Source organism: Paraburkholderia sp. RL17-380-BIE-A (genome assembly GCF_046028085.1).
Lineage (GTDB): Bacteria > Pseudomonadota > Gammaproteobacteria > Burkholderiales > Burkholderiaceae > Paraburkholderia.
In genome coordinates this window covers 1-57169 of the sequence record NZ_JARESQ010000001.1, presented here as the reverse complement: position 1 = coordinate 57169, position 57169 = coordinate 1, and the positions used below count along the sequence as shown (strand labels likewise).

Genomic DNA, 57169 nt, shown 5'->3' with positions numbered 1-57169 from the left:
TCGTCGTGGCGAAGCCGATATCGCAATACGCCGACGAAGCCCAGCGCTGGATCGTGCCTTCGCTGCGCATTTCCAGCGATATCGCGATGCGCGGATACACCGCAAGAAAACGCTCGATCACCATCGGCACGAATGACAATGCCAGCACCGGCGCCGCGACGAGCCGCAACCGGCCGCTGCCGAACTGGCGTATCTCACGCGCGGAATGCGCGAGTTTTTCGAGGCCCACGAAACTCCGGTCCACTTCGCGATAGAACGCGCTGCCCGCGTCCGTGGCCTGAATACGGCCGCCGTTGCGCGTGAAGAGCGCCAGACCCGTCGACGTCTCCAGCTCCGCAATCAACCGGCTGATGCTCGGCTGCGACGTGCCGAGCTCCTCGGCGGCGGCGGTCATCGAGCCGCGCAACATGACTAGCCTGAACGCTTCGATTTGTCGTTGGTTCATCTGCCCGGCTCACCTGATTTCGTTGATTCGGTCCTCAGCTTGCCATATCAAAATTGAATGGCAGCCGTTTTTGATCGTATTTGACCGGATGGATGAGCGAAACCTAGACTGGCTGGAACCTTGTCACTGGCGATCCACGATGCGTTCCGAAGCCTTGCTGTTTCATGACGACTTTCGCCTGACCCCTTACTGGTGGGACGCCGCACCGCCGGAGACGGTCCGCGACGCGTTGCCGTCCGGGGTTGACGTGGTGATTATCGGCAGCGGGTATTGCGGCTTGGCGGCGGCAGCCGAAGCTGCGCGACTCGGCACGCGCGTCGCCGTGCTCGACGCCGCCGAAATCGGCGCGGGCGGCAGCACGCGCAGCGGCGGCATGGTGTCGAGCGGACAGAAGCTTGCGCTGACCAATGCGATTCGCGGGGTCTCGGCGGAACGGCTGGGACGGCTGATGAGCGAGTCCATGGCGAGCTTCGACTATCTGAAACGCCTTGTCGCCGACGAGCGGCTCGACGCCGATTTGCAGATCACCGGTCGCTTCTTCGGCGCATTCACGCCACGTCACTTCGATGTCTTGCGGCGCCAAGGCGATCTGTTGCGCGACAAAACCGGCGTCACGGTGCACGTCGTGCCGCGCGCGGATCAGCATGCGTTGATCGGCTCGGACTACTACTACGGTGGGATTCTCGTCGACGAATACGGCGGTCTGCATACCGCCAAATATCATCGCGCGCTACGCGATCTCGCACGGCGCTGCGGCGCGACTTTGCATTCGCATGCGGGCGTGGAGCGGATCGAACGCAATGGCGCGGGTTTCAGGGTTCATGCAACGCGGGGAAAGATCGACGCGAAACATGTGCTCGTCGCGACCAACGGCTATACGGGACCGCTGCTGCCGTTCTTCTCGCGGCGCGTGCTGCCGGTGGCGAGCTACCAGATTGCGACGGAACCGCTGCCGCCTGGACTGATGGCCGTGCTGAATCCGGGGCGACGCATGATCAGCGATTCGAAGCGCAATCTGTTCTACACGAGGCCGTCGCCCGACGGCACGCGGATGCTGTTCGGCTCGCGCCCGGCGATCCGCGAGGTGAGCGAGCGCGTGGCGGCGAGAATGCTGCACGCGAAGATGATCGAGTTGTGGCCCGCCTTGCGCGACGTGCGCATCACGCACGCGTGGAAGGGTTATGTCGCGATGACCGGCGACAGGCTCGCGCATATCGGTCAACACGACGGCATTCATTACGCGCTGGGTTGCAACGGCAATGGCGTGGCGCTAATGAGCTATCTAGGCGCGCGGATCGCGAAACACCTGCTCGGATTCGACGCAAAGTCGGGCGCATTCGGCGAAGGCGCGTTTCCGATCAGTCCGGCCGGCATGGCGAGCCGCCTGAGCGTGCCGGTCGGCACGGCGCTCTATACATTCGACGATCTCTGGAGCGGCCGGGTGCGTGCCACCCTTTCCTGATATCGACGTCGACACTGACACCGAAGCCGATGCGCTTCAGGCTTGAGGAGTTGCGGATGATTTCTCTGCGTAACGTTTCGAAGTGGTACGGCGAGCAGCGCGTGCTGACCGATTGTTCCGCCGACATCGGCCGGGGCGAGGTGGTCGTGATCTGCGGGCCGTCCGGTTCCGGAAAATCGACGCTGATCAAGTCCGTCAATGGACTCGAACCGGTGCAGCAAGGTGAGATCGTCGTTGACGGCACGCTGGTCTCGGCACGCGGAGCTAATCTGCAAACGCTGCGCGCGCGGGTCGGCATGGTGTTTCAGCATTTCGAACTATTTCCGCATCTCAACATTCGCCAGAACCTGATTCTCGCGCAGGTCAACGTATTGCGGCGCAGCCGCGACGAAGCCGCCGACAAGGCGCGCATGCTGCTGCAGCGCGTCGGCTTGCGCGCGCATGAGGACAGGTTTCCATCGCAGTTGTCGGGGGGACAGCAGCAACGGGTGGCGATCGCGCGGGCGTTGTCGATGGATCCCGTCGCAATGCTGTTCGACGAACCGACCTCCGCACTCGATCCCGAGATGGTCAATGAAGTTCTGGACGTGATGACCGAACTCGCGCAGGACGGCATGACGATGTTATGCGTCACGCACGAAATGGGCTTTGCGCGCCGTGTCGCGGACCGGGTCGTGTTCATGGACCAGGGCGCCATCGTCGAGGACGACACGAAGGACGCTTTTTTCGAGCGTCCGCGCTCGGCTCGTGGCCGCGACTTTCTCTCCAGGATATTGCAGTGATGTCCACTTGATTTTCTTTCCATCGCAGGTCTTTTCGACGGAGCAAACATCATGCGTTTTCGCCATCTTCTCAGCCTCATTGCGGTTGTCGTGCCGCTATCGTTCACCTTGACAGGTAACGCACGCGCCGACGATCTCGGCACGCTGACTCCCGGCAAGCTGGTCGCCGGTGTCGATGCGAACAACAAGCCGTATTCGTATATCGACAACGGCAAGATGACGGGCTTCGACGTCGAATTGCTGCGAGCGGTCGCGGCGAAACTCGGCTTGAGCGCCGAGTTTCGCGCGCAGGATTTCAGTGGACTCCTGCCGGGCGTTGCGAACCAGCAGCTCGATCTGGCCGCCGGCTCGATTTCGATCACGAAAGACCGTCTGAAGATGGTCGATTTCTCAGAGGGCTACCTGACCGGCCTGCTGAGCGTTGCGACCTTGCCCGACAGCACGATTACGAGCGATCCGGCATCGGTGAAGGGCAAACGGATCGGCGTCGTGCAGGGCACCATCGAGGACACCTATTCGGACAGCTATCTGCCGGGTGCACAGATCGTGCGCTTTCCAAATCTGAATGCGGGCTTCCTGTCGATGCGCTCGAAATACATCGACGGCTATTTCGTGGACAAAACGCTCGTCGAGGGTTTGCAGAGCAAGTACCCGCAACTGAACATCGCGGACAAGCTCGATATCTCGGCCGTCAATCTTCCTGCCGGCTTCCCGGTGCACAAGGGCAACGCGAAGCTCGAGGCGGCACTGAACAAGACGATCGACCAACTGGTTGCGGACGGTACGTGGGTCAAGCTGTACATGCAGTTCCACCCCGGTTATCCGAAGCCCGCGAATCTGCCGCCCTACGCGATGAAGACCGGTAGCTGATCAGGCCCGGCCGGCGGCTCAACCCGCCGCCGGCGCTCAACAAGGAGCGCACCATGAATGCTTTCTTGCAGAACTTTCTCGACTGGCCGCTGCTGGTCTCGTCGATGCCGTCTTTGCTTTGCACGGGTCTCGTCAATACGCTGGTGCTGTCGGTGTTTTCAACCGTGCTGGGTATCGTCGCGGGCATGGTGCTCGCGTTGATGGCCGTGTCGCACACGCGCTGGTTGATGCTGCCCGCGCAGGTGTTCGTCGACGTGTTTCGCGGCCTGCCGGCAGCGCTCGTGATCCTGCTGGTCGGGCAGGGCCTCGCGCCCGTGGGACTGGCGATCTTTGGGCCCAATCCGTACCCGCTCGCGATCGTCGCGCTTGGGCTGATTTCGTCCGCGTATATCGCGGAGATTTTTCGCTCCGGCATTCAAAGCGTGGGGCGCGGACAACTGTCCGCATGTCAGGCGCTCGGCATGACGTACTGGAGCAGCATGCGCTATGTGATCGTGCCGCAGGGCGTGCGGCGCATCTTGCCGGCGCTTGCGAATCAGTTCATTTCGATCGTCAAGGATTCGAGCCTGGTCTATTTTCTCGGGCTGCTGACTTCGCAGCGCGATCTGTTCACGATCGGCCAGAACACGTCGGTGAATACCGCGAACCTGTCGCCGCTGGTGGCCGCGGGCGTGGTGTATCTGCTCGTGACCGTGCCGCTCACGCACGCGATTAACCACATTGACCGTTGGACCAACCGTCATTCGAATCCGTCGCGCGGTCATTCCAGAGCGGGATCGTCACGCCGGCAACGCAAGGCGCAGGCTTCGGCCAATTCGACCGTCGCGGTCAGGGCTGGCGTCGCCGATCAACATAACTAGCCTTCACAGGCAGGATATCAGCCACGATGGGACCGAAAGTAGAAACAGTCGCCGACGACACCACCTTGCCAGCCAAAGTCGATGTCGTCGTGATCGGCGGCGGCATTATCGGCGTGAGCACGGCCCTTTATCTCAGCGAGAAAGGCTTGCAGGTCGCGCTATGTGAGAAAGGCCATATCGCGGGTGAGCAATCGAGCCGCAATTGGGGCTGGGTTCGCGTCACGCATCGCGACATGCGCGAGTTCGCGTTGAGCATCGAGAGCCTGAAGCTGTGGCGGAAACTGGATGCGACGCTGGGTATCGACACCGGCTTCAATCAATGCGGCATCCTCTATATGACGGACGAAGACGCCGTGATGGACAGTCACCACGTATGGCTCGACAAGGCGCGCAACGTAGCGGGTGACGCGTTCGATACACGTCTGGTCGACGGAAGTACCGTTGGCGCACTGCTGCCTGGCGCCACGAAAGCGTTCAAAGGCGGACTCTACACACCAGGCGACGGCCGCGCCGAACCGCAAAAAGCCGCACCGGCGATCGCGAATGCGTTACGCAAACGCGGTGTCAAGATTCTGACGCCGTGTGCCGCGCGTGGCATCGAAACGAGCGCGGGGCGCGTCAGTGCGGTGGTCACCGAGCACGGTACGATCCGCTGCAATAGCGTCGTCGTCGCGGGCGGCGCATGGTCGCGGTTGTTCTGCGGGAACCTGGGTGTCGATGTACCTCAACTGCTGGTAAAAGCCTCGGTGCTTCGCACTGAGCCGCTCGACGGCGGCCCGGCCTGTAGCGCGAGCAACAAGAAATTCGCGTTTCGCAAGCGCGCCGACGGCGGCTACACGATCGCTTTTGGCTTCCGCACTTATAGCGATCTCACGCCCGATTCATTTCGCCTGTTCTTCAAGTACGTCGAAGCACTGAAGAGCCAGTTGGGCTCGTTGCGCATTGGCATTGGCGCTCGCTTCTTCGATGAATTGCGCCGTCCACGACACTGGGTGCTCGACCGTCCCACAGCGTTCGAAGAGATCCGCACGCTCGATCCTGAGCCGATCACCCGATACACCGACGCCGGTTTGCGCGAGTTCATCAAGGTCTTCCCGCATCTGGCGCACGCGCGAATCGCGCAGCGCTGGGCGGGCTACATGGATGTGACGCCTGACGCGATTCCGGTGATTTCCGGTGTCGATACGGTGCCGGGCCTCTTCATCGGCACCGGCTTTTCGGGGCACGGGTTCGGCATCGGGCCGGCGGCCGGCAAGCTGATGGCGGATCTGGTGACGAACGACACGCCGCTCGTCGATCCGCACGCGTTTCGCCTCAACCGTTTCAGCGACGGTACGAAAATCGTCATCGACGCGGGCTTTTAGGGTAGTGCTTTCACGGAGAGAGTCATGCAAAAAGTAGCCATGATTTCCGGCGCGAGTCGCGGCATCGGGCTGGCAATCGCGACCGAGTTGTCGCGACGCGGCTATAGGCTGTCGCTGGGCGTGCGCGATCCGTCGGCGCTCGCCGGTCGTTTCGATGCGTTCGCGTTTCCATACGAAGCGCGCGACACAAACGCGGGTCGCCGCTGGGTCGAGGCGACGATCGAACGCTTCGACCGTATCGACGTGCTGATCAGCAATGCGGGTATCTGCAAGCACATCGGGCTGGAAGAGGGCACCGACGAGTTGCTCGAAGAAACGCTCGACATCAACGTGAAAGCGCCGTTCCGGCTGATCCAGGCTGCGTTGCCGCATTTGCGCCGCGCGGGCGGTGCTCGTGTCGTGCAGATCGCGTCGCTATCCGGCAAGCGCGTGAAGAACCTCAACGCGGGCTATCAGATGTCGAAGTATGCCGCGATAGCGTTGACTCATGCCGTACGTCGCGCAGGCTGGGACGATGGCTTGCGTGCGACGGCGATATGCCCCGGATTCGTCAACACGGAAATGGCCGCCGGCATCGCGGATCTCGAGCCGGAAGCCATGACACAACCCGAGGACATCGCACGATTGGTCGCCAACACAATCGAGATGCCGAACTCCGCGAGCGTCGCGGAAATTCTCGTCAATTGCCGGCATGAGGACCTGTTTTAGCAGGCTCAGTCGTCGAGCGTTTCGTGCACCGCTTCGGCGCCCTGTTTCCAGTAGCTGGCCGCGCGAATACGCGATTTGTCGACGCCGCGCTCCGTGCACAGGTGATAGCGCACCGCGCGCATGGTCGCGGCTTCGCCGGCCGCCCACACGTACCCTTCGCCGTTTTCAGGCAGGTAGATTTCGCAGACCGCCCGCAACAAAGCTTCGCCGCGTACGCTCACTTCGTTGCGATGGCACCAGACGAGATGCAACTCGGCCTGCGTCGTGAATTCGATCTGCGCCGACGCGTCGGCGACTTCGATTACCGCGGCGACGCGCGTGCCGGCCGGCAGTTCTTCGAGGCGGCGGGCGATGGCGGGCAACGCGGTATCGTCGCCGATCAGCAGATGCCAGTCGAAGCCCGTGGGGATCACGAGTGAACCGCGCGGGCCGCCGATACCGAGGTACTGGCCCACCTTGGCTTGCGCCGCCCACGTAGCGGCGGGACCCGCGTCGTGCATGGCGAATTCGATGTCGAGTTCGCGCGCCTCGCGATCGAAGCGGCGCGGCGTGAAGTCGCGCGCGACCGGTCGCGGCTGGCCGGCGGGAAACACCGGGCCGTTCGGGCCTGCTTCCGGCAGCGCCGGTTTGTCCGCGCCGGGTTCGGGGAAGAACACTTTGATGTGGTCGTCGAACGAAGCGGAGACGAAGTCGTGCAGGTCTTCGCCCGTAAAGGTGACGCGGATCAGATGAGGCGTTAGCGCGCGCACCTGCTTGACCTGCAGCAGACGGAATTTCAGCGGATGCCGCACGCGTTGAACGGCCAGATCGGTTGGTTGGTGTTTCATCAGCATGAGAGTGCTACTCCTGTTGGTTCGATAGGCGCGTTCACGCGCTGGGGGCGCTGCCGGCGCACTAGTACACGCGCGGTGCGGGCCGTTCGATGTCAAACGGCCGTTGCGCCGCCATTGCCGGATTCGCTGCTGTCCGGCTTGACCTGGCTTTCGATTTCTTTGGCCGCGCGCATGAGAATGTCGGCGATGCGGCGCTGCTCGGCCGCTGGCGCGTTGTCGCGCAGCAGCAGCGCACGCTTGAGCGCACGGCGCGCTTCGTTCAACTCCGGCAGCCAGCCGCCTTCGCTGATGTCGGCCGGCTCTTCACCGGCAAACGCGCGGCGCACCGAATCCATCTTGCGGGCGATATGGCTCAGCCTGGCGAGCATCAACTCGACGCGCTCGCGGTTGGCGGCCAGGTAGTCACGGCCCGTTTCCGACAGTTCGTAGCGCTTACGGTTGCCTTCGAGTTGCACGGTCACATAGCCGAGTTCTTCCAGATACGTGAGCGCCGGATAGACCATGCCCGGGCTCGGGCTGTAAAAGCCGTTCGAACGGGTTTCGAGCGCTTTGATCAGTTCATAGCCGTGGCTCGGCTGCGTGCCGATCAGCGAGAGCAGCAGCAGTTGCAGGTCGTCGGAACTGAATTTGCGGCCGCGCGGAAAACCGTCGCCGTCGCCGCCGAAGCCGCCTGGGCCGCCGCCGAAGCGCCCGCCGCGACCGCCGCCGCGCTGCTCATGATGGCGGCCGATGGCATGCCACAGGGCGTGCGGCGAAAAGCGGTCGAAGCCGTGGCCGTCGTGGCCGTCGTGGCCGCCTTGGCCGCGGGCGTCACGGCGGGCATCGTGTTCGCCTCGTTCGCCTGGTGCGCGACGAGATTCGTGGTGGCGCGCGAACGCATGCCAGAGTGCATGAAGCGACGCCGCTTCGCGGCCGGTGTACGGACTGTCGTCCGCTCTGTGCGGACGGGAAAATCGATGGTGATGACGCATCTTGGGTACTCCCGTTTGTGTCTTAAGATGTGTCGTAAGATATATATCTAAAGATAGTTTGTCAAATTTCTTTTTGCGAAGTATCGGGAGACAACAAAGTCTGCGGCATTTCGAAATTTCGTTGTGCGGCGCACAAATTTTGAGGGCTGACTGCTTCGGATGCGCGCTGCTGACACACAAGATGTGAGCCGTCCAATAACGAAGCTTAGAAAAATAGCAACATGCGAACTTGCCTCGACATCGCGGATTCGTTCGTCAAGTCGAGCATTGGGCAGAGGTGGCCGAGCGCGTATCGCGAACGATGTAGTCGAGCGCATACCAAAGCGCCGTTAATTAGGCGGCGATTTCAGGGCGATTCGAAAAGTCCCACATCCGAAGGATGTTTCGAGCCCTTTCATTAAGGCTCTTTGGAGCTATACGAATTAGCAGTCACTTGTCGAAGCGGCGTGTCCGAGAGACCGAGCCCTCGGCAGAGATATGCAGTGGAGGCACGAAGCAGGTGCCAGAGTCAATCAAACACGATAGGTAACACAATGAATGGCATCGAAGTATTCGACATGAATCCCAGTTTCATCGCGATTGGACGGTTGGAGCCTCTCCAATCTTTCGAGTCCAGGCCTAACCAGGCTATCGGTCTGCCTGGCAATATGCCAGTGCTGATGTGCCCGGTTGGAGCTTCAGATGCGGATTGCTTCGCAACGAAAGAGGGGCGTGGAAATTTCGGGTTCGGGATCCTCTACATTCCGCAGGTGGATGTCGGCAACCGCACTCTAGCACTGCGCTTCATCGTCCGTTCCGGACAGTGAGTGCGCGTCGAGAGTCGACAGGTGCGCTAGCGGAAATGGCGAACATCCATTAGCGCCTCTGTGGACACGGCTAGCGGAATTAACGAACTTCAACATCATTTGCGGTAATTAGGGAGGCGACGGGGCCGAAGATTTCCTGGTCGAACGACACATTCCGGGGGCTATGTTTGAGAGGATTGTCGGCTCGTAGTCATTGCCCGGCCCGTCGATTTTGTTGCCACCGAGCAAGACTGCCGCTCCGCCGTCGATTGTCGCCTGAACCTGTCCGTTCATTTCATCGCGCAGGTCATAGCGCGCCATCGGGCCAATAAAAGTTTCCTCAGCCTCCTGATTGCCAATCTTGAGATCCCTCACCGCCGCCACGAATCGCTCAGTGAACTCAGCCTGAATCGGCTTCTCGAGGATGATACGCCTGGCAGCGATACAGATCTGCCCAGTGTTCTGGAATCGACCGACAACCGCGGCTCGTACTGCACCTTCGAGATCCGCGTCAGCCAGAACGATGAAAGGATCTGAGCCTCCGAGTTCCAGGACTGACTTCTTGAGTGCTCCGCGGGCCTGTGCTGCAGTAGCTGTTGGTGTCCGTTAATTCTGTTGGTGCTCACAATTGCCACTAGCCATGTTCACAGGAATGCTAGCGGCCAAAACGCCGGGATGGCTTGCTGCGTAACGCGTTGCGTGCGATCACGCCTGTCGCGACGGTACAACAATCGTGATGATGCTTGTTCGGTAACTCTGCTAGCGTGGCATCGGTGCTGGATATCAAGTCTTACGGACGATGCGATCCGAGGGACACTTTTTTTGGGTGGAGTTCAGGATCGTTACCGGCCGCATGCAGTCAGAAAGCGCTTCTGTGTTTTGTTATCTGGTTTAAGGAAAGATAACTTTAGCTCTTGTGCAAAGAGCTATTTTGATTAGCACGCGTGGTAGTGTTCGGCTGCGGCCATAATCCGCGAGACGTCTCCTGTGCGAAAAGCGGTGCTGCGGCTTCGAGGTAAAGTGCGATGCACGAATTGATTAACAGCACATGCAAGGCACGCTAGCGCAATTACTGGACATGCTAGCGGTGCTGTGCACGCTGGCTAGCGCCAATTCTGAACACCAACACAATGCGACAGAATCGGCACGAGCGTCGATTGACTGAAGGGTAGCGAGAAACAGAGGGCGAACGCAGCGCGACGAAACAGTGAAAGCGGTTGCGAAATCTTCCTCACGGTTCGGAAGTCGTGCCGTGCCGTATAGTGGAGTGGAAGCTTGGTTTTAGCGGTTCTCCCCGAATAAGGTAATCGTCTGAAGGAATCCTGCTCCGTGAGCGGGGATCTATTTCGAGCGATCTCGATAACGAAGGTCAGTCACTATGCGCAAGACTCTTTCGTTCTTCTTGCTTCTCTCCGCCTTGACCGCAACCGTATCGACCGCGAGAGCGACCACAATCGGTGTCGTCCTACCCGGATCATCGCTTGTCTTCTACCAGGCAATGATCAAAGGCATTGAACAGGCGGCTGAGGATCGGCATGTGCATCTCCTGATACGCAATCCTTCGGATGGGGCGTCGCTGGACACGTCGAATCTCCAGTTGCGCATGATCGACTACCTGGTGCAGCAGGGGGTGGCCGGCGTTGTGTTAGCGCCGGAACCCCTGCAGAGCAAAACGCAGGTTTCGATCCGAGTCCCAGTGATCCTCGTTGATCGGGACAGCCCTGATTACAGGGGCATCTCGACCGTGTATACAGACAATTTTGGTGCAGGCAGAAAGGCAGCGCTCAGCCTGGCACCGGCCCTGCAAAAGGGTGCCAAGGTAGCCGTGTTACGGCTTGCAACGAACATCAGCTCTACGACCGCGCGCGAAAACGGGTTTCTGAGCGTCGCACGGGAGAAAGGTTGGGATGTGGTCGTTGATACTTACGTGGGGTACCGGCCCCGTGATGCCGAGCGTTTGATCACGGAGGCCTTGAGCGGCTATCCGGGCCACCTCGATGCCGTTTTCGCGCCGGCCGAACCGATCGCCTACGGCGCCCTGCGGATCATTGACGCAAAGGCGATCGCCGATCGCCCGCGCCTGGTCGTATTCGACTGGCGTCCGGAATTCATGGACGGACTCAGGCGTGGCGTCATATATGCCGATGTATTGCAGGACCCTTACCGCATGGGTTATCTTGCGTTGGAAGGGTTGGTCTCGGCGTTGCAGGGCCATCCGCCGCGCCCTCAGATATTTGTTGACGTGGTCACGGTGACGCCGAACAACATGAATGACGCCGCAATCCGTTCGTTGCTGGCGAACTACGCTCACTAAGCGCTCCAGTACAGCGTTTCCAACGACGGCCATCTTACCCGGGAGGGGATCTTGCCGCCTACGCATTCTGGCTTGCTTTCCAATACGTTCAAGACGCAACACGGTGGAATTGCTGTCGCCTTACTTAGCCGAGTCTTGCTGTTCAGTACGACAGTTACGCTGGTGCTGACAGTTGTTGAGCAAGGCTATGCGTCGGGGCTCGGCAATGCGCTTTGGGCTCTCGATAGCAGACAGTTGCAGGATCAGCTCGATGGAATGCTGCATCTGCCACTGATACGCTATGTCGAAGTCCGCGAGACGCAGGTTCCTCACCCGTTGAAGGGCACTGTCAACTTGTCGGCAGCGGCACGGACTCCGGAGAAGAGTCAATCGCTCAGGAGGCGGTCGACGGATTTTGGGCTACGGCTGTGAATTCGTGCCACACAGCGAATCGAGAAGCGAGTTGTTTGCGATAGAGCGAGGCGCGCAGCAAGTGCCGCTTGAGCGCGAAGTGCTGCCGGATCAGTCCGAAGCTCGAGAGAAAAGCCTGCGTGCGCTTCGGGTCACGAAATCCGCGCATGCGCCGCTCACGTTCACGCGTAGGCTGATGGCTATTCTCCGCGCGATTGTTCACCCGGGCCGCAGCCTTGACGAACACATGTTTGACGTTCGCCAGGTCGGGGATGTCGGCCTTGGCTGCCGGGTAGCTACGAAGCTGATCGGTGACAATCTTGCGCGGCACGCGGCAAGAACGAAGCACGTGCCTGAAGAACCGTTTGGCGGCCGCTTTGTCCCGCCGTTTCTGCAGCAGGATGTCGAGTTCGGCCCCATGTTCATCAACGGCACGCCATAGCAGGTAAGGCTCACCGCACAACGTCACAAACACCTCGTCCAGATGCCATGTGGTGCCGGGTGTGGGGCGAGCCGCTTTGACCCGTCGTGCAAAGCCCGCGCCAAATTTGTCGCACCAGCGTCGAATCGTTTCGTAGCTGACGACGACACGGCGTTCGAATAGCAGCTACTCGATGTCGCGCAGGCTCAGCTGAAACCGATAGTACCAGCGCACGGCGCAACTGATGACGATCGCGGGAAAGCGAAGGCCGCGGTAAAGTGATTTTGTGTTCTGCATCGCCAGATGTTACCCGACCCATTCGGCAACGTGACAATGCCGTCGCTCGCAAGGTTGCTGGTGGCGATGATCAGCGTATTGCTGAAATCGACCGTGCGCCCTTTGCTATCTGTCAGCCGTCCGTCATCCAATACTTGTAGCAGGATGTTGTAGACGTCGGGATGCGCTTTTTCGATCTCGTCGAGCAGGATCACGCTATAGGCTTGCCGGCGCACACGCTCGGTCAACTGGCCGGCTTCGTCGTGGCCGACATAACCGGGCGGCGCGCCGATCAGCCGTGAGACGGCATGGCGTTCCATGTACTCGCTCATGTCGATCCGCACAATCGCGTTTTCATCGCCGAATACCTGCTCGGCAAGCGCTTTGGCCAGTTCCGTTTTGCCCACGCCCGAAGGGCCGAGGAACAGGAAATTGGCAATCGGCCGGTGACCTTGCTGCAAACCCGAGCGCGACAGCCGCACGGCGTCGCTGACCGCCCGGATCGCTTCTTCCTGGCCGATCACCCGTTGATGCAGCCGCTCTTCGAGTTGCAGCAGCTTGGCCTTCTCGGCTTCAGTAAGTTGCGTGACCGGAACGCCGCTGATTTTCGACACGATTTCCGCGACGTGATGCGCGGTTACCTCCGCCGTGTTCGAGCCGATCTTCTGCTTCCAGCCCTCGGTTGCTTCGTGCAGCGTGGTCTGCCGTTCGTCGATGGTGGTTTCGAGTTCCTTCGCGCGATCGTACTGTTTGCGGCTGGTCGCGTAGCTCTGCTCGCGCTTGAGTTGGGCGATTTCCGCTTCGCCTTCGTGGATGTCGATCGGCCGCGAGGTTTGCGAAAGATGAACGCGCGCCGCGGCCTGGTCGATCAGATCGATCGCCTTATCCGGCAGGAAGCGGCCGGAAATATAGCGCTCGGAGAGTTCGGCGGCCGCCACCAGCGCCTGATCCTGAATCGTCACCTTGTGATGCGCTTCGAGCCGGTCGCGCAGACCGCGCAGGATATTGACCGTTTGCTCGACCGAAGGCTCAGCCACGATGACGGGCTGAAAGCGCCGTTCAAGTGCCGCGTCTTTCTCGATGTATTTCTGATATTCCGACAGCGTGGTCGCACCGATCAGGTTCAGTTCGCCGCGCGCCATGGCCGGCTTGAACGTGTTCGCGATATCGAGCCCGCCTTCGCCGCCACCCTGGCCTGCGCCGACGATCGTGTGTACTTCATCGATGAAAATGAGAACCTCGTGCCGGCCGGCGACGATCTCCTCCATGATCTGCTTCACGCGTTCCTCGAATTCGCCGCGATACTTCGCGCCGGCGACCAGCGAGTTGACGTTCAGCTCGATCAGGCGTTTGTCGCGCAACACCTCGGGCACGTCGCCGTTCACGATGCGCTGCGCGAGGCCTTCGAGAATCGCCGTCTTGCCGACACCGGGCTCGCCGATCAGTACTGGATTGTTTTTCTTGCGGCGCGCCAGCACTTCGATCGTGGTTTCGATTTCGCGCGAGCGTCCGATTACCGGATCAAGCTTGCCTTCCTGCGCGAGCCGCGTCAGATCGCGTCCATGCTCGTCGAGTTTGGGCGTTTTCGAAGGCGTATCCACACGGCCATGCTCCGCGCCCTTGCCGACCACCCGCAGCGAGTGCTGCAAAAGCGATTGCGACGTGAGACCAAGTTTAGCGAGCAGCACACCGGCGAAGCTATCGGGCACGTCCGCGAGTCCCAGCAGAATATGCTCGGGGCCGACGTAGCTATGACCCATTTCGCGTGAGATCATAAAGGCGCGATCGAGCGCACTCTTCACGCGTGGCGAGACGCCGAGCTGGACCCTGGTGGTTACGGGCGCGCCATGGCGGCGCGTCGCGTTGGCGTCGATATAAGCGCGGATGTCGTCGGCGGAAACCTTGTGCTGTTTGAGCAGGGTCTGGACGACGTCGCTTTCCGGCAATTCGTAGAGAAGATGTTCCGTATCGACTTCACGGCTGCCGAACAGCACTGCGCGCTTGGCTGAGCGCTGCAGAATCTCTCTTGCCTGGTCGCTGAAATGCTGTTCGATACGGTTGCGGTCGTGCGCGGACGACATTTGCCCGCGGCGGGGTGTGGGCGTCGTCGTCGTGCCGGGTTGGTCGAAGAGTCCGCTGCCGAATAGCGATTCCAGTGGCGAGATGTAACGTTGATGGCGCGTCAGCTGGACATAGTGAAAGTCGCAAACGTCGAGGTCGCGCCGCTCGCCGTCCTGCAGTACGGTGACGCGCACCGAAGCGGGCCGTGCGCCGCAGATGTCACACAGAGCCTGAGGCATGTCGATAGTCCTTTTGATCGGGTGAATCCGTTGAATCCTCCGGGTGAGGATCCGCAAATGGAAACGGCCGGCGCTGCCTGGTGGGCGACGCCTGCCGTGAGTGACCTTCGCAAGGCAATACCCTTACGAGCTGGTTTCGCTTCCCGCTGCGGTGAAGAGCCCAAGCTTGCTGAGGATGGCGCGCGCCTGCTCGACTTCCTCCGTCGTGCCATGAACGATCAACAGGAAGCCATTAGCTTTGACCGCCGTTTCGTATTTCACAGCGTCGTTCTTCGGCACGCCGAGTTCCGCCAGTGCCGCACCGATCGCCGTCACGCCGCCGCCGAGCACGGCACCCTCGAGCGCGGACACGACAGCCGTCACGATCGGACCGGCGAGGCCGACCACGCCGAGGCCCGGTACCAGGAACAGCGCCGGCGTCAACAAGAGGCCCCAGATGCCGCCCCAGAACGCACCGGTTGCACCCCACGATTTGATGCGGTCGCCTGCGGTATAAAAGCCGACGGCGTGTTCCTCGGAGTGATAGCCCTTGCCGACGATAGACAGCCTGGTCATGTCGAAGCCGTTCTGGCTCAATTCCTTGACGGCTTCGTCAGCGGCGTCGTGGCTCGAAAATACTGAAACGACGGCGTTGTCCTGATTCATTGTTCAGCTCCTGGTACACCATCACGATGAGGTCGTTGCGTGGGATACGGCGCGGCCACGAAAGACGTTGTCATCGCTGGCCGCGTCGCGGGATTCAAGTCGCGTTCGCGTAAGCCGAGTGTCGCAAAAGCGCTTCGGTTTCTCTTTCCGATTCGCACGGTGATTGCCATACGAGCATTACTCTGTGCCTTGCGATGACACCGCCAGCGCCGTGCGATCCCATCCGCCGCCAAGTGCTTTCAGCAACTGCACGCTCGCTTCCACGCGTCTTGCCTGAACCTGCGCTTCGGTGCGCTGGTTGGTCAGCGCAATGGTTTGCTCGGTGACGACGTCGAGATAACTGACGGCGCCGGCCTGATAGCGGTTCTGGGTGAGCTTGAGCGAGAGTTCCGCGGCGGCCGTGGCGCGCCGTTGGCTTTGCGCTTCGCTCGCGAGCGAGTCGAGCGCCGAAAGCTGGTCCTCGACCTGCTGGAAAGCGACCAACACGGTTTGCCGATAGTCGGCCACCGAGCCGTCGTACTGCGCCGTGGCGCCCTTTAGCGCCGCTGTGCGCTTGCCGCCGTCGAACAGCGTGCCCACCAGTTGCGGACCGATCGACCAGAACAGACTCGGCGCGGTTAGCCATGGAGAGAAGAAGGTGCTCTCGAGCCCGACGCTCGCGCTAAGCGTGAGGTCCGGATAGAACGCCGCCTTCGCCTGACCGATCTGCGCGTTGGCCGCAGCCACGCGCCGCTCCGCCGCCGCGATGTCCGGGCGGCGTTCCAGCAATTGTGACGGCACGCCCGCCGGAATCTGCGGCACGGGAATGGCTTCGATATTCGGCGGCAGCGAGAAGGACGACGCAGGCACGCCGATCAGCGTCGCGATGGCATGCGTCAGCTGGGCGCGTTGCACCTCGATATCGGTGGCTTGCGAGCGGGTGCTTTCCAGTTGCGCTTCGGCTTGCGCGGTAGCGGAGGCGTCGATGGCGCCGTCGGCCAGTTGCTGCCTGAGAATCTTCAGCGCCGCAGCGTAGGCGCTCACGCTGTCGTCGAGCAGCTTCTTCTGGATGTTGAGCGCACGCAGCGCGAAGTAGTTGCGCGCGAGATCGGTGCTCATCGAAAGTCGGACTGCCTCGAGATCGGCTTCGCTGGCCTGGGTGGAATCGCGCGCGTTTGTCACGGCGTCGCGTACGCGTCCGAACAGGTCCGGTTCCCACGAGGCGGCTACACCCATCGAATAATCGGGCACGGTCTTGCCGGCGAGGGAATGGCCCTCCACGTTTTGCGAGAGACGTGTACGCGATTGTGCGGCGCCGGCCGTCACGGTCGGCAGAAAGCCGGAGTGCTGGTAATCGATCAGCGCGCGTGCCTGCTGCAATTGCGCGACGGCTTTTTGCACGCTCTGATTCGACACCGGCAGCTGATCTTCGAGCTGATTCAGTTCAGGATCGTTGAAGACCGTCCACCAGTCGCCGCGTGGCTGCGTATCGACTGGTGTTGCAACGGCCCAGCCGGATGCCGCTTGCGCGGGGCGGGTGGGCGCCGCGTAGCGATCCGGCACGGCCGTCTCGGGCACCTTATAGGCGGGCAAGGTGGAGCATGCCGTCAGCGCGCATGCCACAACGGTCGCCAAGGTCTTGCGTAGGAATGTCAGGGGCAGGGCGCGCATGGTCGGCTTCCTTGGGGTGAACGGCATTAGCCGTGTGCAGCCGACGCGGCGGAGGCGGCCTTCGTGACATCGGCAGCGGCAGCGGGCGCCATCACCTGCACGGCCTCGCCTGCGGTGATCGCATCGCCAGGGTTGTCGATCACGCGATCGGTCGCGGTGAGACCGGTGGCGATCTCCACGTAGGTGCCGAAATCGCGGCCGATCGTCACGGTCTTCAGCGCGACCAGGTTGTTATCGCCGACCACGGCCACGGTCACGCCGGTCGGACGGAACAGCAAGGCACTTACCGGCAGTTCGAGTGCGGGATGCGCGGTGTCGAGGGCAAGATGGACCTGCACATAAGCGCCGGGACGCAACGCGCCGTCCTTGTTGTCCACGTCGACTTCCACGCGCATCGTGCGGCTCGATGGGTCGATCACGTCGGAACTGCGCGCGACCCGCGCCGGGAACTGGCGGCCGGGATACTGCTGGGTCGTCAGATAAACCTGCGTTCCCACGCTGACGAAGCTCGCGTCGTTTTGCGGAATGTCGGTGAAAGTACGCAACACATCCGTCTGCGCGATGTGGAACAACTCGTTGGCGGGCGCGGCGAGCCCGGGCGTGCCGCCCGCCGTGACCAGCGCTCCCACATCCACGTTGCGCACCGTGATCACGCCATCGAACGGCGCGGTGACTTTCTCGTACGACACCATCTCCGTGAGGCGCGCGACATTTGCCTGCGCCGACGCCAGCGTCGCGTGTTTGGCCTGCATGTCGGCCGTTTTGCTGTCCGCGTCCTGCTGCGAGACGGACTGCGTTTGCAGCATCTGCTGCCAGCGTTGCGCGGTGGTATTGGCGTAGTTGTAGTTGGCTTGCGCAGTGGCCGCATCGGCGCGCGCCTGCTGCAATTGCGCGTCGAGTTCCGGCGTTTCGATGGTGGCGAGCAACTGGCCGGCTTTCACCTTGGCGCCGATATCGCTGGTCCAGTGCTGGATGTAGCCGCTGGTTCGCGCATACACCGAGGCATCCGCATAGGGCATGACGGCGCCCGGCAGCAGCAATTCTTGCGAAGCCGGCGCGTGGCCGGGCGAGACGACCTTGACCGTCAGCGCGGTTTGCGCGGCAACCTGTTGGTCCAGCGCCGAACTGGCCCGCAAGCGCGGCACGATGCCGATGATCAGCAGCACAGCGGCGACGCCCGCGAGAATCAGCGGCAGACGGTAGCGGCGCAGTGCGCCGGCGCGGACGGTCTCGCGTGGCGGCGCCGGGCGCAGGGTAGGCAGACCTGCGCTGGTGACGGCGCCGTCGTGTTCCGGAGTGGCATCAGGCGTGTTCATGATGGAGTCCTATCGTGGGCATTGGTTATTGAGCCTGGCTAGCGGTGGTAGCGGTGGTAGCGGTGGTAGCCGTGGTAGCGGCCTGGCGGGCGCGGCGCTTCGCGAGCAGGCTGTGAACCAGCGCGAACACCACCGGCACGAACAGCAGCGTGGAAATCGTGCCGATGCCGAGGCCGCCGATCACGGCGCGGCCGAGCGGTGCGTTCTGTTCGCCGCCATCGCCGAGACCGAGTGCCATCGGCATCATGCCGATCAGCATGGCGAGCGCCGTCATCAGGACGGGACGGAAGCGGCTGAAGCCGGCCTCGAGTGCGGCGACGAGCGGATCGGCGCCTTGCTGCAACAACTCGCGCGCAGTGTTGATCACCAGAATGCTGTTCGCCGTGGCGATGCCGATGCAGAGAATCGTGCCGGTCAAGGCAGGCACGCTGAGCGTGGTGTGAGTGGTGAACAACATCCACGAGATACCCGCGAGCGAGCCGGGCAAGCCGCTCACGATGATGAGCGGATCGAGCCACGACTGGAAGTTCACCACCATCAGCAGATAGACAAGCGCGATTGCGAAGATCAGGCCGGTTTCGAGGCCGCCGAACGATTCGTTCATCGATTGAACCTGGCCGCGGATCACGATCGACGAACCCGGTGGCAACTCGGCGCGCGCCGCATCGACGAGATGCGCTACGTCCGTGGCGACGCCGCCCAGATCGCGCCCTTGCGTCGACGCGAAAATGTCGAGCACCGGCTGCACGTTGTAGTGCGAGACGACCGCTTGCTGCGTGCTGCGCGACATCGTACCGAGTGTGCCGAGCAGATTCTGTGGACCGGTGGTGAGGCCGAAGGTCGTGATCGGAATGTTCGCGAGCGTTTGCAGCGAGTGAATGTCGTACTGTGGCACTTCCGCCATCAATGGATAGCTCACGCCGTTCTTCGGATCGAGCCAGAAGTTCGGTGTGGTTTGCGAGCTGCCGGACAGGGCGATCAGCAGGTTCTGCGCGACGTCGCGTTGCGTGAGGCCGGCCTGAATGGCCTTGGTGCGATCCACGTCCACGTCGATGGCGGGTTCGTCGCCCGGTTGCTGGATGCGGGCATCGACGAGACCGCGCACGCCGCGCAGTTTTGCCAGCAGGCGATCCGCCACGACGCGATTTTCTTCGAGCTTGCTGCCGACGATCTGGATATCGATCGGCGCGGGCAGGCCGAAGTTGAGAATCTGGCTGACGATATCGGCCGGCAGGAACGAAAATGTCACGCCGGGAAACGACGCGTTCAGCACGTTGCGCAGCTTCGCCACATAGCCCGCGGTCGAGCCGGCGCCGGGCTTGAGCGTCAGCATGATGTCGGCATCTTCCGGGCCGACCGGATCAGAAGAGTCGTAGGTCAGGTTGATACCGCTGACGGGCACGCCGATATTGTCGAGCACAGCCGCCTGATCCTGTTTGGGAATTACGCTGCTGATTTTCGCTTCGACTTCGTCGGTGATGCGGGCGGTCTGTTCGATTCGGGTTCCGGTGGGCGCGCGCAGATGCAGACGGATTTCTCCGGTATCGACGGCAGGGAAGAAGTCGCGCCCCGCGAACGGAATCAGCGCGAGCGAACTGAAACACAGCACGAGGAAGATCGGAATGAAGCGGCCACGATGAGCAATCGCGCCTTGCAGAACGTTGCGATAGCCGCCGCGAAATGCCTCGAAGCGGTGTTCGAAACGCGCCTGAAACCGGACCAGCCCGCCGAACCTTCCTTGTGCGGCTTTGCCGTCTTTCGAAGGCGCGCGCATCAAATACATCGCGAGTGTCGGAATCAACGTGCGCGAGAAGAAATACGACGCGCACATGGCAAACACCACGGCTTCCGCGAGTGGCACGAACAGATAGCGCGCCACACCCGAGAGCAGGAACATCGGCACGAACACGATGCAGATCGACAGCGTGGACACGAAGGTCGGCACGGCAATCTCGCCCGAGCCGTTCAGGATCGCATCGTGTAAGGGCTCGCCGGTTTCCAGATGATGCGTGATGTTCTCGATCGCGACCGTGGCGTCGTCGACCAGAATTCCGACCGCCAGGGCGAGTCCACCCAGCGTCATGATGTTGATGGTCTCGCCAAGAGCGGACAGCGCGATCAGCGATGTCAGCACAGCGAGAGGTATTGATACGGCGATGATCAGCGTGGCGCGCCAACTGCCGAGAAACAGCAGGATCATCACGGCAGTCAGGCAGGCCGCGATCAACGCTTCACGCACCACGCCGGTGATCGCCGACTTCACGAATAGCGACTGATCCGAAAGCGGCGTGATGACCAGTGCCTTCGGCAAACCTGCGGCGATCTTCGGCAGCATGTCCTTGACCTGCTGGATGATGGTGAGCGTCGACGCGCTGCCGGTCTTTTCCACTTGCAGCAGCGCCGCGCGCTTGCCGTCGCTGCGCACAATGTTGGTTTGTGGCGCATAGCCGTCGATCACGTGCGCCACGTCACGCACGTACACCACCGCGCCGTTGATCGTCTTGATCGGCAGATCGTTCAGCGCGGCGACCGTGTCGGTGCTGCCGTTCATTTGCACGTTGTATTCGCGGGTGCCGATCTTCGCGGTGCCACCCGGCAAGATGAGGTTCTGCGCATTCACGGCGTTGACCACGTCAGCCGGCGCGAGCCCTTTTGCCTGCAATGCCTGCGGATTGAGTTCGACCATGATCTGGCGGATCTTGCCGCCGAACGGCAGCGGCACGGCCGCGCCTTGCACGGTGGCGAGCTGGGTTCGGATGAAGCTGTTGCCGAGGTCGTACAGCGTCTGTTCGGGAAGCGTATTGCTCGATAGGCCGAGCTGAAGTACCGGTACCGTGGAGGCGTTGTAGGTGATGATGTTCGGCGGCAGCGTGCCCGGCGGCAGCACGCGCAGAATCGACGCAGAGTTCGAGGCGGCTTCGGCGATGGCGCGGTTGATGTCGGCGCCGGGGTGGAAAAAGATCTTCACCACCGACACGCCGTTGAGCGATTGCGATTCGATATGTTCGATATCGTCCACGTCGGTGGTCAGCGCGCGTTCGTAGTTCGATGTGATCCGATGCGCCATATCTTCGGCGGAAAAGCCGTTGTACGACCAGACAATGCTGACCACCGGAATGTTGATATTCGGAAAGATGTCCGTCGGAGTGCGGATGATCGCCAGCGGGCCGAGGATGAATAGCAGCACGGCCAGCACGATGAACGTATACGGTCGTTGCAAGGCAAGTCTGACGATCCACATGACGGATTCCTGATGACGGAAGCCTGATGAGTTCAGGCGGATGTTGCACGGGGGGCGGATAGTGTTGTCGAGTGAGCCGGAGCGGTCACTGGTTATGGCAGGAGATTAGCGTCTTTGGAACTGCGAGGATTCGCTGCGAGGCACTGACTTTGCGAATTCGCACGACGGCTGTACGCGAACGATGCGGCGGCGCAAAAAAACAGAGCGCCAACGGTGAGACCGCAGGCGAGCAGTCGGTATAGCCGTGCGAATACGACAATTACGGGCGATTAGAAAGATCGCGCTCGCCGGCTATCGCCAATACTGCTCTGACGTTCGGCACACCGGCAGACACCGGTCAATCACCTCGAAAGGAGCAATAGCAATGGCATATTTCACTACCAGAGACGGCACGGAAATCTATTAAAAGGATTGGGGTACAGGCCAAACGATTACGTTCTCCCACGGCTGGCCGCTCGACGCGGACGCATGGGACGCGCAGATGATGTTCCTCGCGCCGATTTGCATGGCAGGTTTGGCCAGCTTGCGAGGATCGAACGACAGGCCGGCGGAAGCAACGCGGCAGAAAGAAAAAAGGCCCGCATGGCGGGCCGAATCCACATCAGGAGGAGACATGGAGGAGACGAAAGAAGTGTAAACCTCGCTCACGAAAAATGCAGCGAGGGATCCGGCAACACAGTGTTGCGCGAGACTGAACAGTGAAGCGGCACCTTGCAGCAACCGCTAGAACGTGTGCCGCATCCCGAGCGTCGTCACCATCTGCCGATTCGTCGACGACGAGGTGTAGCCCTGAATATCCGCCAGCGCGCCCCCGCCGGCTTGCTGCAGGTAGACCATCAGCGCAATGTCGGTTCGCTTGGACAGGTAGTAGTCGGCGACGAGGTTGAGCTCGTTCCACTTCGGTTTCTTGCCCGTAATGGTGTAGTCACCGGTCGTATAAACGTACGCCGCGCCAAGCAGGAAATCAGGGCGGACATAGTAATTCGCGCTCAGGCTGAAGTTCTGTATGTTCAGGTGCTGACCGTCGAGATAGTTGAAGTTGACGTCGGTATAAAGCGCGCCGAGCTTCAGCAAGCCAAAGCTGTAAAAACCACCCGTGCCGAAGATTCGCTGTTTCTTCGCGTAGGCGTGGGTGCCCAAAGCGCTGCGGTCGAACGTCAGGTAGGTGGGCGAATAATCGGTATCGATGGCGCCGGTCGGGTTGGTCGCACTATACGGCGAATCGAACTCCGTGTACGCGACGTTCCAGTTCAGGCTGCCATAGTTGTAGCTCGCGCCCGCGCCGAAGCTGCGGTTGTCGTTGAAACCGGTTGTCGAGTTACTGAAGCCGTACTGCGCAGTGGCCTGGAAACCCGCGATCTTCTGCGATGTGTACTTGATCGAGTTGTTGACGTGCAGGTTGGCGTACGTGTTGTCGTTGTCGCCAATCGTGCCATTCCAGTTGTACGCGGTGTTCAGGCCGAGCAGGTCTTCCACGGTGTCGTATTGCCGCCCGAACGTGAGCGTGCCCCACTTCGTATTGGTCACGCCGATATACGATTGACGGCCGAATAAGCGGGCATTAAATGAAGCATTGCCGTTATAGATATTGAAGCCGTTCTCCAGCGTGAAGATGACGCTGGTGCCGCCGCCGATATCTTCCTTGCCGCGCAGCCCCCATCGCGGCGACTGGTTCGTGCCGCTGACAGCCTGATAGGTGTGGTGGCCGCCCTGATTGGTCGAAAAAGCCCAGCCACCGGAAATAAGCCCGTAAAGCGTGACACTACTCTGCGCGAAAGCGCTCGAACAGATCGTTGCCACGCCGAAGCCGCACGCAATGAGCGATACTCTGATTTTCATCTCTTTACCTAAAATATAAATATCTGAACAGAAGCTTGAGCTTGCGTGAGCAGCCGGACTTTTCTGACCTGATTGAAGCTATCGATCGATAAATAATGCGATGGTTTAGCTCGTCGGTGCGGGTGAACGCGCGCGGACTGCGCAAGGTCGACGACGCATCCGGGCCGGCTGAGACTTCTAGTGGCGCAGCCTCGGGTGAGAGTTCGCTGAGCCAGTTCGCAGGTTATTCACTCCAAAAAAATAGATATATGGGGTGAAAATGCAACGCAGCATTGCGTTGTCTGCGATGCAGGCGCGGGGCATCGTATCGGGAGGCGACGCGCGAACATAGGCCAGCATGCACATGAACATGCGCTTACTCAGGAATGTCCGTGTCGTTCAGGTCACACACTCACGTCACAGCGCGTCGCCTTGCAATACAGGGTTCGCTGCGTACACGGTGCCGAGGAATTCAATGTATACCTTGAGTTTTTTTGGAAGGTGCCGGTTCGGCACGTACAGCACCGAGCCTCTCATCTGCACCACCCTCGCTTCTGCGTCGACCATGAAATCCCAGTTGCGCGCACGCCCGGTATCCGCCGATACGTAGTTCACGCCGAGGTGGCGATCGAGGTCGTCGATCGTTTCGGGCATGCCATGCAGCGCGAGATAATCGGGCGACGCGCACGTGCAGGTTTGCATCATCCCGATACGCTTCGCGACCAGACCCGAATCGTCCAGCGTATCCACTCGCACGACGCAGTCGACGCCTTCACCGACCACGTCCACGTGACGATCCGTCAGCCCGAGCTCAAGGTCGATGTCAGGATACTGCGCGACAAAGGCCGGTAGCGCGGGGATGACGATATGCTTGGCCATCGCCATTGGCAGGTTGACTTTCAGGCGCCCTTGCGGCGAGACCTTGGCATGTGAGAGCGAGCCTTCCATATCATCGATCTCGTTGAGGACGCTGACGCAGCGCTCGTAGTACATGCGCCCGTCTTCGGTAAGCGACACTTTGCGAGTCGTTCTTTGCAGCAGCCTGCAACCCAGGCGATGCTCCAGCCCTTGCAGAAGCTTGGAGACCTTCGGCGCGGTCGAGCCGAAGGAGTCGGCCGCCTTCGTCAGGCTTCCCGCCTCGACGATCCGCACGAACACTCTCATTGCGTAAAGCGTGTCCGTTCAAGGTCTCCCTTTCTCACGGTTTGGGTGTTACGCGCGTATCGCTAGCGCCTTGCTGGTACGCGGAACACCGAAACGGCGGTTTCCAGATCGCCGGCCTGCGCTTCAAGCGACAACGCCGCCGCGGAGGCCTGCTCCACTAACGCCGCGTTCTGCTGGGTCACCTGATCCATCTGGGCAACCGCGCGATTGATCTGCTCGATTCCGATCGACTGCTCTTCGGATGCCGAAGCAATTTCGCTCATCAGATCGCTGACCTTGCGCACCGAATCCAGAATTTGCGTCATCGTCTGACTCGCGTCGTCCACCTGCTGCGCGCCCGCCGAGACGCGGGACAGCGAACTGCCCGTCAATTCCTTGATCTCTTTGGCGGCCGTCGCGCTACGCAGCGCCAGTAGGCGGACGTCGCCCGCCACCACGGCAAAGCCGCGCCCCTGGTCGCCGGCGCGGGCCGCTTCGACCGCCGCGTTCAGCGACAGAATGTTGGTCTGAAACGCAATGCCTTCTATCACGCTCGTGATCTCGGCAATTTTGTGCGAAGAGCTGGACAGTTCCTTCATGGTCTCGACCACCTTCAGCGACGCCTGATTGCCCTGATCGGTCAGCATGGCGGTGCTCGTCACCAGCTGTTTGGCCTGCTTCGCGTGCGCGGCGTTCTGCCGTACGGTCGACGTCAACTGCTCCATCGACGAACTGGTCTCTTCCAGCGACGCGGCCTGCTCTTCGGTGCGCTGCGCAAGATCCACGTTGCCGACCGCGATTTCACGCGCCGCCGTGTCGATCGACGTTGCGCCGTCCCGCACCGCGCCGATTGTGCTGACCAGTTTGCTTTGCATGGCTTGCAGGCCGTCCATCAACTGGCCCATCTCGTCGCGACTAAGCACCTCGATCTGCGTCGTGAGGTCACCGTCGGCAATCGCTTTGAAATGGCGGAGTGCCTGATCGAGCGGGCCGCTGATCGCGCGTTGCAGCGACCACCAGGAGAAGGCGGCTGCGGTCAGGGCAATCAGAATGCCGGCTAGCGCGAGTTCGACGAAGCGGCGAAAGCGCGCCTGTGCCGCTGCATAAGTGGCGCGCGCGGAGGACACCTGATACTTGCCGAGCGTGTCCATGGCTTCCGTCACGTCGATGAAAAGCGACGGTGGGGTATGCAGGGCGGCATCGACGAGCTTTGCCGAGTCGTGGGCGGCCAGCGCGTCGAACATCGGTTGAATGCCGTTGGCAATCAGGGCGTCGAGCTTCGCGTTAGTGAGTTCGGTGAGGCGGCTTTCTTCAGGACCATCTGCTGGCAACGCGCGATAAGCCGCCCACGAATTGCGCGAAGCGCTCAGCAGTTTTTGGGCGTTCTCCACGTTTTGCGGGACGCTGGGACTCGTTGGGTCGAGCGCGATGCGATAGAGCCACAGACGCATTCTCGATAGCGAGACGCTGGCCTCGCTGAGCGCGGTGGAAGAGGCGAGCTGATTTGAATAGAGTTGCTCGACGTCGCTATTACTCATCGACACGCCGGCAATGCCCATGGCGCCGCCGATCACCAGCAGCAGGCCCAGAAAACTCACGGTGAGCGCGAGGCGCGCGCGGATACTGATATTCTTGAACACGGTATGGACGAAAGTTAAGTGGACGCGGGCACAGCCGCGTCGGCAAGAGGAGAAAGACACGGGCGCCCGCTTGAGTCATGCACGGGCGCCCGATTGACGGTGCTGGAACGCGAGTCCGCGTTGGCGGGTTCGGCTCAAGAAACGTTGGCTGTCCCGGGGCGGGCGAGTTGAGCCCCGGCCCACAAAGCCGGCTTGCTGCGTTCGTATTGCGGCGGGTAGCTGATCGAATCCGCGACGCCGAGGGTGTGAGCCGCGTGCCACACCCAGCGCGGATCATCCAGAAAGGCACGGCCGAGCGCCACAGTGTCCGCCTGCCCCGAGGCGATGATCGCCTCGGCTTGTTGCGCATCGGCGATCATGCCGACCGCGCGCGTGTGGAGCCCGACGTTCGCTTTCACTTCGGCGGCGAACGGGACCTGGTAACCCGGTTGCACGGCGATGCGGGCGTTGACGACGCCGCCCGTGGTGACGCACACATAATCGGCGCCACGCGCTTTCAGCGCATTGGCGAACGCGATGGTCTCGACCACTTCAATGCCGCCGGGTGTCCAGTCCGAGCCGGTGATGCGCAGGCCGAGGCACACCTTGGCCGGAATGACCTCGCGAACCGCCGTCGCCACTTCCAGTGGAAAGCGCATGCGATTGTCGAGCGAGCCGCCGTACTGATCGGTGCGTTGATTGGCCAGCGGCGACAGGAACTGATGCATGAGGTAGCCGTGCGCCGCGTGAATCTCGATCACGTCGAAGCCGAGGCGCAGCGCACGGCGGGTCGCCGCGACGAAACTGTCGCGGACCCGCGTCATGTCGGCGTGCGTCATTTCCTTCGGGGTAGGCCAATGCTCGCCGGCCGCGATTGCGGAAGGACCTTCCGTGGGCCACGGATCTTCAAGCGGGCCCAAGGCCGCGCGGCCTTCCCACGGGCGTTGGGCCGATGCTTTGCGTCCCGCGTGGTTGATCTGAATGCCCCAACGCGTCTGTGGCGGCGCCACGCGCCGCGCCGCGTCCATCACGCGCGCGAGGGCGGCCTCGTTCGCGTCGCTGTAGAGGCCGAGGCAGCCGTGCGTGATCCGGGCCTGACGCTCGACCGCCGTGGCTTCGAGAACGATCAGCCCTGCGCCGGAAATGGCGAGCTGCATCAGATGCATCAGGTGCCAGTCGTTCGCGCATCCGTCGTCAGCGCTGTATTGGCACATCGGCGAGACGACGATCCGGTTCGGCAGTGTGATGGGCCCGACGGTGGTGAGGGAAAACAGGGTGGATGTCATGCTTCATCTCCAGCAAGTTGCAAGTTGATATCGCTGACATGGACGAAGTACTGACTTTCCGGAAAAGGTGGGGAACGTCGAACCGTCGATGCTCGCTAGCAATAGGAAAACCAATCAAATCTTCAGATGTTTCAGGTGAGGCGGTGGTCCGCGGACTTTGCGCACACTCCGCTGTCCGGATCGGAGTATAAATGATCAAGTGATAAAAAAAGAACTTCGCCGCTCGGAGCGTGGGCGTGGCGCAACGCCAGCGCACCGACGTCGCGACCCACGTCGCGCGGAACCGACGCACCGTCGCCGGCCCCATGCATGAACGGGCATTTCGTTTCAGTCGACATGCGCCTTCTCCGTGATGGGTTGGAGTCAGCTTCCGCTTATTCGGCGCGCGTCGATTGCGTGCAACGCACGGCTTTTCAAATGCGCACGACATCATTTCGATGCCGGCCGGCAGGGTCGCACGGCGCTCAGGTGGGGACGGCAATCGCGTGTTCCGCGAAATCGATGAACGCATGAACCTTTCTCGAATGTCGGCGATTCGGCAAATAGGTTGCGTAGACGAAGGCATCGCCGCCTTCGGGCGTCGCCTGGGCGTCGGTGAAAAGCGCCGTCAATCTGCCCGCCGCCACGTCGGCGCCCACCAGCCATTGCGGGAGGAGGGCGATACCGTGACCGCCCAGCGCGGCGCCGGCCAGCATGTCCAGGTTATTGGTCAGCAGCTGTCCATTCACGTCGACGGTTTCGGACCTGCCCGGATAGCGGAAGACCCATCGTTGCCGATTGCCGGGCTTGTAGACGAAGCGCAGGCACTCGTGGCGAATCAGTTCGGACGGCGCCTGCGGGGCGCCTTTTCTTTGCAGATAGTCCGGGCTGGCAACCACGAATCTTTCGCTCTGGCGCAGCCGCTTCACGATCAGACGATCGTCCGCGGTGGGGACGCCGACCCGCACAGCCAGATCCAGACGTTCGCTGACCAGGTCGAGATGGTTGTCCGACACTACCAGCTCGAGGTTGACGCGCGGATTCTTCTTCAGAAACGTGGCGATATGCGGGGCGATATGCAAACGACTGTAGGTGGCGGACACGCTCACTCGCAACGGTCCCATCGGATCGATTCCGCTGTCGATCACGCTGTCGTCGGCGCCCGCCAGATCGGTCAGCACCTGACGAACCTGTTCGACGTAGGTCACGCCGGCGTCGGTGAGCGAAACGTTGCGTGTGGTGCGCGTCAATAGCGAGGTACCTAGCGACGCTTCCAGGCCATCCATCAGACGCATGACCGATGAGGTGGTCTTGCCGAGCTCGTGAGCGGCGGCCGTAAAGCCCCCTGATTCCGCAACGGCGAGCAGCGTTCGCAACGCTAGCAGCTTGTCCATACTTTCTCCCACGTCACGGCATCAGGCCTGCCTGTTTGAATCCTTCCAACGCTCTCCGAATCTTTTGCGAAGCGTCAGAGCTTGACCGCGGCGCGGCGAATCACCCGTTCGCCCTCGCTCGTTTTCACGCCCATCGCGTACAGTCCGGAGGTCTTCCGGTTGTAGCGAATCTCGAACGGAAAGTCCGACGGCCGGCCGATCTCGCCGAGCCATGCCGCGAGCGCGGCTTCGTCTTCGCCGATCTCGATCCAGTTGAGCCCCTGGCCCTGTACCGATCCCGTGCCCGGCTCTGTCGGCAGGCTCGCGGTGTGCGGTCCGTTACCCGGCTTGAAGTACAGGTTGGGCTTGCCGATTGGCCATGCCGTCAGCGCGCTCGGCGTCTGCAACGCAAAGCCGCGCTTGCCGTTCATCATCTGACGGCCGGCGTCCTTGCCGGTGGTGCTTTCGTCGACGACCGTGTTGTGATGTCTGGCGAAAGCCTTCAGTTCGTCCAGCGAGTCGGTGCGCAGGCACCAGCCCACGAAGCAATCGCCTTCACGCGTCTGTTGCTCGAAAAAACTGGCCAGCGGTTGGCCTCGCTTGAGGACCGTATGATCGACAATGCCTTCGACTTCGATGTAGATGTCCGGCGCCAGCGGCACGACCTTGTGGCCGATGCCGTAGAGCGGGAAGAAGCCGCCGTCGTAGTTGCCGAAGCCAGTTTCGCGGCTCAGCCGGAACGTGGCTTCGTAGACGTTTTGTGCTGCAAGACAGACGTGGTCAAAGTGGATCATTGAGACATTCCTGATAACGGTGAACTACTGGGTAAAGCGCATTAATCGATGCTGTTCAGTCCGAGGCGCCCGGCCTCGCCCGGTTCGCCGGCACGGCCGTCGTAGCGGGGCAGCAGAAGGAACACGAACGCCGCGGCGGCCGCGAGTACCGCGCTCAGCACGAGGCCCGGCTGGTAGCTGCCCAACCTGTCGGCCAGCCAGCCAATCCCCAGCGGACCTACGCCCGCGGCGATGCACAGTGCGCCGTACTGAAACGCGTAGGCACGCGGAAACATCCTGAGACCGAAGTAGCGGGTGCACATCAGCGCGACCAGATCGATCTCGCCGCCGAAGGTCCAACCCACCGTGAACGCATACAAGGGCGCGTAGCCGATGCCGCCGAGCTTGAGCGTCAGCACGCCGGCCATGCCGACCAGACAGGAAAAGGCCATCAGCCGCGGCGCATGCACATAGTCGGAGAGCCAGCCCACGATCAGGCGCACGCAGACCGTGCCGATGCCGAGCAGGCTCATGTATCTGGCCGCCGAGGCGGCGTTCGCGCCGAGTTCGCGCAGCATCGGCGCCATGTGTTGAGCGCTGCCCGCCACGAAGAGCGTCGACAGCATGAAGGCGAGGAACATGATCCAGAATGTGCTGGTCCGTTTGACCGCCGCGAATTCTGTGGCGAGCTCGCGCAGATCGGGGGCATCGGCCGGGGCGGACTGCTCCATGGCGCTGGATTGACTGTCGCGCAGGATCAACAGCGCGATCGGCGCGCCCGCTGCGGCGATGGCAGCCAGCATCAGATAACCGGAATGCCAGCCGCTGTTGACGATCGTGGCCGCGATGATCGGCGGCAGGATCGCGCCGCACAATCCCAGCCCGACCTGAGTGAGGCCGAGCGCGAAGCCGCGGCCGCGATCGAACCATCCGCTGACGATGCGTGTAAACGTGAGACCGCTCGTGCCGCCGCCGAAAAAGCCGGCCAGACCGACCAGCACGATGTAAGCGGTCGGTGTCGAGATCAGTTCCGCCATCGCGACGAAACACGCGGCGAGCGCGAGCGCGCTGCCCGCTGCCGTGCGCGCCGCGCCGAAGCGTGACAGCAGGCGCCCCCACATTTGCAGACCGAGTGCGAGTCCCAGCGTGAAAGCGAGGTAACCGGCCCCGTATTGCGTCTTCGTGAGACCGACGGCGCCCTGCAGGTCCTTGGCAAAGAGTCCGAGGTTGTAAGAGCCCAGCCCGATCACGCCAATGCCGAGGCCCAGCGTCGAGCCGATCAGTTGCACCCATCCGCGTCTAAATTCAGCTAGTTTGTTCATCGAAGATGTCATGGAAGCGGAGGATAAATTATCCATCGATTAATATAAGGGCGAAATCGTGTTTCGATATCCGCAATCGGGAGGGGCAAATGGTGCTCGAGTTGCCGTGAATTCGGCGCTGACCTGCGCCGTGGGCGGCGGGGAGGCCTTCGCTGTGAACTCGAGACACAGCTTATTCAAGCCAAAATGATTGATAAACCGGGTGCAAAAGCAACGCAGCATTGCATTGACTGCTACGCAGAGTTCGCGCAGGCGGCTTTCTCGGACCCTAGTTGCAGCGGAAGTGCTCGATACTCTGGCCGGCGGCCACCGCGCGTTTCAGCCATGCGGGCAGTTCGCCGTCGCCGCTCCAGACGTTGCCGAACGCGTCCTGGTAGCGCAATTGGCGCTGATCGTTTTCCAGTGCCGCTTGCAATGCCGACTCGGTAATGCCGCATTCGTCCATGCGTCTCCTGATCCACAGAATCAGGCGTTCTCGCGTTTGCGCATCGGGTCGGGCGATGAGGGTAGACATGATCGTTGGCGTAGTGAGGTCGAGGGAATCCATCTGGGCAGGCGTGGCGCCAATTTGACCATGGGGACTCCCGCCGTTGTTTCGCAAACGCACGGTGATTATCGAACTTGCAAGCAGAGAACTGCGACCTATCCGCCAGTGTCAGATAACGGCCTGACGCTCTGAGGCGAAGCAGCCTGGAATGGCGGGCTCGAGCAAGAAGCCGTTAAAAAGGCTGTGAGACGAGCGCGCTGCGGGGTATCGTATCCCTAACGACGAGACCCAGGAGCCACCATGCGATGCACGATCGCTCTTGAGTTCGATAACGGCGACGGGAGTGTGGTAAAGCGGGTTGAGGTCATGCGGTTGCACAGGCCCATCGACGACCAGACGCCAGGAGACGTGGGATTGTCACTCAGTGAAGGCAAGTCCTTGCTCAATTGTGTGCAGCAGGAGTTCGTTGTCGAGCAGATCGAACGTTTTTGCGCCTCGCACAGATCCTGTGTGGATTGCGGCGTCCAGCGTCGTCTGCATGATAGTCATTGCTCGGAGCTGAAGACCGCGCCAGGAAAGGTTTACTATTGCCGCGAACGATGGAAGGCCTGCAATTGCAAGGGTTCCGGCAAGGAAAATCGTGCAGAAGCGGGGAACCGGCCGTCGTCGATCGCAGTCGTCGTTGCTGCTTTGGGCAAAGCCGGTAAGCAGCCACGAGTGTGGGCTTCCGCCATGCCGCGCACCAGGCGATTGAATCAAGAAATGACACGATTCCTCGAGGACAGCGGATACGGGGATCCTAATGAAGTCGTTGTCCTGACTGATGGAGCTCGGGACTTGGCCGGCGTCGCTAATGATCTCCCATACGATAACAAGTGGATTCTCGATTGGGCACACATCGGGCGCATGTTGCGACGCGTTGAGCAGGCTATCGCGCCTCTGGCATATGGGCGACTTACGGACAGTGGATCAGCGTTTGAACTGTCGGATCTGTTTGTCCGCTTCCGCCACTACGTTTGGGTCGGACGTACTGCCGCCTGGCAGCAGTTTTCAGCTAGACTTGCTCACTTGCTTGATCTACGTGAGACACGAGATCCAGCAGTGAGCAGCCACGTCAGGAAAGCGAGCAATAGCCTCTCGAATGTGGTCACGTATCTCGACAGCAACGCCGAGTCGCTGATCGACTATCGCATATGGCGACGTGCGGGAGGACGAATCTCCACCGGCTTCGTCGAATCGTCAATTAATCGAATCGTTGGCCGTCGAATGTGCAAGAGCCAGCATATGCGCTGGAGTCGCGTGGGGGCACACAGTGTCGTGCAATTGCGCGTCGCGTTGTTGAACCAGGAATTCCACGAACTCGCGCGACGACAGTTTCCGTGGATTGGACAGCGACGTGTTACGTGGCCTTGGCAACGAACTTCCCAGTCTTTTTAACGGCTTCGTTTTGGACAGCCGTGGCATTGAGCCCCGCTGCCTGCAATCGCGATATCACTTCCGTCCAGCACGACCCATCAGCGAACAACCCATGCACGAGGACGATATTGGGCGCCTTCCCCGAAGCAGGCGTTGCTGCTACGCTGCGAGTAGAAATAAGCGACGCGGCAGCGCCGGCAACGAGGGCGGCCGAGAAGTTACGTCTGTTGATCGTCATGACCCGTCTTCCTTCTTAAAGTTGTCTGCCTGGTGAAATGTGTCAGGCGCCGCATTTGAATATCCGCGTCAACTCGCTTTCCTGTGGGCATCACTTTTTCGTTAGGCAGGCTAAAGACCAACATCCGTGGTGTCGGTGATACGTTGCCGATCGCACGTTGAACTCTGCTGGTGTGTCTGTGGCAAGGGATCTGGACACTTTTGCCACGACTATCCAGGTACTTCGCTTTTTGCTTCAGGCGCCGGCGGTACGGGTAGGATGATCTCCGAAGCCACCTTCCAGTCCTTGCCGATTTTTATCCAGTTGATTAGCAATAGAAACGGCTTGGGGGTTCCGTCCTGACCCGCATAGGAGACCGTGATATTCACTGGCGCATAGGATTGCGCTATGTCCTTCGTCAAGCCGACGACCTTGAATTTCGAATAATCCGGCCGCAGCACGACAGGGCCGGAGGTGCCGATATCGCGCAGCTTCTGATCGATCGCCTCATTACCCCAGAAGCCAGCCCAGTTCCCTTCCGTGGGGATCGCACTTTTGGCGACGAGAAGGGCCGAGGGAGAGTGCCAGAACATCTCATGGAGCGCTTTGAAGTCGTGGCGGTTGGCTAGTTGCATGAGATGGCTAAAATCCGATCGAAGTGTGTTCAGAGTCTTCGCGTCCAGGGGTTCCTTGTAGATGGTAGAAGTGCTCGCGAGGCATCCCGTAGAGACAGTCAGTGTGACGACAACGGTCAATATCATTTGACGCATGATCAGAGTCCGACGGAAAAATAGATGGTTCGTTTCAATGCTGGGCAATCGTGTGGCGGCCGCATCGCAATGCTTGCGGCGTCCGAACGCGGGCACGGATTGATTGTTCTCGAAAGCAGGACGGCAGTATTCCCCTCCAGACAGCGCGATGTGCGCTCGTTGTGCGGCGGGTTCAGAATCAGGTTTGGCCGGTCGATTGGCTCGCATCAACTGAGCGTCGTCGTGCGGTCGAGCCATGTCCATCACCCCTTCAACTCAAAAATGCTGTCAATCTCAACCGGGATGCCCATCGGCAACGAATGCACGCCCAGTGCGCTTCGAGCCGGCAGATTGTCTTGCCCAAACAGCGTCAGCAAGAGGTCACTGGCGCCATTGGCCACTTGCGGATGCTGGGCGAACGACTGTTCTGCACGCACGTAGACTGTTAGCCGGCTGCATCGCTTGACGTTGTCGAGTCCGCATGCCTCATCGACACAGGCCAAGATCATGAGCATCGTTAGGCGCGCCGCGTCTTGAGCTTCTTCAAGTGAAATATCGCGGCCCACCATTCCGACGATTGGCTTGCCATCTTGGAAAGGGCCGAGACCGGATACATATAGTTGGCTTCCCGAAACGGAAACCGTTCGATAGGAGCCAAGCGGGTTGATGGGCGCTGGCAAATTTAGGCTCGCTTGCGCGAGCCGGTCAAATACGTTCATGTTCGGTCTTAACGTTAGGTGAATAGAAATAGATGTGGCCTGGACTTATCGCGACGCAGTGAACTCAAGCATCCGATACAGCGAACGACGGTCGTCGGTTGCGGCTTGATTCCGCGTATCAAAATGAATCGCTGACTCGCGCATTGGCGCTGTTCTTGCGGATGGTCGCCAAGGCTCCGGCCAGACCGAGGTAGCCCTCGAGCGCCGCAGGGCGGTTGGCCATCAGACCAAACAGATTCGGCGTGACACCCAGTTTCTTGTTGATGGCTTCTAGGAAGGGCTGGGAAGCAGCGAGTGCATCTGCGATCGTGGCGGGTATCTGAAGACGGGACATATCGGTTCTGCCTTTGGAAACAAGAGAAACTGTCGTAAACAACCGATGCGTATGCTTCTTTCTGAAAGAGCATGCCGGTGCAGACCATCGAAGAGCGGTCCGCAGGACGGTACGCGGAAGCCCGGATATAGCGAGCCCCCCGCCCGGAGCAATACACTTGAAGGCAAAGCGCGGGACGACGAAGCCGCAGCGCCTTCGTTTCCTGGACCAACCGCGAACCGGCTATTTCGCAGCAGCCTCGATCGCCTTTGCCAGGCCGTCGGGATCGGTGAGGAACGGCGTATGACCGGTCTGCAGGGTGTACTCTGCTCTCACGGGGGTTGCCGCAACCATCTTCGCCTGGAACGACGGGCTGATGACCTGGTCCATGGCTGTGTGGATATAGACCTTGTCGATCTGACCAAAGTTGGTGGAAGTCACGTGCACGGGCGTAGCTAGCGGGCTCACGGGTTCATCCAGAATCAGATTCGGGATTGCCTTGCGCAGTTCGTCAGGACCTCCATTGGCAAACAGATCGGCGCGTGCCGAATATTCGATGGAGGCAATGCCCTTTTCCTTGTCGATCTGCAGGTGCGGGCCGATCCTGGCGTCGGCATCCTTGTTGGCCATCGACACGAGCGAATCGCCGTCTTGCGGCAGGTAGGCCGCAACGAAGATCAAGGTTTTGATCTTCTTCGGTGCCGTTTCCGCGGCGTCGGCGATGACGATGCCGCCGAAGCTGTGACCGACCACGACTGCTGGGCGATGGAATTCGTTCAGCGCTGCGACCACGGTGTCGCGATAGAGGTCGAGGCTCACCTTGTCCGGCGTGGCGGGCGCGCCCGGACGACCTGGCAGTTCAACCGCCACAACCTTATAGCCATCGGTTTGAAGCCTGGATGTGACATGCCCCCAGACCTGGGCGTCTTCGAAAGCGCCGTGGACCAGAACGATCGGGGGCTTTTGCGCAGCCATCGCACTGGTATCGAACGCGAATGCTGAAATGGCAAGAGCAGCGAGCAGGAGTTTCATCTATATTGCTTCCTTGACGAGACATCGGTGCCGATGTCGTGAATTGGAACCTGGCTTTGAAAAGATCCGTGCTATACGACGGTGACGCTGGCGACCGCACTCGCGCTTCCGATCCAGACACATGACGCAAGCGTGGGTGTTGCAACGAGAAGTGTTATCGCAAACTGTCTGATCTGCTTGAGCATGAGAGATCCGAACCATAGTGCGTGAGAGCCTTCCTCCGTTCCGGATACGGGAGGACCTTGGCTATCCACTCTAAAGAACGTGTCCAGGACTGACCATATCCCGGCGTCTGATTTGCATGATCTATCGTCCGATCAACGCACCCGGGCAAGCTGAGCAGATCGAGTCGCTTGGGGATCGACGCGATGCCATGCCATTGAAACGAAACTACCGCACTGACAGCTTCAACTGACGAAGCGAGCCAACGGCGTGACAAGGGCTGTCAAAGGAGTTCCGAACTTCGTGCGACAAAGGCGCCTGTCTGTTCGATTCGATGTGCGTCGCGCGGTGGATAGCCGAACTCCTCCTTGAAGGCGCGACTGAAGGCAGCCTCCGAACCATAGCCGGCAACGTGGGCCACTTCGGTCACCTTCAAGGTTCCTCCGCGTAGCAAGTCTGCCGCGATCGTCAATCTCCACCGTGTCAGATAACGCAACGGTGGAAGCCCCACCACCGCCGTAAAACGATCCGAAAACATCGATCGCGACATCATCGCCGTCTCGGCGAGCGCCGACACCGTCCATGCACGGTTAGGTTCCAGATGCATTGCGTTCAACGCACGACCGACGCGTTCGTCGCTCAGTCCGGACAGCCAGCCGACCCGATCGCCTTGCCGGCTGACCCACATCCGCAAGGTGCGGATAACTAGCAAATCAATAAGCCGCGAGATCATCAGCGACGACCCTGGGCCCGCGCTACCCGATTCCACGTCGAGAAAATGCGAGATGGAGGCAAGCCAAGGGGGTTCGCTGACTTTGTCGCATGTCAGATGAATCAGCCCGGGAAGCCCGGTGAGCAAAGAGCGCAACGGCGCCCCGTCGAAATAGAATGATCCCGCAAGAAAGGATCCTGCCATTCGATCATCAGCCGCCCATTTGAACGTCTGAACATCTCTGCTGGGGGTAAAGTCCACCGCCGCCTCGAAGCGTTGATGTGCTTTTCCGCCCGGCTCGCTTCGAATCGCGTGTCCATCCGCATGCGGCAAAAGAACGAAGTCGCCTGACCGCAGCGTCACGGAGGGTCCATTGCATTGAGACACAGACAGTTCGCCGGTACGCAGATGCAAAAAAGCCGCCGGTCCGGGCGGAAAAATCACTTCGGTGGAACTGCCCAGTTCGCCGTGGAAAACGTGATCCCCGCGAAGGCGAATCAGCTTGAGTACCTGGGACAGGACATCGGCGTGCTCGGACGGCATGAGTTACTCCTTTAGGGCATATTCACAAGACCGCGCCCATCAACGATGTGTGCAAGGTCAAGAGACTATCTGCTACTTTAGGGCCAGCGGCGCACCGGACACGCCCCTTTCGCTATGCGAACATATCTTCGGCGGAACGACCGCCACGCCGGGCGGGTTGTCCGATCCTGCCTTGGAAGCAGTCGTTCAGGTCTCGAGCGGCGAAGCACTGCAACGGATCGACACGAGCCGATTGCAAAAGGCCGCGCTCGGGCAGAGACGACCGGTCACCGACGCTCGTACGGGCAGCGCAATGGCCGGATACTGGCGGAAGATTCGGGGGTTTTGGGGGGATGTCTGTGTCGCCCGTGCGTGTCACTGTGCTGACGCTGCTTGCAATGGTCGCGTTTGCAGCGAACTCGTTGCTATGCCGGCTGGCCCTTAAGGGCACGGGCATCGATGCAGCGAGTTTTACGTCGATCCGTATCGCGTCGGGCGCCCTCGTGCTCTCGATGATAGTGCGGCTCCGGGGCGGCAGGCTGGGCGGCGCCGGAAACTGGCTGTCGGCGCTGGCGCTGTTCGCCTATGCGGCCGCATTCTCGTTTGCATACCTGAGCCTGCCGGCGTCCACTGGGGCCCTGCTTCTGTTCGGCGCCGTGCAGACGACAATGATCGGCTACGGCATCCGAAAGGGCGAACGCTTCCATTGGCGGCAATGGATCGGATTGACATGCGCGTTGGCAGGCCTTGCCGGGCTGCTGCTTCCCGGTCTCTCCGCGCCACCTCCCGGAGGCGCTGTCCTTATGCTCGGCGCCGGCGTCGCTTGGGGCATCTATTCGTTGCGCGGCAAGGGCGCGGGAAATCCCACCGCGGTGACGGCCGGTAACTTCCTGCGCGCAGTCCCACTTGCCGCGGCGCTCAGCGCCGCCATGTCCGCCCACGCTTCGATTGACTGCGCCGGTTTCTGGTACGCAACGGGTTCCGGCGCAGCGGCCTCCGGCATTGGCTACGCCATCTGGTACGCGGCGTTGCCCGGTCTGAAAGCGGGCAACGCGGCCACGGTGCAGTTGAGCGTGCCGGTCATCGCGACGCTTGGCGCAGCCGCATTTCTTGGAGAAAGCGTGACCATCCGAATCGTGTTGGCCTCGGCGGCGATTCTCGGAGGTATTGCCCTGGTTGTGGTGCGTCGGGGAACCCGGCACGACAGGCGGCCGTAAGAGGGCGGTGGGCGATGCGGATTTATCGGGACTGACGATCGCGCTTGCCTCTTTCCACGCTCTCCCGCGCGGACTTTGATGTTTCTCCATACGTAGTATGGGCAGACAACAAAGTCGCGCTCGCTGTGGCATCGAAGAATGCGTATTGTTCGGCCTTAAGGCCTCTTCGACTCGATGCGAGCGCTACAGCAGCTTCCAGACTGGAACTACCAGTAGTTACCTCAGGCAATGACCTTCTGCTCTCCGGCAGCCTGCTCGCGCATGCGACGGGCTTCGTCGCGCAGGAACTCCTGGTAATCGTCCAGATCGCCGTCGAATGGCTCGACGCCACCCTTGGTGACGAGCCAGAACTCGTCACATACCGCGCGCAGCAGGGACCGGTCGTGACTGACCAGCATCACTGTGCCTTCGAATTCGTTGAGTGCCATGCCTAGCGCTTCGCGTGTGGCCAGGTCGAGGTGGTTGGTCGGCTCGTCGAGCAGCAGCAGGTTGGGGCGCTGCCACACGATCATGCACAACACGAGCCGCGCCTTTTCGCCGCCGCTCATCGTGCCGACCGCCTGATGGACCATGTCGCCACTGAAACTGAAGGTGCCGAGGAAGGTGCGAAGCGATTGTTCGGTGCCGCTCTGGCCGGGGGCGCGCATGTGCGCCGGCGTGTCCTTGGCAAGACGGATCATGTGTTCCAGCGGCGTGTCGAGAGGACGCAGCACGTCGAGTTCCTGCTGTGCGAAGTAGCCGATGTTCAGGCCTTTGCCTTCGCTGATTTCGCCGGTAATCGGCGCCAGCTCGTGCGCTACTGTCTTCACCAGCGTGGACTTGCCTTGGCCGTTGGCACCGAGAATGCCGATGCGCTGCCCGGCCAGCACGGACCGGTTGATGCCCCGCACGATGACCGTCGGCGGCGTGCCCGGGGGCGCTTCGGTCGGCGCCGGGTAGCCGAAGCTCGCGTCCAGCATCGACAACAGCGGGTTCGGGACGTTGAGCGGCTCCTTGAACTCGAAGGTGAACTCGGCGTCGGCAAGCACAGGTGCGATCTTTTCCATGCGTTCGAGCGCCTTGACCCGGCTCTGCGCCTGCTTCGCCTTCGAGGCCTTGGCCTTGAAGCGGTCGATGAATTTTTGCAGGTGAGCGATCTTGTCCGCCTGCCGGGCCATCGCGGCCTGCTGCAACAGCAGTTGCTCAGCGCGCATCTCTTCGAACTTGCTGTAGTTGCCGCCATAGCGAACGAGCTTGGCGTTGTCGACGTGCACCGTCACCTGCGTCACCGCGTCGAGGAATTCGCGGTCGTGGCTGATCACGACCAAAGTTCCTGGATAGCGCTTGAGCCACGCTTCCAGCCAGACCAGCGCGTCGAGGTCGAGGTGATTGGTCGGCTCGTCGAGCAACAGCAAGTCGGACGGGCACATGAGCGCGCGCGCCAGTTGCAGTCGCATGCGCCAGCCGCCGGAGAAACTGTTGACCGGCTGGCTAAGCTGCGCGGCACTGAAGCCGAGGCCCAGGATCAGCGCCTGGGCACGCGCGGGAGCATCATGTGCGCCGGCGTCGTGCAGGGCCATGTAGGCGTGCGCCATGCGCATGCCGTCGTCGCTGGCCTCGGCGGCGGCGACTTCGGCCTGCGCGGCCAGCAGTAAGGTGTCACCCTCGATCACGAAGTCGGTCGCACTTTGCTCGGTCTCCGGCATCTCCTGCGCGACCTGGCCCATCTTCCATGCAGCGGGAATCGAGAATTCGCCGCCGTCTTCGTGCAGCGTGCCGTTGAGAAGGCCGAAGAAGGATGACTTGCCGGCGCCATTGCGGCCGACAAGGCCAATCTTTTCGCCGGGGGTGAAGGTGACGGACGCGCGGTCGAGTACGACATTGACGCCGCGGCGCAGGGTGACATTACGGACGGAAATCATAAGGAGCTACTTCGAAGAGGATAGGCATGATAGCCCACCGGACGGACAGGGCTGTTTCTTTTCTGGCCGCGCGGGTGGAGAGCGGCCTTCGCTTTGCGGCGCCGAGGCCACAAAGCGCGGCGGGCACTGGCGCGGCGGGCGGCGCCTGCTCGTCCCTTTGCAGTCATTGGCGCCCCGGTGGTGGTGAACCTCGGCGTCCGACAAGCGTGAATGAGTCTTCGCGACCCGGTGCAGCCGTTGAAGATTTCAGAACGCGCGAGCCGTTTATTTACCTTGCGGGCATCCGTCGTGGAGCAGCAGGCCTTGCTGGCGGTTGCTCAGGCGTAGCGGCCCTTCACGCTTTTTTTCCCGCGCGTGAGACGGAGCGCTTGCTGGCATCCTTTGAAACGCGATGACGATTGCCCAGGAGCGCAACCAGCCGCGTCTCGCAGTCGGAAAACGAGTATCCGCGCCGCTGCGAGATCATGAACGTGAGGGCGCGCATGTGCCATGCGCGCCGTTGGAGTTCGACAAGTGTTCCGTTCACGAGGTCTTCTGCGACCAGATGATGCGGCATGTGCCCCCAGCATAAGCTGCCCCTGAGCAGATCGTGCTTCGCACCGAGGTCATTCACCAGCCACTGGCGTTCACCGGCGACCCCCTGTTGTGTCTTTTCCGCATCGGGCTGATTGTCGGTTACGACGAGCTGGATGTGCCGGCCAAATTCCTCCCGCGGGATCGGCCCCGCGATTGCGGCCAGCGGATGCGATGGCGCACAGACGGTCACCATTTGCGCTTCACATAGATGCTGCCTTTCTATGGTACCCGGGCTCAGTTCCGGCACGTCGGTGATCGTCACCGCCAATGCGCACGTTCCTTCGAGAACCAGGCGCTCGCCGCCTTGCATGGTCGTCATGCGCAGATTGATTGCGACGGTTGGAAAGTCCGACTGCAGCCTGCGCAGGCATTCAATCAGGTGCGCGCGCGGAAAATAGGTGTCCACTGCAATAGATACCTGTGGCACCCCGGCTTCAGCAATGGCAACCGCGCGCATCTTCATTTCCTCGGTGCGTGCAATCACCCCACGAGCATCAGGTAGAAGGCTACGGCCCGCTGCCGTGAGCGTCGCTTTGCGCGCGTTGCGTTCGAACAGCAACACATCGAAGGCACTCTCGAGCGCGTTGATCGCGTGACTGATCGCTGACTGTGCACGCCTTAGCTCCCGTGCAGCCCCGGAAAAGCTTCCGTGGTCACACACGGCAACGAAGGCCCGAAGTTGATTGATCGTGACGTTGTCGAGCATAGGTATCCAAAGAGTAGATGGCAATTATAGATATTTAGTCAATTGGCTTCATGCATCAAGACCTCCAGAATCGAGCTTGTCGCTTTTGTTTCGGCGCTCCAGAACAACTTCACCGAAGGATGCATGACATGAACAGACTGAATGGAAAGACCGCCGTGATCACCGGTGGCGCTACCGGCATCGGCCGCGCCGCAGCAAAGCGCTTCATCGAAGAAGGCGCCTTCGTCTTCATCTTCGGCCGGCGGCAGGAAGCCCTCGACGCCGCTGTTGCCGACCTCGGGCCCAATGCCCGCGCGGTGAAGGGCTCGGTCTCCGATCTGGCCGACCTCGACCGACTTTACGCGGCGGTAAAGGCCGAGCGCGGAATCCTCGACATCGTTTTCGCCAATGCCGGGGCGGGAGGCCAGCTTGCGCTAGGCAAGATCACCGCCGAGCACATCGACGAAACTTTCGACACCAACGTAAAAGGTACGATCTTTACGGTACAGAAGGCGCTGCCGCTGATGGGCAAGGGCGGTTCGATAATCCTGACCGGATCGAGCGCCGGTACCACGGGCGCCCCGGCAATGAGCGCCTACAGCGCAAGTAAGGCGGCAGTCCGCAACCTCGCACGGAGCTGGGCGGAGGACCTGAAGGGCACCGGCATCCGGGTCAACGTGCTGTCACCCGGGGCGACGGCGACCGAACTCGCGAAGGAAGCGCTAGGCGAGGAAGGCCAGAAGGTCTTCGCCTCGATGACTCCGCTCCAGCGCATGGCCGATCCTGCCGAGATCGCAGCGGCGGCCGCCTTTCTCGCGTCGCCGGACAGCAGCTTTATGACCGCCAGCGAGGTTGCCGTCGACGGCGGCCTTGCCCAACTCTGACACACTACGCCCGCCGGTCACTCCATTCGATATTCGGAGCCCGTAGGGTGTCGCACACCAAAGGAAAACCTATGACCTACGCAATTATTGGCTTCGGCAAGATCGGCCAGGCGCTTGCCAGGGCGTTTGCCCGACGCGGCATCGAAGTATCCGTTGCAACCACTCGCGACCCGGAAAGCTATGCATCCGCTGCGGCCGCGATCGGATCCACGATCATTCCCAAAAAACTGGCGGAAGCGGTCAAGGCGGACATCGTTTTTCTGGCTGTCCGTTTCGAGTCGTACCGGGATGTCGCGAAGGCGCTGCCTACCTGGAAGGACAAGATCATCGTCGATGTCACCAATGCCTACGGCGTGCCCCCTGAGGAACTGGGTGGACAACCTTCTTCCAGGGCCGTCGGGCAGGCCTTCACTGGTGGAAGACTGGTTAAGGGATTCAATCATTTGGGCGCTGCCGTCCTGGAACAGGATCCGGCAGTACATGGTGGCAAGAGAGTCGTGTTCCTGGCGAGCGACGATGACGGCGCCGCAACGGAGATTGGTGCGCTTGCGGAAAATCTCGGTTTCTCGCCGATCAAACTGGGTGCGCTTTCGGAAGGAGGACTGCTTGTGCAGGCGCGTGGAAATAGCTGGGGGCAACTGATCTTTAAGGACCTGATCAAATTCGACTGATGAGCCGTGGTCGCAATTTTTCGATGCGATCCTGCCTCGTAGGCAAAGGGCTAAGGGTCAAGCCTGCCGGGGCAGATGTCCAGTTACCCAACTGCCCATAACCAAGGTCAACGGCCGCGGTAGAAAATTGCTAGCCGGAAGCGCAGGGGCCTCTACTTTTTACGGTCTTTGCCGTAAACCCGGTCATCGGCTAGCCAAGACACTCGGGCATTCCTTTGCCGCAGGACCCGCTAAACCGAATCGATAATCTCGCCACGACCGCGCGACGACGACGTTTGCACCGAGTGTACTCAACACAACATTAAAAGTGTCTGTTTCTATTACCACCGGAAAACTGGCCGTTCTCGCAGGCCGACATCCCTTGATTGTCGGCGTGCTAGGTAGCCTGATGGCAATAGTCGTGATGGCAATCAGCCTGATCACGCTTCTCGCCTCGCGTGACGCAACGGTCGACCATGCTCATGAAACGTCGCGAAACGTCACCGCAGTCCTGGTCAGCAACATCGCCCGGACTATTGAAACGTCAGACAATTCCCTTCGCGCTCTGGTCGCGTCGCAGAACAAGCCTGCCATCCAAACTATGGATCCAGGCCTGCGTCACGAATTGCTCTTTGATCGGACTGCTGCCGAGTACGTCACCGGCATGGGGGTCACAGATGATCGGGGGCGTCTGATCGACGGCTGCTGCTCGAGCGCCCATACCTGGGATTTCAGCGATCGTGACTATTTCATTACACATCGCCAGTCGGCGAAGGTCGGGCTATATGTGTCATCGGTCTACCGGGCACGGTCACGGCCTGGCGCGCAGTCGATTGCGATGACGAGAAGGATAAGCCGGCCCGACGGGTCATTCGGCGGCGTAGCGATTGTTGCCATTGACGTCGAATACTTCAAGCAACTGCTTGCAAAGCTCGACGTGGGGCCAAACGGTGTCACTGCGATCGTTCGCACGGACGGCACGCTGGTGGCCAGAAATCCCCCAATCAGTCATGACAGACTGGTCAATCTGGGTAATTCACCGACATTTCCGCGTATGGTGAACCATGATTCCGGGTTCTATGCGGCTCCCTCGATCTCGGACGGGGTCATGCGCCTCTATACATTTCAGCGTGTTCCCGGGACGCCGCTCATCGCCGTTATCGCGCCTGCGGAGAACGACGTACTGGCTTCCTGGAAACGACTGTCATGGATAGTCGGCATCTCAGCGTCGTCCGTTAGCCTTGCGTTCTGCACGGTGGTCTGGCTCCTTGCCTTTGCATTGCGAGACCACGCAAAGGCTCAGGAACTGCTTAGAGAACTAACGCAAACCGACCCGCTGACAGGGCTCAAGAACCGCCGTGCTCTCGACCATGTCCTCGAAAACGAGTGGGGAAGACTGCAGCGCAGCGATGGTTCCTTGTCGCTGCTGTTCGTCGATGCGGATAACTTCAAACAATACAATGACACGCACGGTCACGCTCAAGGTGATATTGCACTGAAACATCTCGCGGAATGTATCAATCGACACGTGCGTCGTCGTGGCGATCTCGCCGCGCGATATGGCGGCGAAGAGTTTGTGGTCGTGCTGCCCAATACGGACAAAACGGGAGCGGCTCAGATCGCTGAAGCTATACGTCAGGAAGTTGAGCGTGCTCGGCCGACGGTATCATCCGGGGCACTTCCACATTTCACGGTGAGCATTGGGTGCGCGACCGGTCGACGCTCATGTCCATCGTCACTAGATGAATTGACGAATTCAGCTGATCTGGCTCTGTACGCGGCCAAAAAGAGTGGAAGGAACGCCGTCGTCTCTGCAGGCGATATTATTGCGCCGGCTCAGCCGCAGGGCTGATGACACTTCTTGATGGTGGCTGTCTCATGCTGACGTCGCAGCGGCCGGTCGTGGAAGAATGCGACCGGCCGTTTAAGGGTTGTTCTCAACCACCACGGAACTGCGCGTCGATGCTTTCTCCAGCAGGGCCGTGATTAACCGGCGGCTGCGCCGGCTTCGGCTCGCCTCCTTGCATAGGATCGTCCACTCTCACAATCCCTCGTTCATGCGGAGAGGGCGATTTGCTGACGACGGGCTTCGCCAATGCACCCTTGGTGTGGTGGCAGTACGGTGCAGCTTTCTTGCAGGTGGCTGCCTCGCCAGACGAAACCCATATAGCTGCGCCAGCGACCAGCAGGCCGACAGCGGTATTCCTTGCGCTCATGACGAACTCCACGTTTCCGATGCATTGACGGCGTACGTCGGAGCTTTTCGTGGTGTTTGTCCGGCGTGCGTCGATGACGTGCCAATATCAGCAAGACGGCGCAGTTCGCCTTTTTCTGAACTCGGTCCCCGAGTTCGATAGTCATGCGCCACGTTTGCAACGGTGCATCTCCTCCAGATTTCGGCCACGAAAGGAAACGCGAATTCACTGTGAGCGGTGCACGGAAAAACCGGTGATAGGGATCGTCCTTATTACGAACATCGATTGTCTGCATGAGGATGGCAAATCGATTGCTCCGTTGCCGTCCTGTAGTCTTTGGTTCTGCTTGCATGCCTTGCAGACGCTTCCGTACAGGCGCGCATGCGGATGCTCAATCCGGCATCACATGTTCGGCACGTCCGGAATGCGTAACCCGTTGTCAGACGCTTCGGACAGCATACGACTGCATCTCATGAGGTAACCGTCATGGACCGTTCTGAATTCCTGCAGGCTTCGCGACAACTAGCAGCGGCGGCGCAAATTCTGGCCACAACCGGTCCGCAGGACCGGCGGGCAGATGCACTCCGAATGCTCGAACTCTTTCGCCGCAGCGATGAGACTGGCACCTCTTCGGATGTGGTTGCGACATCTAACGACGAGCTGTTTGCAAGCACCGGCGCCGCCGCCCTAACCATGGCGGGGCGCAATGAATTTGCCGCGTCGCACGCTCTTCTTGAACAGGCCAGGTCACTTTTGACCGGCGCATGAAATCAGCCGCGGGCAACGATCCCGTTCGCGCACGGCAATCGATTGCCCTGAACCGGCAGGGTGTAAAGCGCGGAATCTTGCGGCGGAAATCGTTTTCGTCATATCGTCCTCAAACGGGTCGATCAGGCGGCCCGGTGCACGGGGATTCGAAAAATGAAAGACGAAAGATTGCTGGAAATGCGCGTCTTCAAAGCGGTCGTCGAAGCCGGGGGCTTCACCGCCGCGGCGAATATGCTTGGCGTGAGCCAGCCCTTTGTCAGCCAAAGCGTCACCAGTCTGGAGCGCAGGCTCGGCGTGCAACTGCTGCATCGTTCGACGCGCACGCAGCGGCTGACTCATGAGGGCGAGCGCTTTCTCTCGTCCTGCAACGACATTCTCGATAGCCTGGAGGAAGCGGAGGCGCAGGTCCGATCCAGCGAGCCGACCGGCAATCTGCGCGTCAGCGCGCCTCACGCGTTCGGCATGGATCAACTGGTCGCCGCGTTGCCCGGGTTTCTGTCGTCCTACCCGAAGCTGGGCGTGCATTTTTCCCTGTCGGATTCCAACGTCAATCTGATCGAGGACAACTTCGATGTCGCGGTTCGCATGGGCCGGCTGCAAGACTCCTCATTGCGCAGCCGGAAGCTCTGTGACCTGCAACGAATCGTCGTGGCTTCGCCGGGTTATCTCGCCGCGCACGGCACGCCCGTCACTCCGCTCGGCCTGACGAGGCACGCCTGCCTGACCTGGGAGTCACCGCGCGAGCATCTGAACCAGTGGCCGTTCATGATCAATGGCAGGCTCGAACGCGTCGCCGTGCAGGGTAGTTTCCGCAGCACCGACGGCACGACGCTGTTTCAGCTGTGCGTGGCCGGCGTGGGCATCATGCGCCTCGCGGAACACCTCGCATTGCCCGCGATCCGCCGGGGCGAACTGGTGCCGCTGCTATCGGAGTACCAGGCCAAGGATGACACCGCGATCCACGTCGTCTATCTGCCCGAGCGCCAGCTGGTGCCGCGCATCCGCGCTTTTATCGACTACTTCGTCGAAGTTTTCCGCGAGCCGCCCTGGCAGAAACCCTAGAAGCCGGGGATTTATATGGGAGCGTAATAAATCCTATTGTCTGGCGCGCCTAGATCGGCGACCGGTGTTTCCTTATCGTTAGCGACATGCAATCACTGCTGACACAGGAGACACCATGAGCACCGGCACTGGAAAAATCGATATCAGCGCGCAGCAGGCCGAACTGCGCCGCACGATTTCCCATCCTTCGAACAACTCCATCTACCGGCCGAAGCAGGCTGGATTGAAGTTTCCCGAGCTGCCCGACTTTTCGTCCTTTGCCCAGGAGCGCCAGCACCGCAAGGAACGCCTTGTCGCCGCATGCCGCGCCTTTGCGCTGCACAACCTCGACTACGGTTTCGCCGGCCACCTCACCGTGCGTGATCCCGAGTTCCCGGATCTGTACTGGACCAATCCCATGGCCGTGCATTTCTCCCAGGTGAAGCTCTCCAACCTGATTCTCGCCGACCATACCGGCAAGGTCGTGGAAGGCGAATACGCGCTCAACCGCGCCGGCTTCGTGCTGCATGCCGCGGTGCATGAAGCCAATCCCGACATTGTCGCGATGTGCCATGCGCACACGGTCTACGGCACCGCGTTCGCGGCGCTCGGACGTCCGCTGGACCCGATCACCCAGGATGCCGCGGCGTTCTATGAAGACCATGTCGTGATCAAGGACGAGGCCGGCGCGGTCGCGGTCGAGGAACAGGCCGGACTGTCGGTTGCCGACTACTTCAAGAACGTCAAGGCGGCCATTCATCAGAATCACGGCCTGCTGACGGTGAGCCGCCACAGCATCGAAGCCGCCGCGTTCTGGTTTATCGCGCTGGAGCGCTGCTGTCAGCAGCAGTTGCTGGTCGAGGCCACCGGCATCAAGCCGGTCATGGTGCCGCAGCACAGTTCGCGCTACAGCCGCGAACACGTCGGCAGCGAATACATCGGCTGGCTGCATTTCCAGCCCATTTATGAGCAGCTCGTGCAGACCAGCCCTGACATGTTCGACTGAACGGCCAGCATAGGCCGTCACATACACAACAAGCCGCGCTGGCGCGACCACGAAGCGCGCCGGCCGTGATTCAAGGAGACAACGATGTTGAAATCCGCTTACGGCGATGTCGTCACGCCAGCCAACTCCGAGGACCGGACCTATGCCAAGGTGACATGGCGGCTGGTTCCGTTCCTCTTCCTCTGCTACGTCTTCGCGTACCTGGACCGCGTCAACGTAGGCTTTGCCAAGCTGCAGATGCTGACCGACCTCAAGTTCAGCGAAACCATCTACGGCCTGGGCGCGGGAATTTTCTTTATCGGCTATTTCATTTTCGAAGTGCCGAGCAATATTGCGCTGCATCGTTTCGGCGCGCGGAAATGGATCGCCCGCATCATGCTCAGCTGGGGAGTGCTGTCCGGTGCGATGATTTTCGTGACGACGCCCACCGCCTTCTACGTGCTGCGCTTCCTGCTCGGCGTCGCTGAGGCCGGCTTCTTTCCGGGCATCATCCTTTACCTGACCTACTGGTATCCGTCCTCACGCCGCGGAAAGATCACCGCGATGTTCATGACCGGAATTCCGATCGCGGGCGTGATTGGCGGGCCGCTGTCGGGCTGGATCCTGAACAGCTTCAGCGGCGTGCACGGCATGGCGGGCTGGCGCTGGCTGTTCCTGCTCGAAGCGCTGCCTTCGATCATCGGCGGCATTGCCGTGCTGCTTTACCTCGACGACAGAATCAGCGCGGCAAAATGGCTCACCGCCGAAGAAAAGTCGCTGCTCGAGACGGGCCTCGCGAACGAGTCTGGGCACATCGAGGTGCATAGTGCGAGCGGCGCATTCACCAACAAGCGCGTGTGGGTGCTGTGCCTGTGCTACTTCGGCATCATCATGGGCCTCTACGGCATCAGTTTCTGGCTGCCCACGCTCATCAAGGCCTCGGGCGTCAGCGACGCGTTCAACGTCGGCCTGCTGACGATGATCCCTTACGGCGCCGCGGCGATCGCCATGGTGCTGCTGGGACGCAGTTCGGACCGGAGCAAGGAACGGCGCTGGCACGTGGCGCTGCCGGCCGTGATCGGCGCGATCGGCCTCGTGGCGAGCACGCTGGTGGCCCACAACGTCGCGTTGGCTGTCGGGTCGCTGACCTTTGCCACGATCGGCATTCTCGGCGCGTTGTGCCAGTTCTGGTCGATTCCGCCTGCCTTCCTGGGTGGCGTGGCAGCGGCCGCGGGCATTGCGTTGATCAATTCGGCCGGTAACCTGGCAGGCTTTGTCAGCCCCTATCTCGTCGGCTGGATCAAGGATATGACGCACAGCACCGACGTGGGCCTGTACTGCGTGGCAGCTTCGTTGCTCGTGGCGGCGGCCATTGTGCTGACAATGCCCAAAAGCGTGGTCAATCGCTAGGGAAACGGCTTCGCGGCAGCATTACCCGAGATGCCGGATGTACCGGCGGCCACCCGCTTCGTTGCAGTCGGTGGCCGCCGATTGACTATGGAAGCACCTGTTCTCGGGCGCCTGTCATTGGCACAGAACGATGAGAGCGCAAGTGCGCGGTCTGCCTCCTTAGCTCCGAATGCCAGCCTCTCGTTGAAACCTGATTCGAATGTCCACGTGAGCCGCCGCAAGCGGCACTCACGTCGCGCCGCGGCCCGGCTATGCTAATCTTGCTGCCTTTCCGGCAGTAACCGGGCAAAACGGACACCACCATGGAGATTCTTGATCCAGACGGCGTCGAGCAACCGGCGTTCGTGATCGGCGAGCACTACGAGAAACTGGACGAGCCGTTGAGCGCCTCTCGTCGCGCGCGGCTGATGCACGTGAGCGCCGGGGTGCTGATCGTGCGCACGCAGACCGAGCGCTGGGTCGTGCCGCCGGCGCACGCGGTGTGGATGCCCGCGGGCGTGCTGCACCGGCTGTCCGCAACCGGTCCCGTCCGGTTCTATTCGCTCTACGCCGGCATGGATGCCATGCCGCTCCCGCCGCAGCACGCCGTCGCCATCGTGCCCGATCAACTGGTCGCGGCTTTACTGAACGCCGCGGCTGATCTGCCGCACGACACCCCATTCGACGAACCCGCCGCGCGACTCGTGCAAGTCCTGCTGGACCGCTTGCCGGGTCTGCCCGCCGCGCCGCTTGGGCTGAACTGGCCGCGCGATCTGCGTGCCCAAAGCATCGCCGATGCGCTGAGCGCCAATCCCGCGGACCCCGCGGTCCTGGAGGAACTGGCTACGGCGGCGGGTGTGACGGCGCGCACGGCGGCGCGCCTGTTCGTCAAGGAAACGGGGCAAACCTTCGGGCAGTGGCGCCAGCAGCTACGCCTGCTGGTCGCGCTGGAGCACCTCGGCGCCGGCGCGAGTGTCACGCAGGTGGCGCTCGAGGTGGGATATAGCGACGTGTCATCCTTTATCGCGATGTTTCGGGACGCATTCGGCGACACGCCCGCACGTTATTTCCGCTGACGCAGCGCGCTTGCGAGCGCTGTCAGTGCGCGCCCGCCGCATCCGGGCCGCCGCCGCCCTTGGCCGGCCGCGTGATCCAGATCAGCGGAATGATCAGAATGAAGATGACCGCCGAGACGAAAAAGATATCGTTCAGGCCCATCATGGCCGCCTGCGTGTTCACGGTGAAATCGAACAATGCATGGGCGGATTGCGGATTCAGATGCAGCAGCGATTGGGTCGAATCGATCTGCTGATTGAACACCGGATTGTTGACGGAGGCCTGTTCCGTGAGTCGTTCGTGATGCAGCACCGTGCGGTTGTTCCACTCGTTGCCAGCGATCGAGGTGCCCACCGCGCCGCAAAACACGCGCGCGAAATTCGACAGGCCGGCCGCCGCGGGAATCTTGCTCGGCGGCTGGCCTGACAGAATGATCGAAGTCAGCGGCACGAAGAACAGCGCCATCGGAATGCCTTGCAGCAGCGTGGGTATCACCAGATGCCACGTATCGATTTCGATCACGTATTTCGAGCGCATATAAAACACGATTGCGAAGCCGATGAACGCCAGCGTGGCGATCACGCGCGCGTCCGAGCGCGGCAGGACGCGGCCCATTACCGGCGCGAGCAACACCGCGAAGACGCCGAGCGGCGCGGTCACGAGACCGGCATCGACGGAACGGTAGTTCAGGTACTCCTGCATCCATTGCGGCAGCAGCACGAGGTTGCCGAAGAATACGCCGTACGCGACCGAAATGGCAATCGTGCCGCCAAGAAAGTTGCGTTGCTGGAAGAGCCGTAAATCGACGATCGGATTTTCCTCGGTCAATTCCCACACGAGAAAGAACGCGAAGCTGATGATCGCGGTGATGCCGAGAATCACGATTAACGGCGACGAAAACCAGTCGAGGTCCTTGCCTTTGTCGAGCATGATCTGCAGCGAGGCGACCCATGTGATCAAGAGACCGAGCCCGACCACGTCGATAGGCGGCTTGCGCGTCGGCGACTCGCGGGTGCGGTAGATCATCCACGTAACGCCCGCCGCGAAAATGCCGACCGGAATGTTGATGTAGAAGATCCACGACCAGCTGTAACTGTCAGTGATCCAGCCGCCGAGCGCCGGTCCCGCAATCGGGCCGACGGTCGCGGTCATTGCCCATAAGGCGAGCGCGGTCGAGGATTTCTCCTTCGGATACGAGCCGAGCAGAATGGCTTGCGACAGCGGAATCAGCGGACCGGCCACGGCGCCCTGGAAGATCCGCGCGAGCAGCAGGATCGGCAGCGTCGGCGCGATTCCGCACAACCACGAAGCCAGTACGAACATCAGAATCGCGCCGACAAACAGCTTCACCTGGCCAATGCGTTGTGTGAGCCAGCCGGTGAGCGGAATGGACACGGCGTTGGCCGCCGCGAAAACCGTGATGACCCACGTGCCTTCGTCGACCGAAACGCCGAGGTTGCCGGAAATGGTTGGGATCGCAACGTTCGCGATCGACGTGTCGAGCACGTTCATGAACGTGGCGAGCGCGACGGCAATCGTGGCCAGCACCAGCTGGCCACCCTGCAGCGGCGGTGGAGGTGCGGGCGGCGCCGAGGCAGGCGCGGAAGTGGGCTGGCTCAAACGGTTCTCCGGATCGGTGTGCTGCGAACGTGCTGCGAGAGTGTTCTGCTTGAATGTTCTGTGTGAGTTTTCTATTGCGCGCCCGCGCAGTGCGGGCGGCCGCTGGTGCGCTGAATGCTCGCAAAAGCATACCTGTATTCACGTCGGGACGTCGTCGGCGCATGCAAGGCGGAGGGCGGAAACAAATCCGGCGGCGTATGCTCGCGGCTGAGGCGGCGTGTGAGCGCGTGGCATGTCGGCGGCGCGTTTTCGCACGTCGATAGCCGCGCCGTGCATCGCGCATGCGGAAATATCCACGACGAATCAACAGAGAAAAGGAAACGATATGACCTGGGAGCAATTCGAACACGGCTGGCGGCGAGCGCCGGTGACTGCACCTGCCAGGGGGCTGGTGGTGCTGATGCATGGCGTCGGTAGCAATGCTCGCGACCTGATGCCGCTTGCGGACATCTGGAGCGACAGCCTGCCGGACGTGGCGTTCACTTCGCTCGACGGCACGGACGCCTTCGAAGGCGGTTTCGGCGGACGTCAGTGGTTCAGCCTGCGCGACGTCAACGAGGGCAATCGCGAGGCGCGCGTCGCTGCAGCCTATCCGGCGCTGCGGCGCATGCTCGAAACCGAGCTTGCGCACTGGCAGTTACCTTTCGGACGCCTTGCACTGGTCGGTTTCTCGCAAGGGTCGATCATGGCGATGCATCACGTGGCGACGAGTGCGGAAGGCGCGGCCGGCGTGGTCGCGTACTCGGGGCGGCTCGCCTCGGTGATCGTCGCGCAGAACGGCACGCCGCTCACCCTGATCCACGGCGAAGACGACGAGGTGATTCCCGTACGGGAACTCGAATACGCTGCCGACACCTTCAACAACGCCGGCTATACGGTGGACGCCTATGCGCTGCCCGGCATTGGCCACACGATTAACGCCGACGGCGTCGCGCTCGGCCAGGAGGCGCTGGAACACGCGCTGGGCGCTTTGTCGCGCGGCTGACACGGCCCTGATTGAAAAACGGCTCTAAAGAATCCGATCTGCTTGCCGTTAATGGCTCATAAGCATGAAAATCACCCCCGCCGCGCGGACCGCGCAACGCCAGGCAGGACGTCCTCTCAACGGGACTTCCTGCGGGTGTGCCGAGCGGCTCGGGTGACCGGGGGCGCATTTTCCAGACTGCCCGGTACGGGCGGATAACGACACATCAGAGCCTTCCTATGGCCAGACCGACGCCGCATTACCCGCTTTTCGATCGCTTGTTCCGTCATTCCGTGGCGGTGGACCTCGGCACGGCCAATACCCTGATCTACACCGACGACGGCGGCATTGTGCTGAACCAGCCGTCCGTGGTGTGCTTCCAGAAAGAGGCCTCGGACCGGCCGAAACGCGTCGCGGCCGTGGGCACCCAGGCGCGCCAGCTTCTCGGCCGCGAGCCAGCCAATCTCGAAGCCGTGCGGCCGATGCGCCACGGCGTGATCGCCAACTTTTCCGCGGCCGAGCACATGATCCGGCAATTCGTCGACATGGCGCGTCCGCGGCCGCTGTTCAGCCGCCGCGCCGCGTTCACGCTGTGCGTGCCGGCGGGCGCGACCCAGGTCGAGCGTCGCGCGATCAAGGAGGCGGCCGTGGCGGCCGGCGCGTGGAAGGTGAGTCTGATCGGCGAATCGCTGGCATCGGCGGTCGGCGCCGGTCTGCCGGTGTCCGAGGCGACCGGTTCGATGGTGGTCGATATCGGCGGAGGCACGACGGAGGTCGGCGTGATCGCGCTCGGCGGCATGGCGTATAGCGGTTCGATTCGCGTGGGCGGCGACAGCTTCGACATGGCGATCGTGAGCTATGTGCGTAATCTATACGGCGTGCTGCTCGGCGAGCAGACCGCTGAACACGTCAAGAAGAACATCGGCTCGGCCGTGCGCGACGTGCCGCGTGAGCATATGAACGCGACCGGACGCAGCGTCGACGACGGTTTGCCACGCACGGTTCAACTGAGCAACCACGATATCGCCGATGCGATCGAAGGGCCGCTGCGCCAGGTCATCGGCGCGGTGAAACGCGGGCTCGAAACGGCGCCGGCGGAACTCGTGACCGACATTGCCAATAACGGCATTGTGCTGACGGGCGGCGGTGCGCTGCTCGGCAACCTGAGCCGCCGCCTGACGAGCGAGATCGGCCTCGAGGTGCGCGTCGCCGATGAACCGCTGACGTGCGCCGTGCGTGGCGCAGGCACGGCGGCCGCAGCCGGTCTGCTGGACGAACTCGCTTACGAATGATTTCCCGGGTCCCTCGCGGGATCCGTCGCGCGGCCGCTTCGGCATCGTCCCAGTCCAGCCGCTGAATCGGGCGGCCACATCGAGCGACCGGCTGTGTGACAATACGCATCGCATCCCAATTTCAGGGATGCATACGCGTTTCTTCTCCCCATTCCATTTCGAGCCGGCACAGCTTGGTCAGGCGTTGCCGCGCTGTCCGTGAACCAGCCGTGAATCAATCCGTTGCCGTTTCGTCGCCGTCGTCATCATCGCGTTTCATCGAATTGCGAAGCGGTTTGCACATGCCTTACGTGGAAGCCGGTGAGGGCGAACTGCTGCTGTTCGTGCATGGCTCGCTGTGCGACTACCGCTATTGGCAACCGCAACTCGCGGGCCTGTCGAAGCATTACCGTTGTGTCGCGGTCAGTCTCACGCACTACTGGCCGGCGGCGGATACGGAGTCCGGCTTGCCGTTCAGCTGGAGCGAGCATGCGGACGAAGTGGCTGAATTCATCGATCGACTCGGGGCGGGGCCGGCACATGTGGTGGGGCATTCTCGCGGCGGTTGCGTGGCTTTTCACTTTGCGCGGCGTCATGCCCGGCACGTGCGTACGCTGACGCTCGCCGATCCGGGCGGCCCGTTGCAGATTGCCGGCCGGCCGCCCGCGAGTCTGCCGGAGACGGCCAATACGTTGCGCGCGAAAGCGGCGCAACTGATCGAAAGCGGGGAGGTGGAGGCCGGTCTGCAACTGTTTGTCGATTCGGTCAGCCGGCCCGGCTTCTGGGCCATGAGCACACCGGGCTTTCGCAGGATGGCGACCGACAACGCGCATACGCTCGCCCGTCAGTTTCGCGATCCACTGCCTGCGTATGTTCCGGAGAACGCCGCCGAGGTGCGTTGTCCAGTTCTGCTGATCGACGGCGAAAAAAGTCCCGACATGTTCCGCCGGACCGTGGCCGCGCTGCAAATCTGGTTGCCGGATGCGCGCCGCGAAACCGTGCGCGGCGCGTCGCATGGGATGAACCTCGCGCATCCGGCGGCGTTCAATCGCTACGTCGACGAGTTCATTCGCTCCGTGAGCGTGTAACGCGGCGTACCGCGCGCATTACGGCCGCGTAAAGATCGTGCAATGACTGCACGAAGGAGGCCGACCCCGGTGTCTGGCTTTCGCGTTTGCAGCGAACTCAGCGCACCGGCACGGCACCGGCAGCGATTCAAACGCCCGATATCACGGCTTGCGATGCGCGTCTTTGTCGAGCGCACGTTCCGCCGCTTCGCCGACGAGGCCGTGGTAGTACAGATGCACGCCGATCGCGAGTGAATCGTTGCGAATTTCGTGGAAGGCTTTCCACGCTTTCACGGGGTCCTTGAACAGCAGATAGTGCGCTTCGTCCGAGATCAGATCCGCGACTTCATGCAGACCGTGACCGTGCAACACGTTCACGAGCGTATCGAGGCTGCGGTGCGTGCGCGCGTCGGTACGCGGGTAGAGCATATGCAAGACCGCTACGTCTTGCGTTTTCAGCGCCGCGGACAATGCGACGACGATATCCTGGTGGTTCAGCGCGGTGACGATGTTTTCGTCGCTGTGCACATGATCCGGAAATAGCGTTTCGAGAGATGCGTTCATCGGGTCCTTCCTGTTCTTCTGGCTGATTAAAAAGGCCCGCCATGAAACGGCGGGCCAAAGACAGCGATGTGTTCGCAGGGGAAGCAAAACACGGATTCAGTATCGCAGATGCACCCATGCCTTCGCAGTCCGGCTGCCGCAAAACATTGTTGCAGTAAGTGTTCCAGCTTTCATTTTGCTGGCAGTCCGCAAGCGGGCGCGGCGCGTCGACGCGTGCGACGTTGGTGCGCGTTTCGCGGCAAATTGCAGCGCGTTCCACGGAAAAAAGGCAACGAATGTTGCGTCGGTCGAGATGGATTGTTGCAGTCAATCGTCGCAATTCGGAGCCCTGCGGACTTTAAAATGCGTACCGGAGCCTGAGCATGCCGAGACGTTCAATGACGACCGGACATGCCGGCACGTGTGCGATGTGAAAGTAAAAGGAACATGTAGATGGACTCGAAGACACACGCAACGCTGAGCTTTTCCGACAGCGACAAGACTATTGATCTGCCGATTTATCAGGGCACGCTTGGACCGGATGTGATCGACATCCGCAAGCTGTACGGCCAGACCGGCAAGTTCACGTACGACCCGGGCTTCATGTCCACGGCGGCATGCAATTCCGCGATCACCTATATCGACGGCGATAAGGGCGAGCTGCTGTATCGCGGGTATCCGATCGACAACCTCGCGCAGAATGCCGACTTCCTCGAAACCTGCTATCTGCTGCTCAAGGGCGAACTGCCGAACGCGCAGCAGAAGGAAGTGTTCGTCAAAACGGTCACGCAGCACACCATGGTGCACGACCAGATGCACTTCTTCTTCCGTGGCTTCCGTCGCGACGCGCACCCGATGGCGATTCTGGTGGCCGCCGTCGGCGCGCTGTCGGCGTTCTATCACGACTCGCTCGACATCAATAACCCGGAGCACCGTGAAATTTCCGCGATCCGCATGATCGCGAAGCTGCCGACGCTGGTGGCCATGGCGTACAAGTACACCGTGGGCCAGCCGTTCGTTTATCCGAAGAACGATCTGTCGTACAGCGCGAATTTCATGCGCATGATGTTCGCCAATCCGGC

At 61.2% G+C, this 57169-nt stretch carries 52 protein-coding genes and 2 pseudogenes (1 of these 54 cut by a window edge); 24 read left to right on the top strand and 30 right to left on the bottom strand.

Going from position 1 to position 57169, the window contains the following annotated elements; all coding sequences use genetic code 11:
- A protein-coding gene (locus P0D68_RS00270; RefSeq protein WP_091807848.1) for a LysR substrate-binding domain-containing protein crosses the window boundary here: on the bottom strand, nt 1–445 show its beginning. The gene continues 458 nt to the left of window position 1, outside the view; only the first 445 of its 903 coding nucleotides appear in the window; it begins with the start codon at nt 443–445; its stop codon lies off the left edge, out of view.
- 139 nt (nt 446–584) lie between these two features.
- On the opposite strand from P0D68_RS00270, the gene P0D68_RS00265 reads away from it, so the two are divergent.
- From P0D68_RS00265 to P0D68_RS00240, 6 genes are read left to right on the top strand one after another with little or no spacing between them, the layout of a single operon-like run.
- Entirely contained in the window at nt 585–1907 is a 1323-nt protein-coding gene (locus tag P0D68_RS00265; RefSeq protein ID WP_091807850.1) for an NAD(P)/FAD-dependent oxidoreductase, read from the top strand.
- A gap of 56 nt (nt 1908–1963) precedes the next feature.
- Nucleotides 1964–2689 (top strand): amino acid ABC transporter ATP-binding protein, encoded by a 726-nt coding sequence (locus tag P0D68_RS00260; protein WP_408295337.1) that lies wholly within the window; start codon nt 1964–1966, stop codon nt 2687–2689.
- Nucleotides 2690–2740: 51 nt separating this feature from the next.
- Nucleotides 2741–3559, top strand: coding sequence for a substrate-binding periplasmic protein (locus tag P0D68_RS00255; protein ID WP_091807855.1), 819 nt, complete (start codon nt 2741–2743; stop codon nt 3557–3559).
- A gap of 53 nt (nt 3560–3612) precedes the next feature.
- A complete protein-coding gene (locus P0D68_RS00250) occupies nt 3613–4419 on the top strand; it encodes an amino acid ABC transporter permease (RefSeq protein WP_408295334.1) in 807 nt (268 codons plus the stop codon).
- A gap of 26 nt (nt 4420–4445) precedes the next feature.
- On the top strand, nt 4446–5783 hold the full coding sequence (locus P0D68_RS00245) for an NAD(P)/FAD-dependent oxidoreductase (protein WP_408295331.1): 1338 nt from the start codon (nt 4446–4448) through the stop codon (nt 5781–5783).
- 24 nt (nt 5784–5807) lie between these two features.
- Nucleotides 5808–6491 carry an SDR family NAD(P)-dependent oxidoreductase gene (locus P0D68_RS00240; RefSeq protein WP_408295328.1) on the top strand — a complete coding sequence of 228 codons (684 nt, stop codon included), beginning with the start codon at nt 5808–5810 and terminating at the stop codon, nt 6489–6491.
- Between the two features lie 5 nt (nt 6492–6496).
- Here P0D68_RS00240 and P0D68_RS00235 read toward each other — a convergent pair whose 3' ends face one another.
- Entirely contained in the window at nt 6497–7324 is an 828-nt protein-coding gene (locus P0D68_RS00235) for a siderophore-interacting protein (RefSeq protein ID WP_408295325.1), read from the bottom strand.
- Between the two features lie 92 nt (nt 7325–7416).
- Nucleotides 7417–8295, bottom strand: coding sequence for a PadR family transcriptional regulator (locus P0D68_RS00230; RefSeq protein ID WP_408295322.1), 879 nt, complete (start codon nt 8293–8295; stop codon nt 7417–7419).
- Nucleotides 8296–8828: 533 nt separating this feature from the next.
- Between P0D68_RS00230 and P0D68_RS00225 the strand changes: the two genes are divergently transcribed.
- Complete coding sequence (locus P0D68_RS00225) at nt 8829–9101, top strand: hypothetical protein (protein WP_408295319.1); 273 nt, start codon at nt 8829–8831, stop codon at nt 9099–9101.
- Between the two features lie 108 nt (nt 9102–9209).
- Here the strand turns inward: P0D68_RS00225 and P0D68_RS00220 are convergent, their stop codons facing one another.
- Nucleotides 9210–9632: an aldehyde dehydrogenase family protein gene (locus tag P0D68_RS00220; RefSeq protein ID WP_408295892.1), complete on the bottom strand. Its 423-nt coding sequence runs from the start codon at nt 9630–9632 to the stop codon at nt 9210–9212.
- An 826-nt stretch (nt 9633–10458) separates the two neighbouring features.
- Here P0D68_RS00220 and P0D68_RS00215 point away from each other — a divergent pair.
- Nucleotides 10459–11394: a substrate-binding domain-containing protein gene (locus P0D68_RS00215; RefSeq protein ID WP_408295316.1), complete on the top strand. Its 936-nt coding sequence runs from the start codon at nt 10459–10461 to the stop codon at nt 11392–11394.
- A 162-nt stretch (nt 11395–11556) separates the two neighbouring features.
- Entirely contained in the window at nt 11557–11805 is a 249-nt protein-coding gene (locus P0D68_RS00210; RefSeq protein WP_408295889.1) for a hypothetical protein, read from the top strand.
- On the opposite strand, the pseudogene P0D68_RS00205 reads toward P0D68_RS00210, so the two are convergent.
- The 6 genes and pseudogenes from P0D68_RS00205 to P0D68_RS00180 form a co-directional block, all read right to left on the bottom strand.
- Nucleotides 11768–12502, bottom strand: a pseudogene (locus P0D68_RS00205) (IS6 family transposase). The gene P0D68_RS00210 and the pseudogene P0D68_RS00205 sit on opposite strands and share 38 nt — an antisense overlap.
- Nucleotides 12412–14781, bottom strand: a complete 2370-nt coding sequence (locus P0D68_RS00200; RefSeq protein WP_408295313.1) for an ATP-dependent Clp protease ATP-binding subunit — start codon at nt 14779–14781, stop codon at nt 12412–12414. Before P0D68_RS00200 ends, P0D68_RS00205 begins: the two are co-directional and overlap by 91 nt.
- Before the next feature lie 123 nt (nt 14782–14904).
- Complete coding sequence (locus P0D68_RS00195) at nt 14905–15426, bottom strand: general stress protein (protein ID WP_408184096.1); 522 nt, start codon at nt 15424–15426, stop codon at nt 14905–14907.
- A 177-nt stretch (nt 15427–15603) separates the two neighbouring features.
- Nucleotides 15604–17076: an efflux transporter outer membrane subunit gene (locus P0D68_RS00190; protein ID WP_408295310.1), complete on the bottom strand. Its 1473-nt coding sequence runs from the start codon at nt 17074–17076 to the stop codon at nt 15604–15606.
- A 26-nt stretch (nt 17077–17102) separates the two neighbouring features.
- Nucleotides 17103–18392 (bottom strand): efflux RND transporter periplasmic adaptor subunit, encoded by a 1290-nt coding sequence (locus P0D68_RS00185; RefSeq protein ID WP_408184094.1) that lies wholly within the window; start codon nt 18390–18392, stop codon nt 17103–17105.
- A gap of 25 nt (nt 18393–18417) precedes the next feature.
- Nucleotides 18418–21633, bottom strand: coding sequence for an efflux RND transporter permease subunit (locus tag P0D68_RS00180; protein ID WP_408295307.1), 3216 nt, complete (start codon nt 21631–21633; stop codon nt 18418–18420).
- Nucleotides 21634–21997: 364 nt separating this feature from the next.
- Here P0D68_RS00180 and P0D68_RS00175 point away from each other — a divergent pair.
- A pseudogene (locus tag P0D68_RS00175) lies at nt 21998–22129 on the top strand (alpha/beta fold hydrolase); the annotation flags it as partial.
- Between the two features lie 227 nt (nt 22130–22356).
- Here P0D68_RS00175 and P0D68_RS00170 read toward each other — a convergent pair.
- The 9 genes from P0D68_RS00170 to P0D68_RS00130 form a co-directional block, all read right to left on the bottom strand.
- Nucleotides 22357–23472, bottom strand: coding sequence for a porin (locus P0D68_RS00170; RefSeq protein WP_091807926.1), 1116 nt, complete (start codon nt 23470–23472; stop codon nt 22357–22359).
- A gap of 396 nt (nt 23473–23868) precedes the next feature.
- On the bottom strand, nt 23869–24615 hold the full coding sequence (locus P0D68_RS00165) for a LysR family transcriptional regulator (RefSeq protein ID WP_408295304.1): 747 nt from the start codon (nt 24613–24615) through the stop codon (nt 23869–23871).
- Between the two features lie 62 nt (nt 24616–24677).
- Complete coding sequence (locus P0D68_RS00160) at nt 24678–26234, bottom strand: methyl-accepting chemotaxis protein (RefSeq protein WP_408295301.1); 1557 nt, start codon at nt 26232–26234, stop codon at nt 24678–24680.
- Nucleotides 26235–26368: 134 nt separating this feature from the next.
- Nucleotides 26369–27499 (bottom strand): NADH:flavin oxidoreductase/NADH oxidase, encoded by a 1131-nt coding sequence (locus P0D68_RS00155; protein WP_408295298.1) that lies wholly within the window; start codon nt 27497–27499, stop codon nt 26369–26371.
- Nucleotides 27500–27630: 131 nt separating this feature from the next.
- Nucleotides 27631–27837, bottom strand: coding sequence for a hypothetical protein (locus P0D68_RS00150; RefSeq protein WP_408295295.1), 207 nt, complete (start codon nt 27835–27837; stop codon nt 27631–27633).
- Nucleotides 27838–27963: 126 nt separating this feature from the next.
- On the bottom strand, nt 27964–28872 hold the full coding sequence (locus P0D68_RS00145; protein WP_091807931.1) for a LysR family transcriptional regulator: 909 nt from the start codon (nt 28870–28872) through the stop codon (nt 27964–27966).
- Nucleotides 28873–28946: 74 nt separating this feature from the next.
- On the bottom strand, nt 28947–29645 hold the full coding sequence (locus P0D68_RS00140; RefSeq protein WP_091807933.1) for a VOC family protein: 699 nt from the start codon (nt 29643–29645) through the stop codon (nt 28947–28949).
- Between the two features lie 41 nt (nt 29646–29686).
- On the bottom strand, nt 29687–30946 hold the full coding sequence (locus P0D68_RS00135; RefSeq protein WP_408295291.1) for an MFS transporter: 1260 nt from the start codon (nt 30944–30946) through the stop codon (nt 29687–29689).
- Between the two features lie 268 nt (nt 30947–31214).
- Nucleotides 31215–31460, bottom strand: coding sequence for an H-NS family nucleoid-associated regulatory protein (locus tag P0D68_RS00130; RefSeq protein WP_091807938.1), 246 nt, complete (start codon nt 31458–31460; stop codon nt 31215–31217).
- 273 nt (nt 31461–31733) lie between these two features.
- Between P0D68_RS00130 and P0D68_RS00125 the strand changes: the two genes are divergently transcribed.
- The gene (locus tag P0D68_RS00125; RefSeq protein ID WP_408295285.1) at nt 31734–32870 is read left to right on the top strand and encodes an ISKra4 family transposase; all 1137 of its coding nucleotides are present in this window, start codon (nt 31734–31736) and stop codon (nt 32868–32870) included.
- Here the strand turns inward: P0D68_RS00125 and P0D68_RS00120 are convergent.
- The 6 genes from P0D68_RS00120 to P0D68_RS00095 form a co-directional block, all read right to left on the bottom strand.
- Nucleotides 32833–33087: a lipase family protein gene (locus P0D68_RS00120; protein WP_408184083.1), complete on the bottom strand. Its 255-nt coding sequence runs from the start codon at nt 33085–33087 to the stop codon at nt 32833–32835. The two genes, P0D68_RS00125 and P0D68_RS00120, sit on opposite strands and share 38 nt — an antisense overlap.
- Before the next feature lie 209 nt (nt 33088–33296).
- Nucleotides 33297–34073 carry a Rossmann-fold NAD(P)-binding domain-containing protein gene (locus tag P0D68_RS00115; RefSeq protein ID WP_408295282.1) on the bottom strand — a complete coding sequence of 259 codons (777 nt, stop codon included), beginning with the start codon at nt 34071–34073 and terminating at the stop codon, nt 33297–33299.
- Nucleotides 34074–34078: 5 nt separating this feature from the next.
- Nucleotides 34079–34534 carry a RidA family protein gene (locus P0D68_RS00110; protein WP_091807942.1) on the bottom strand — a complete coding sequence of 152 codons (456 nt, stop codon included), beginning with the start codon at nt 34532–34534 and terminating at the stop codon, nt 34079–34081.
- A 118-nt stretch (nt 34535–34652) separates the two neighbouring features.
- Nucleotides 34653–34868, bottom strand: coding sequence for a hypothetical protein (locus tag P0D68_RS00105; protein ID WP_286162196.1), 216 nt, complete (start codon nt 34866–34868; stop codon nt 34653–34655).
- Nucleotides 34869–35090: 222 nt separating this feature from the next.
- Complete coding sequence (locus tag P0D68_RS00100) at nt 35091–35879, bottom strand: alpha/beta fold hydrolase (protein ID WP_408295278.1); 789 nt, start codon at nt 35877–35879, stop codon at nt 35091–35093.
- Nucleotides 35880–36324: 445 nt separating this feature from the next.
- On the bottom strand, nt 36325–37296 hold the full coding sequence (locus P0D68_RS00095; RefSeq protein ID WP_408295275.1) for an AraC family transcriptional regulator: 972 nt from the start codon (nt 37294–37296) through the stop codon (nt 36325–36327).
- Between the two features lie 332 nt (nt 37297–37628).
- Between P0D68_RS00095 and P0D68_RS00090 the strand changes: the two genes are divergently transcribed.
- Nucleotides 37629–38492: a DMT family transporter gene (locus P0D68_RS00090; protein WP_408295272.1), complete on the top strand. Its 864-nt coding sequence runs from the start codon at nt 37629–37631 to the stop codon at nt 38490–38492.
- A gap of 221 nt (nt 38493–38713) precedes the next feature.
- Here P0D68_RS00090 and P0D68_RS00085 read toward each other — a convergent pair whose 3' ends face one another.
- Together P0D68_RS00085 and P0D68_RS00080 are read right to left on the bottom strand one after the other, a co-directional pair.
- Nucleotides 38714–40393 (bottom strand): ABC-F family ATP-binding cassette domain-containing protein, encoded by a 1680-nt coding sequence (locus P0D68_RS00085; protein WP_091807950.1) that lies wholly within the window; start codon nt 40391–40393, stop codon nt 38714–38716.
- A 334-nt stretch (nt 40394–40727) separates the two neighbouring features.
- Nucleotides 40728–41675: a LysR family transcriptional regulator gene (locus P0D68_RS00080; RefSeq protein ID WP_408295269.1), complete on the bottom strand. Its 948-nt coding sequence runs from the start codon at nt 41673–41675 to the stop codon at nt 40728–40730.
- Between the two features lie 128 nt (nt 41676–41803).
- Between P0D68_RS00080 and P0D68_RS00075 the strand changes: the two genes are divergently transcribed.
- The 3 genes from P0D68_RS00075 (at nt 41804) to P0D68_RS00065 (ending at nt 45040) form a co-directional block, all read left to right on the top strand.
- Nucleotides 41804–42538, top strand: coding sequence for an SDR family NAD(P)-dependent oxidoreductase (locus P0D68_RS00075; protein ID WP_408184075.1), 735 nt, complete (start codon nt 41804–41806; stop codon nt 42536–42538).
- 71 nt (nt 42539–42609) lie between these two features.
- Nucleotides 42610–43209: an NADPH-dependent F420 reductase gene (locus P0D68_RS00070; RefSeq protein ID WP_408295265.1), complete on the top strand. Its 600-nt coding sequence runs from the start codon at nt 42610–42612 to the stop codon at nt 43207–43209.
- Nucleotides 43210–43516: 307 nt separating this feature from the next.
- Complete coding sequence (locus P0D68_RS00065; protein WP_408295262.1) at nt 43517–45040, top strand: sensor domain-containing diguanylate cyclase; 1524 nt, start codon at nt 43517–43519, stop codon at nt 45038–45040.
- A 203-nt stretch (nt 45041–45243) separates the two neighbouring features.
- On the opposite strand, the gene P0D68_RS00060 is transcribed toward P0D68_RS00065, so the two are convergent.
- Complete coding sequence (locus P0D68_RS00060) at nt 45244–45678, bottom strand: hypothetical protein (RefSeq protein ID WP_408467968.1); 435 nt, start codon at nt 45676–45678, stop codon at nt 45244–45246.
- Between the two features lie 191 nt (nt 45679–45869).
- Here P0D68_RS00060 and P0D68_RS00055 point away from each other — a divergent pair, with 191 nt between their 5' ends.
- The 5 genes from P0D68_RS00055 to P0D68_RS00035 all read left to right on the top strand — a co-directional run bounded on the left by P0D68_RS00055 (nt 45870) and on the right by P0D68_RS00035 (nt 50642).
- Entirely contained in the window at nt 45870–46151 is a 282-nt protein-coding gene (locus tag P0D68_RS00055) for a hypothetical protein (protein WP_408295256.1), read from the top strand.
- A 153-nt stretch (nt 46152–46304) separates the two neighbouring features.
- Complete coding sequence (locus P0D68_RS00050) at nt 46305–47213, top strand: LysR family transcriptional regulator (protein ID WP_408184070.1); 909 nt, start codon at nt 46305–46307, stop codon at nt 47211–47213.
- 115 nt (nt 47214–47328) lie between these two features.
- Nucleotides 47329–48198, top strand: a complete 870-nt coding sequence (locus tag P0D68_RS00045; protein WP_091807961.1) for a class II aldolase/adducin family protein — start codon at nt 47329–47331, stop codon at nt 48196–48198.
- 84 nt (nt 48199–48282) lie between these two features.
- Entirely contained in the window at nt 48283–49587 is a 1305-nt protein-coding gene (locus P0D68_RS00040) for an MFS transporter (RefSeq protein WP_408295252.1), read from the top strand.
- Nucleotides 49588–49889: 302 nt separating this feature from the next.
- Nucleotides 49890–50642 (top strand): AraC family transcriptional regulator, encoded by a 753-nt coding sequence (locus tag P0D68_RS00035; RefSeq protein WP_408295249.1) that lies wholly within the window; start codon nt 49890–49892, stop codon nt 50640–50642.
- Between the two features lie 22 nt (nt 50643–50664).
- Here P0D68_RS00035 and P0D68_RS00030 read toward each other — a convergent pair whose 3' ends face one another.
- The gene (locus tag P0D68_RS00030) at nt 50665–52242 is read right to left on the bottom strand and encodes a DHA2 family efflux MFS transporter permease subunit (RefSeq protein WP_408184066.1); all 1578 of its coding nucleotides are present in this window, start codon (nt 52240–52242) and stop codon (nt 50665–50667) included.
- 325 nt (nt 52243–52567) lie between these two features.
- Here P0D68_RS00030 and P0D68_RS00025 point away from each other — a divergent pair, with 325 nt between their 5' ends.
- The 3 genes from P0D68_RS00025 (at nt 52568) to P0D68_RS00015 (ending at nt 55565) form a co-directional block, all read left to right on the top strand.
- The gene (locus P0D68_RS00025) at nt 52568–53227 is read left to right on the top strand and encodes an alpha/beta hydrolase (protein WP_091809247.1); all 660 of its coding nucleotides are present in this window, start codon (nt 52568–52570) and stop codon (nt 53225–53227) included.
- 218 nt (nt 53228–53445) lie between these two features.
- Nucleotides 53446–54498 carry a rod shape-determining protein gene (locus tag P0D68_RS00020; protein WP_408295245.1) on the top strand — a complete coding sequence of 351 codons (1053 nt, stop codon included), beginning with the start codon at nt 53446–53448 and terminating at the stop codon, nt 54496–54498.
- Nucleotides 54499–54779: 281 nt separating this feature from the next.
- On the top strand, nt 54780–55565 hold the full coding sequence (locus P0D68_RS00015) for an alpha/beta fold hydrolase (protein WP_408295886.1): 786 nt from the start codon (nt 54780–54782) through the stop codon (nt 55563–55565).
- Between the two features lie 141 nt (nt 55566–55706).
- Here P0D68_RS00015 and P0D68_RS00010 read toward each other — a convergent pair whose 3' ends face one another.
- Nucleotides 55707–56108 (bottom strand): hypothetical protein, encoded by a 402-nt coding sequence (locus P0D68_RS00010; protein WP_408184065.1) that lies wholly within the window; start codon nt 56106–56108, stop codon nt 55707–55709.
- Nucleotides 56109–56540: 432 nt separating this feature from the next.
- On the opposite strand from P0D68_RS00010, the gene P0D68_RS00005 reads away from it, so the two are divergent.
- Nucleotides 56541–57169: citrate/2-methylcitrate synthase (locus P0D68_RS00005; protein WP_408295242.1), on the top strand; the 629-nt coding region annotated here is incomplete at its 3' end.

Bases quoted from the DNA above. Each gene is read 5' to 3' on its own strand.
- P0D68_RS00265 (WP_091807850.1), top strand. From the start codon at position 585: ATGCGTTCCGAAGCCTTGCTGTTTCATGACGACTTTCGCCTGACCCCT.
- P0D68_RS00260 (WP_408295337.1), top strand. From the start codon at position 1,964: ATGATTTCTCTGCGTAACGTTTCGAAGTGGTACGGCGAGCAGCGCGTG.
- P0D68_RS00255 (WP_091807855.1), top strand. From the start codon at position 2,741: ATGCGTTTTCGCCATCTTCTCAGCCTCATTGCGGTTGTCGTGCCGCTA.
- P0D68_RS00250 (WP_408295334.1), top strand. From the start codon at position 3,613: ATGAATGCTTTCTTGCAGAACTTTCTCGACTGGCCGCTGCTGGTCTCG.
- P0D68_RS00245 (WP_408295331.1), top strand. From the start codon at position 4,446: ATGGGACCGAAAGTAGAAACAGTCGCCGACGACACCACCTTGCCAGCC.
- P0D68_RS00240 (WP_408295328.1), top strand. From the start codon at position 5,808: ATGCAAAAAGTAGCCATGATTTCCGGCGCGAGTCGCGGCATCGGGCTG.
- P0D68_RS00235 (WP_408295325.1), bottom strand. From the start codon at position 7,324: ATGCTGATGAAACACCAACCAACCGATCTGGCCGTTCAACGCGTGCGG.
- P0D68_RS00230 (WP_408295322.1), bottom strand. From the start codon at position 8,295: ATGCGTCATCACCATCGATTTTCCCGTCCGCACAGAGCGGACGACAGT.
- P0D68_RS00225 (WP_408295319.1), top strand. From the start codon at position 8,829: ATGAATGGCATCGAAGTATTCGACATGAATCCCAGTTTCATCGCGATT.
- P0D68_RS00215 (WP_408295316.1), top strand. From the start codon at position 10,459: ATGCGCAAGACTCTTTCGTTCTTCTTGCTTCTCTCCGCCTTGACCGCA.
- P0D68_RS00200 (WP_408295313.1), bottom strand. From the start codon at position 14,781: ATGCCTCAGGCTCTGTGTGACATCTGCGGCGCACGGCCCGCTTCGGTG.
- P0D68_RS00195 (WP_408184096.1), bottom strand. From the start codon at position 15,426: ATGAATCAGGACAACGCCGTCGTTTCAGTATTTTCGAGCCACGACGCC.
- P0D68_RS00190 (WP_408295310.1), bottom strand. From the start codon at position 17,076: ATGCGCGCCCTGCCCCTGACATTCCTACGCAAGACCTTGGCGACCGTT.
- P0D68_RS00185 (WP_408184094.1), bottom strand. From the start codon at position 18,392: ATGAACACGCCTGATGCCACTCCGGAACACGACGGCGCCGTCACCAGC.
- P0D68_RS00180 (WP_408295307.1), bottom strand. From the start codon at position 21,633: ATGTGGATCGTCAGACTTGCCTTGCAACGACCGTATACGTTCATCGTG.
- P0D68_RS00170 (WP_091807926.1), bottom strand. From the start codon at position 23,472: ATGAAAATCAGAGTATCGCTCATTGCGTGCGGCTTCGGCGTGGCAACG.
- P0D68_RS00165 (WP_408295304.1), bottom strand. From the start codon at position 24,615: ATGAGAGTGTTCGTGCGGATCGTCGAGGCGGGAAGCCTGACGAAGGCG.
- P0D68_RS00155 (WP_408295298.1), bottom strand. From the start codon at position 27,499: ATGACATCCACCCTGTTTTCCCTCACCACCGTCGGGCCCATCACACTG.
- P0D68_RS00150 (WP_408295295.1), bottom strand. From the start codon at position 27,837: ATGTCGACTGAAACGAAATGCCCGTTCATGCATGGGGCCGGCGACGGT.
- P0D68_RS00145 (WP_091807931.1), bottom strand. From the start codon at position 28,872: ATGGACAAGCTGCTAGCGTTGCGAACGCTGCTCGCCGTTGCGGAATCA.
- P0D68_RS00140 (WP_091807933.1), bottom strand. From the start codon at position 29,645: ATGATCCACTTTGACCACGTCTGTCTTGCAGCACAAAACGTCTACGAA.
- P0D68_RS00135 (WP_408295291.1), bottom strand. From the start codon at position 30,946: ATGAACAAACTAGCTGAATTTAGACGCGGATGGGTGCAACTGATCGGC.
- P0D68_RS00130 (WP_091807938.1), bottom strand. From the start codon at position 31,460: ATGTCTACCCTCATCGCCCGACCCGATGCGCAAACGCGAGAACGCCTG.
- P0D68_RS00125 (WP_408295285.1), top strand. From the start codon at position 31,734: ATGCGATGCACGATCGCTCTTGAGTTCGATAACGGCGACGGGAGTGTG.
- P0D68_RS00120 (WP_408184083.1), bottom strand. From the start codon at position 33,087: ATGACGATCAACAGACGTAACTTCTCGGCCGCCCTCGTTGCCGGCGCT.
- P0D68_RS00115 (WP_408295282.1), bottom strand. From the start codon at position 34,073: ATGGCTCGACCGCACGACGACGCTCAGTTGATGCGAGCCAATCGACCG.
- P0D68_RS00110 (WP_091807942.1), bottom strand. From the start codon at position 34,534: ATGAACGTATTTGACCGGCTCGCGCAAGCGAGCCTAAATTTGCCAGCG.
- P0D68_RS00105 (WP_286162196.1), bottom strand. From the start codon at position 34,868: ATGTCCCGTCTTCAGATACCCGCCACGATCGCAGATGCACTCGCTGCT.
- P0D68_RS00100 (WP_408295278.1), bottom strand. From the start codon at position 35,879: ATGAAACTCCTGCTCGCTGCTCTTGCCATTTCAGCATTCGCGTTCGAT.
- P0D68_RS00095 (WP_408295275.1), bottom strand. From the start codon at position 37,296: ATGCCGTCCGAGCACGCCGATGTCCTGTCCCAGGTACTCAAGCTGATT.
- P0D68_RS00090 (WP_408295272.1), top strand. From the start codon at position 37,629: ATGTCTGTGTCGCCCGTGCGTGTCACTGTGCTGACGCTGCTTGCAATG.
- P0D68_RS00085 (WP_091807950.1), bottom strand. From the start codon at position 40,393: ATGATTTCCGTCCGTAATGTCACCCTGCGCCGCGGCGTCAATGTCGTA.
- P0D68_RS00080 (WP_408295269.1), bottom strand. From the start codon at position 41,675: ATGCTCGACAACGTCACGATCAATCAACTTCGGGCCTTCGTTGCCGTG.
- P0D68_RS00075 (WP_408184075.1), top strand. From the start codon at position 41,804: ATGAACAGACTGAATGGAAAGACCGCCGTGATCACCGGTGGCGCTACC.
- P0D68_RS00070 (WP_408295265.1), top strand. From the start codon at position 42,610: ATGACCTACGCAATTATTGGCTTCGGCAAGATCGGCCAGGCGCTTGCC.
- P0D68_RS00060 (WP_408467968.1), bottom strand. From the start codon at position 45,678: ATGCAGACAATCGATGTTCGTAATAAGGACGATCCCTATCACCGGTTT.
- P0D68_RS00055 (WP_408295256.1), top strand. From the start codon at position 45,870: ATGGACCGTTCTGAATTCCTGCAGGCTTCGCGACAACTAGCAGCGGCG.
- P0D68_RS00050 (WP_408184070.1), top strand. From the start codon at position 46,305: ATGAAAGACGAAAGATTGCTGGAAATGCGCGTCTTCAAAGCGGTCGTC.
- P0D68_RS00045 (WP_091807961.1), top strand. From the start codon at position 47,329: ATGAGCACCGGCACTGGAAAAATCGATATCAGCGCGCAGCAGGCCGAA.
- P0D68_RS00040 (WP_408295252.1), top strand. From the start codon at position 48,283: ATGTTGAAATCCGCTTACGGCGATGTCGTCACGCCAGCCAACTCCGAG.
- P0D68_RS00035 (WP_408295249.1), top strand. From the start codon at position 49,890: ATGGAGATTCTTGATCCAGACGGCGTCGAGCAACCGGCGTTCGTGATC.
- P0D68_RS00025 (WP_091809247.1), top strand. From the start codon at position 52,568: ATGACCTGGGAGCAATTCGAACACGGCTGGCGGCGAGCGCCGGTGACT.
- P0D68_RS00020 (WP_408295245.1), top strand. From the start codon at position 53,446: ATGGCCAGACCGACGCCGCATTACCCGCTTTTCGATCGCTTGTTCCGT.
- P0D68_RS00015 (WP_408295886.1), top strand. From the start codon at position 54,780: ATGCCTTACGTGGAAGCCGGTGAGGGCGAACTGCTGCTGTTCGTGCAT.
- P0D68_RS00010 (WP_408184065.1), bottom strand. From the start codon at position 56,108: ATGAACGCATCTCTCGAAACGCTATTTCCGGATCATGTGCACAGCGAC.